The sequence below is a fragment of the Rhizobium sp. 01N447_2 genome (genome assembly GCF_056399245.1).
Map to the genome: position 1 here is coordinate 55,234 of NZ_JBFTQY010000028.1, position 46,409 is coordinate 101,642.

Consider the following 46,409-nt stretch of genomic DNA (forward strand, 5'->3'; position numbering starts at 1 on the left):
GTGATGGCGGGAAGCCCCTGCGGTTCGGCCGCATGCTCCGGCATGCAGGGCGGCGCCGGTCTGGTTGCCGTCAAATACACCAAGAACCCGAAGGACGTCGCCAAGGTGATGGATTACCTGGCAGGTGCCGACGTGCAGAAGGAATTTGCCGAACGCAGCCTGTTCATTCCCGCGCATAAGGGCGTCGCCGCCGGCCAGATGGACTTCAAGACCGACAATCCGCATGTGCAGGCGGCGCTGAAGGCCTTCGTCGAAGCGGCCGGCCAGACGGCGGCACCCGCCATGAAGCTGCCGGGCTGGAAGTGGTCGGATGCCTACTACAGCGCCATCGTCGCCCGCATCAGCCAGGTGATCGCCGGCGAAATGAAGCTCGACGACGCCTATGCCCGCATCGACGAGGACATCAAGGCCAAGGTCGCCGGCAACTGACGGAAGAACAGATGACGGCGAAGACGGTTTCTTCTGAACCACCGGCGAGAACCGGTCTGCGGCAGGCGCTCTTGGCGCCTGTCCGGCTTGCCATGGGGATCGTCGACATTCCCATGCGTGGCTGGCAGAAACTGACCGGGCTGAACGGCATGGCGGGCGTCTTCCTGGCGCCCAACATGCTGATCTTCACTGTCTTCGTGCTGCTGCCGCTGGTCATCAACTTCATCTATTCGACGACGAGCGGCAGCGCCATCTTCCTGCAGAACAGGACCTATGTCGGCGCCGACCAGTACCGCATCCTCTTCGATTGCCGCAGCTATCTCGATCCCTCGACCTGTGCCGCCGACACTTTCTGGGCGGCCGTGCGCAACACCGCCGTCTTCGTCGTCTTTCAGGTCACGGTGATGCTGATCGCGGCGCTCGCAACCGCGTTGATCCTCAACCGCGAGCTTTCCAATCGCGGCTTCTGGCGCGCCGTCTTTTTCTTCCCGGTGCTGCTGTCGCCCGTCGTCGTCGGCCTGATCTGGAAATGGATCCTGCAGCGCGAGGGCCTGCTGAACTATGCGCTGAGCCCCTTCGGCTTCGAGCCCTTCTCCTGGCTCAGCGATCGTTTCTGGGCCTTCTTCTTCGCCGTCTTCGTCTCGGTCTGGGCGCATATGGGCTTTTATGCGCTGATCCTGCTCGCCGGCCTGCAGGCGATCCCGCGCGATCTCTACGAGGCGGCGGCGATGGACAGCGCCCGTCCGACCCGCATCTTCCGGCGCATCACCCTGCCGCTTCTGATGCCGAACCTCGTCGTCGTGCTGGTCTTGGCGCTGATCCGCGCCGTGCAGATCTTCGACGAGGTCTTCGTTTTGACCGGCGGCGGGCCGGGCACCAGCACCATGTACATCACCCAGTATATCTACGAGACCGGCTTTGCGAGTTCGCTGCGCAATCCGGGGCTGGCTTCCGCCGCCTCGATCCTGATGGGCATCGTGCTCGTCATCCTGACGCTGGTCCAGCTCGGCGTCAGCAGCCGCAACGAGAAGAAGGGAGCACGCCGATGAGCGCAGTCTCTGCGTTTCTGCTCCGCCGCCGCGGCCGAGGCTGGCACTGGACGGATGTCGTCACCTGGATCTGGCTGATCTCAGGCGTCTTCCTGATGTTCGGCCCGGCCGTCTGGCTGGTCTTCTCCTCCTTCAAGACGCCGGCGGCCCTTGCCGAGTTCCCGCCCTCCTTCCTGCCCTATGTCACCGAACAGGCAGTGGTGCCGGGATACGACAAGCCGTTGCCGCTCTATAATGTCGCAATGCCGGATGGCAGCACGCGTGTGCTCGCTGAAGTCCGCCGCATCGGCATCATCGGCCAGATGGTCGATCCGAAACAGCCGGGCGAAATCGTCAAGGCGAATATCAAGGACCGCACGCCGGTGCGCCAGGTCGAATTTGCCGGCGGCAACTACACCGAACCTTTCCAGCGCTTCGATTTCTTCCTGTTCCTGCGCAACTCCGTCTTCGTCACCGTCGTGGCGACGGCCATTACGCTGCTCGTCAATTCCATGGCCGCCTTCGCGCTGTCGAAATACCAGTTCCCTGGCCGCACCGCCGTCATGCTGATGATCCTGGCGACGCTGATGGTGCCGCTTTCGGTCATCGTCGTGCCGCTCTATTCCGTCATCGGCACGCTGAACCTCTTCGACAGCCTCTGGGGCGTCATCCTGCCGACGGTCGCCACCCCGACGGGAGTCTTCCTGCTCAGGCAATACATGCTGACGATCCCCGACGAATTGCTCGACGCCGCGCGCATGGACAAGGCCAGCGAATGGCAGATTTACTGGCGCATCATCCTGCCGCTGTCTGCGCCGGCTCTCGCAGTGCTGGCGATCTTCTCGGTCGTCTGGCGCTGGAACGACTTCCTCTGGCCGCTGATCGTGCTCTCGCGCAAGGAACTCTATACGCTGCAGGTCGGCCTTAACGTCTATGCCGGCGAGCTCAATGTGCAATGGCACTACATCCTCGCCATGACCGTCGTCTCGATGATCCCGGTCGTGCTGATCTTCGTCTTCCTGCAGCGTTTCATCACCACAGGCATCGCCGGCTCGGGGCTGAAATAGACCGGCTTACATATAAAAACAGGAGGGTGCATGAGCGGGCTCGAACTCACGAACATCGTCAAGAATTTCGGCGCCGTCGAGGTCATTCGCGATGTCTCGCTTCATGTCAACGACGGCGAGTTCGTCGCTTTCGTCGGCCCTTCCGGCTGCGGGAAATCGACGCTGCTGCGCCTCATCGCCGGCCTCGATAAGCCGACTGGCGGCAACATTGCCATCGACGGCAAGGATGTTACCGCTATCAGCGCCGCCGATCGGGGCCTGGCCATGGTCTTCCAGTCCTATGCGCTCTATCCGCATATGAGTGTCAGGGAAAACCTCGCCTTCGGGCTCGAGAACACCAAGGTGGCCAAAGCCGAGATCGAAGCGCGCATCATGGACGCTGCGCGCATGCTGGAGATCGAGCCTTTCCTGCAGCGCCGTCCGGGCCAGCTCTCTGGCGGACAGCGCCAGCGCGTGGCGATCGGCCGCGCCATCGTGCGGCGGCCGGATGCCTTCCTGCTCGACGAGCCGCTATCCAATCTCGACGCCGAACTCAGGGTCAGCATGCGGGCCGAACTGGCGGCCCTTCACGCCCGCCTGAAGGCGACGATGATCTATGTCACCCATGATCAGGTCGAGGCGATGACGCTTGCCGACCGCATCGTCGTCTTGAGAAGCGGCAGGATCGAGCAAGTGGGAACACCGCTGGAACTTTACAACAAGCCGGCCAACCGCTTCGTCGCCGGCTTCATCGGCGCGCCGCACATGAATTTCCTCGAAGGTGCGATTGTTGGTCACGGGGGCGGCTTCGCTGAGGTCGAAACCGTCGGCGGCCATCGACTTTCCGTCATTGCCAAGGAGGCCCGCCCGGCTGGCGAAAGGGTCAGCATCGGCATCCGCCCGCAACATATCACGCTTGCCGGCGAGGGCTCAGCGAGCAGGCTGGACACTCGCGTCACCCTTGTCGAAGAGCTGGGCTCGGAGACGGTGGTTCATGCCGACGCAGGCGGGAAGAAGCTGATCGCTGTCTTTGCCGGCCAGCAGCGGATGAAATCAGGCGACAGCCTGCCGCTGCATCTCGATCCCGACGTACTGCACCTCTTCGGCGAGGACGGCCGGCGTCTGTCCTAAAGCATGGCGCGCAAAAGTGTGCAGCGGTTTTGCGATAACGACATGCGTGTAACAAGCCCAAAACAAAGGCCCGCGCCGAAGCGCGGGCCGAATTTCATATAAGAACAGAGCTTTAGTGGCTGTTCTTGTGGCTTTGTTGGCCAGCCTTTACATGCTGTTCATGGCTGCCGCCGCGGGTTCCGCTGGACTGCGCGTCGCGGCCAACTGAGGCGCTGCGGGCATTAGAGTCGTTCTTGTGACTCTGCTGTCCAGCTTTGACGTGCTGTTCATGGGTTCCACCTTGGTTTGCCATTCGGTTCTCCTTGGGTTTGAACGAGGCCACGTCGACCTCGATGGGAAAACCGGCTCCCAGCGGATGTGTTCCGGATTTTAATATTTCGTGATCTCCGCTCGAAAAGAAGGAGATAAGGAAGCGAACCGGGCGGGTCGGGAGCTCGACTGCCATTTCGTTGACCATCGGGAGAAAGCGGAAAAATCCCGATGTTCTCCAGCACCGCCGCGTCCGCTTGGCGCGGCCCGCAACCTCGGTCCGAAAATGCGCATAACGGCGAAAAGGTTCCAGGAAAACAACCGCATTCCCCCATGCCTGAAGCCTGGACGAGGCGCGCCGGCTCTTTCCAAATCGACAGGTCGCACTAGCTTAAAGGGGACGTGACGAAAGGAGAAACCTATGACCGACGCACCGAATACGGCGACCCCGGCGCGAAGAGTGTTGCGTGGCCGCCCCTACAGCATCGGCGAATTTGCCAGGAAATACCGGTTGGACGACAAGGAGGCAAAGCGCCTCTACGACAAGTTCGGCCCATCGGCCACCGAACTCGACCTGTTGATGGCCGCAAAGCGGCGCCCGCCGAGCCTGCCGACCAATCTCGACGCCTGACGGCCCACCATGAGGATCCGAACCGGAAGCTGCCTTTGCGGGGCGGTCGCCTATCGTGTGGAGGGCGAGCCGTTGCGCACCGGCCTTTGCCACTGCGCCGATTGCCGCAAATCGAGCGGCTCCGCCTTCGTCTTCTTCGCGGTCTGGCCGCGCCAGGCTTTTTCCCACAGCGGCGAGATCGCCACTTTCGCCGGCCGCAGCTTCTGCCCCACCTGCGGCGGCAGGCTTTTCTGCCTCAGGGAAGACGAGGCGGAAATCCGCCTGGGGTCCCTAGACACTCCGCCGACCGACCTTGCGCCCGGCTATGAAGTCTGGATCAAGCGGCGTGAACCGTGGCTGCATCCTTTGCCCGGCGCGGGCCAATTTGCCGAGGATACGAATTGATGGGCGCTGAAGCGCGTCGCGATCGAGATCGCTTGCCACGCTTTAGATCTTTGATTTGCCGCATGTCGTTATCGCAAAACCTCCGCACAGTTTTGCGCGACATGCTCAATCGCACCGAAACTTGACTTTTCTTACCAATATTTCATTTCACCCATCCGCAATTCCGTGCCAGTTCGGCGGCAACGCTAATCGCCGGTTCATCTGCACTGTGATTATTTCGTCGCAGAGGCCGCAAGCGGCCACTGACTGATTGAGGACGACATGAACAAGATCGTAAGCGGCAGCGAAACCGGAGCAAAGACAGGCGCAGCGTCCGATCTCGCCGCGGTCCTTGCTGCATCGGGACGGCAGGGCAAGCGCAGCCGCTGGCGCGGACGCCTGCTCATCCTGCTGATCCTCATCGCTGCTGCCGCAGTCGCCGCTTATTTCTATATGGGCCGTGGGCAAAGCGAATTGAGCTATGACACCCAGCCAGCAAAACGCGGTGACCTGACGGTGCTCGTCACTGCCACCGGCTCCGTGCAGCCGACCGAGCAGGTGGACATATCAAGCGAGCTTTCCGGCACGGTTCGCGACGTCAACGTCGATTACAACAGCACGGTCACATCAGGCGAAGTGCTCGCTCTCCTCGATACCAACAAGCTCGAGGCGGATGTGAAGAGCTCGCGCGCCAAGCTCAATTCGGCCAAGGCGAACGTCGTCAAGGCCAATGCCGATATGCAATCGGCAGGTACCTCGCTCGAGCGGTTGAAGAGCCTGGTCAGAAGCAACGTCTCCACCCAGCAGAGCCTCGACGACGCCAGTTACAAATATGATTCCGCCGTCGCCGCCAAGCAGATCAACGAGGCCGAGGTCCTGGCCTCGGAAGCCGACCTGCAACTGGCTGAGGTCAATCTCGCCAAAGCGAAAATCATATCGCCGATTGACGGCGTCATCCTCACACGCTCCGTCAATCCGGGCGCCACGGTCGCAGCCTCGCTTTCGGCGCCGATCCTTTTCACCATCGCCGGCGACCTGAAGAAGATGGAGCTACAGGTTGATGTCGACGAGGCCGATGTCGGCCAGATCGCTGTCGGCCAGAAGGCGAAATTCACAGTCGACGCCTATCCCGACCGCACCTTTCCCGCCGAGATCGAGCAGATCCGCTTCGCCTCCGAAGTGGTCAACAATGTCGTGACCTATAAGGCGGTCCTGTCGGTCGATAATGCCGATCTGCTGCTGCGCCCCGGCATGACGGCAACGGCTGATGTCACCGTTGAGGCTGTCAAGGACACGCTGATGGTGCCGAACGCGGCGCTGCGCTACGCCCCGGCACAGGCGGAAAGGCGCGGCCGCGGTATTTTCGGCCTCTTCGGCCCGCCGCGCCAGCGCAACAACAATGCCGGTCCGGCGCTGAAGGGCGCTGAGCGCCGCGTCTGGGTGCTGCGCAACGGTCGCCCGGCGCCTGTTGTCATCCAGGTCGGTTCATCCGACGGCCAGTTCACCCAGGTCGTCTCCGGCGACATCAAGGAAAACGACGCACTGGTGACCGACGCCACGACGCGTGCGAATTAGGCGGAGAGACGGATGGCAAGCCCGCCGCTCATCGAATTCAGGCAGGTCTCGAAAATCTACGGCGAGGGCGAGGCGGCGATCCGCGCGCTCGACCACGTCGACCTTGCGATCAACGCCCATGAATTCGTCGCGATCATGGGGCCGTCTGGCTCCGGTAAGTCGACGGCGATGAACATTCTCGGCTGCCTCGACGTGCCGAGTGCCGGCGACTACATCTTCGAAGGCATTCCGACCAGCGGCTTCGACCGCAGCCAGCTGACGCTGCTGCGCCGCCACATGCTCGGCTTCGTCTTCCAGGGCTTCAACCTCCTGTCGCGCACTTCGGCCGTCGAGAACGTCGAGCTGCCGTTGATCTATCGCGGCATGGCGGTGCGCGAGCGGCGCGAGCGAGCCCGCGAGGCCTTAGCGCTCGTCGGCCTCACCGGGCGCGAACATCACAAGACGCAGGAACTGTCAGGCGGCCAGCAGCAGCGTGTCGCCATCGCCCGCGCCATCGTCACCGAGCCGGCGCTGCTCCTCGCCGACGAGCCCACTGGCAATCTCGACACCAAGACCAGCGTCGAGATCATGGATCTGATGACGCGGCTGAACCGCGAGCAGGGCATCACCATCGTCATGGTCACCCACGAGCCCGATATCGCCGCCTATGCGCAGCGGCTGCTGCGTTTCGTCGACGGCAAGCTGGAGACTGAGGTCGAGCACCGGAGGAGGGCGGATCATGTTCTTTGAGACGCTGAAGCTGGCGCTGCGGGCCATCAGCCGCAACATGCTGCGCTCGTTCCTGACCGTGCTCGGCGTCGTCATCGGCGTTGCCGCTGTCATCGCGCTGGTGACGATCGGCAACGGCACGACCGCGCAGGTCTCGACCGAGCTGTCGCGGCTCGGCACCAACATGCTGTTCGTCCGTCCCGGCCAGTTCGGCCCCGGCCGGGCGAGTTCCGAGGCCAAGCGTTTCAGCGTCAAGGATGTCGCGGCCATCCGTGACCAGATCACTGGTCTGCGAGCGGTGGCGCCGCTCAACCAGTCGACGGCGACCGTGATTTTCGGCGGCCAGAACCATTCCACCAGCGTCTCCGGCACCACCAACGATTATTTCATCGCACAGGATTGGAACCTGGCGCTCGGCCGCAATTTCACCCCAGCCGAGGAACGCGGCCAGGCGCGCTGCATCATCGGCGAGACGGTGCGCTCGCAGCTCTTCGGCAGCGCCGACCCCACCGGCCAGCAGATCCGCGTCGGCAAGGTCTCATGCCCGGTCATCGGCGTGCTTGCCAAGCGCGGCCAGTCCGGCATGGGCAACGACCAGGACGATGTCGTCATCATGCCGGTCAAGGTGTTCCAGCGACGCATCAGCGGCAACAGCAACGTGCCGCAGATCATCATCTCGGCGCGCGACGGCGTCTCCACAGCCAAAGTGCAGTCCGATGTCGAAAATCTTCTGCGCGAGCGCCGCAAGATCGTGCCCGGCCGCCAGGACGATTTCAACGTCAACGACATGACCCAGATCGCCGAGGCGATGACCGGCACCACGACGCTGCTGACCGGCCTGCTCGGTGCCGTCGCGGCGATCAGCCTGCTCGTCGGCGGCATCGGCATCATGAACATCATGCTGGTCTCCGTCACCGAGCGCACCCGCGAAATCGGCATCCGCCTGGCGATCGGCGCGCTCGAAAGCCAGGTGCTCACCCAGTTCCTGGTCGAAGCGGTGGCGCTGTCGCTGTTCGGCGGCATCACCGGGATCGTGCTGGGCTTGAGCCTCGGTTTCGGCGCCGTGACGTTGCTGAAAGTCCCCTTCGTCTTCAGCCCCCTGATGGTTGCCGTCGCCTTCCTGTTCTCCGCGGCGATCGGCATGATCTTCGGCTATTTCCCGGCGAGAAGGGCAGCGCAGTTGAACCCCATCGAGGCGCTGCGGCATGAATAATGCGTCATGGCAAAACGCATGATGTCTCTCTACTCCCGTCAATCGAACGCAACCGCTATCGGAGGTCAGCATCATGCCGCTCAACAGGCTGGTGATCTACGCCGGCAACGTCGAGGAAACGGCGCGCTTTTATGAGAAGCACTTCGGTTTCAAGGCGACCAGCCTGCCTGGCGACAGAATCATTGAACTGGTCGCTCAGGACGGCGGTGCGAATATCATGCTGCACCGGGCCGCGAAGGGGCAGCGGAGCGGCCAATCCGCGGTCAAGCTGGTCTTCGACGTGGAGGATGTCGAGGCCTTTTGCAGTCGATGCGCGGAGAATGGCCTCAAGTTCGGTACCATCCATAAAGCCGATGGCTATCTGTTCGCCAATGCAAAAGACCCTTGTCAGAATTCGATCTCGGTTTCCAGCCGGGCTTTTCGCAAGGGGTGACTAAGGGGTAGTGCCGGCCTGATGACGTAGGCGAGCCGGTGTGCCTCGGTGGGCCGGGGCGGGTGGCTCGAGCCTGCACCGCGCAGACGTCAATGCCTCGCCGAGTTTCACGCCTCGCCTATGTTATCTATCTGTCTCTATTCTGATATTTCAATGCCGACTTGTCTTCGGTTTTTGACCGTGTCACTATGTGATATATCAGACTTGGCGACGGAGCTCCGTATTGCAGACTTCACAGAGCCATCTTGCCTATCTCGCGCTGGAGCATCTGATCGTGACGCTGGCGCTGAAACCCGGCGCGCTGGTCACTGAAAAGCAGCTGATCGACATGGCGGGCCACGGGCGTACGCCGGTGCGCGAGGCAATCCAGAAGCTCGCCTGGCAGGGACTGATCCTGGTGAAGCCGCGTGTCGGGCTGCAGGTCGCCGAGATCGCGCCTGAGGATCATGGCAATGTCATGCAGGTGCGCCGCGAGCTGGAGCCGATCGCGGCAAGCCTTGTCGCTGAACATGCGAGCGACGAACAGCGCGCGCGTCTCCTCGACTGCGCCCGCGCGATGGAGGAATGCGCCGTCAGCGGCGATCTCGCCGGCTTCTTCGCTGCCGACAAGGCCTTCGACGAAATCCTCGAGGCTGCTTGCCCGAACGGCTTCATCACGGCAGCACTCGGCCCGGTGCAGACGCATTCACGTCGCCTCTGGTACTCCACCGCAAGCCCGGAGCGCATGGATCGCTCCATCTCGCTGCACGTCGCCGTCATCCGCGCCATCCATCAGGGCAGGCCGGATGAAGCGCGCACCACCATGGCGGTGCTGATCGATTACCTTAGCCACACGTAGAAACGGCTCCGTTTCCGGAGCCGCCATAAGTCTGATTGTCAGAAATGCTTTAGCCGACGAAAGCGCGCTCGATGACGAATTCGGCGGGCTTGCTGTTGGCGCCCTCATCGAGGCCGGCCTTTTCGAGCAGTTCCTTGGTATCCTTCAGCATGGCCGAGGAACCGCAGATCATGCCGCGGTCGATTGCCGGATCGAGCGGCGGCACGCCGAGATCGGTGAACAGCTTGCCTGAGGAGATCAGATCGGTGATACGGCCGCGATATTCGAAATCCTCGCGCGTGACTGTCGGATAGTGGCGCAGCTTGTCGCCGACGACTTCCTTCAGCAGCTCGTCATTCTGGATCTCGTGCACGAGGTCGAAGCCGTATTTCAGCTCGGCGACATCGCGTGTCGTATGGGTGAGGATGACTTCCTCGAACTTCTCGTAGGTCTCGGGATCGCGGATCAGGCTGGCGAAAGGCGCAATGCCCGTTCCCGTCGAGAACATGTAGAGACGACGGCCGGGCGTCAGCGCATCGAGCACCAGCGTGCCCGTCGGCTTCTTGCGCATCAGCACCTGGTCGCCCGGCTTGATCGCCTGCAGATGTGAGGTCAGCGGACCGTCCGGCACCTTGATCGAGAAGAATTCAAGCTCTTCGGCCCAGGCGGGGCTGGCGATCGAATAGGCGCGGAAGACCGGCTTGCCCTCGACCATCAGGCCGATCATCGCGAATTCGCCAGAACGGAAACGGAAGCCCTGCGGCCGGGTCATCGTAAATCGGAAGAGCCGGTCGGTATAGTGCGTGACATCGAGCACCGTCTCGGCATAGACGCCGGCGGGGATGGACAAGGCGAAGTCTTCGGTCTTTGCAGGCGCGTTCATTTCGGTAGCGGATCCCGTTTCGTCGGATGAACAGTCGGATGCGAGCGAGATATTACAAATCGGGCCGGAATTAAAGGCATTCCATTCCACGCGACGCTTCTAAAGGGAAATATGCATGTCATTGTCAGGATTCAATGGCTGGCGGGGAATGTCGTATTTCCCGCTGGCGAAGCCCGGCAAAGGATGCATATTAGAGCAGCACGCCGGAAACGGATGCCGGTTTTCGGCAAAAATGGTGCGACAACAAAGACCTACGGCGTCGAACCCGATTCAGCAACAGGGTTCGGCGATGGTGGCGAAAAAAAGATGCTTGCCGGGGCGGGCGCGATAGGGCGGTCGGGGGAATATGAAGATTTTCAACTACAAGCGTGTTCCTTATGCGGAGATGCGCGCCTTTTCCGTCCATATCCTGACGGCCTCCGGCTCCTTCCTTGCCTTTCTCGGCGTCGTTGCCGCTGCCGAACACCGCTTCATCGATATGTTCTGGTGGCTTGGCCTCGCCCTTCTCGTCGATGGCATAGACGGCCCGATTGCCCGCAAGGTGCGCGTCAAGGAAGTGCTGCCGAATTGGTCGGGCGATACGCTCGACAATATCATCGATTACGTCACCTATGTGCTTCTACCGGCCTTCGCGCTTTATCAGAGCGGCATGATCGGCGAGCCCTGGTCCTTCGTCGCCGCCGGCATGATCGTCGTCTCCAGCGCCATCTACTATGCCGATATGGGCATGAAGACGGACGAGTATTTCTTCTCCGGCTTCCCCGTCGTCTGGAACATGATCGTCTTCACGCTGTTCGTCATCGATGCCAGCGCCACGACGGCGCTCACTGTTGTCATCGTCTCGGTGGTGCTGACCTTTCTGCCGATCAATTTCCTCCACCCGGTTCGGGTCAAAAGGCTGCGCCCGCTCAATCTCGGAGTCTTTTTTCTGTGGTCGGCGCTCGGCATTTTTTCGCTGCTGATGCATTTCGACACGCCCGAATGGGCGCTCATTCTCTTCATCGTGACCGGAATCTATCTTTACGTCATCGGCGCGGTGCTGCAATTCTTCCCCGCCCTTGGACGCGAAGCATAGGACAGGCAAGATGACCAAAACGCAGGCGGTTTCATTCTCGAGAACGGGCGGGCCGGAGGTTTTCGACTATGTCGAGATCGATCTTCCGTCACCCTCGGCAGGCGAAGTGCAGATCAGGCAGGCGGCAGTCGGGCTCAATTTCATCGACGTCTATTTCCGCAACGGCACTTACAAGACCCCGCATCTGCCCTTCGTCACCGGCAAGGAGGGCGCTGGCACCGTGACATCGGTCGGTCCCGGCGTCGAGGATTTCAAGGTCGGCGACCGTGTCGCCTATGCCGGCGCCGACGGCGCCTATAGCGCTGAACGCAATATCGAGACGCGCCATCTGGTACATGTGCCTGACGGCATAGAGCTCGAAACGGCGGCGGCAATGATGCTGAAGGGCATGACCGCCGAATATCTCTTGAACCGCACCTTCAAGGTCGGCCCTGAGACGGTCCTGCTGTTCCACGCCGCAGCAGGCGGCGTCGGCCTGATCGCCGGCCAGTGGGCAAAGGCGCTCGGCGCCACCGTCATCGGCACGGCGGGCTCTGAAGACAAGATCGAGCTGGCGCTCGCCCACGGCTACGACCATGTGATCAACTACAAGAGCGACAGCTTCGTCGACCGTGTCCGCGACATCACCGGCGGCAAGGGCGTGGATGTCGTCTACGATTCGATCGGCCGCGATACTTTTCCACAGTCTCTCGATTGTCTGAAGCCGCGCGGCCTTTTTGCCTCCTTCGGCCAATCTTCCGGGCCGATCGAGAATTTCACCCTTGCGATGCTGGCGCAGAGGGGCTCGCTCTTTGCGACGCGGCCGACGCTCTTCACCTATATCGCCGCGCGTAGGGAACTGATCGACAGTGCGAAAGCGCTATTTGATATTGTGCAAAGCAACAAAGTGCGTATCAATATCAATCAAACCTATCCGCTACGTGAGGTTGGGCGGGCTCACGCGGATCTGGAAACAAGAAAAACAACAGGAACGACGCTGCTGATTCCATGAGATCCGAACGGACCGGTTGGCAGAAGAAATGAGGGGAACGTGTCGCCATTGAATGTGCCGGATTCCGGTGCGTTATTATCGGTTCAGAAGCTGACGAAGTTCTTCGGTGGCTTTGCTGCCTGCAATGAAATCGATCTCGATATAGCGCCGGGCGAAATTCATGCGCTTCTCGGCGAAAATGGTGCGGGCAAATCCACCCTGGTGAAGATGCTGTTCGGCGTTCTCGAGCCGACGGACGGGCATATCCTCTGGCAGGGCCAGCCGGTGGCGATCACGTCGCCTGGGGAAGCCCGCAAGCTCGGCATCGGCATGGTCTTCCAGCATTTCTCGCTGTTTGAGGCGCTGACGGTCGCCGAAAACATCGCCCTGTCGCTCGATGACGCCATTCCGATCGACAAAATCGCCGAGGAGGCGAGAGCGCTGTCGGTCGCCTACGGCCTGCCGCTCGATCCGCATGCCCATGTCGCCGATCTCTCGGTCGGCGAGCGCCAGCGTATCGAGATCGTCCGTGCGCTGCTGCAGAACCCGAAACTCATCATCCTCGACGAACCGACCTCGGTGCTGACGCCGCAGGAAGCCGACAAGCTGTTCGAGACGCTGTTCAAACTGCGCGCCGAGGGGCGCTCGGTTCTTTATATCAGCCACCGCCTGGAGGAGGTGCAGCGCATCTGCGATCGCGCCACCGTCCTGCGCCATGGCCGCGTCACCGGCGCCTGCGATCCGAAACACGAAACGCCAGCCTCGCTCGCCCGCATGATGGTCGGCAGCGAAGTGGCGACCGTGACGCATCCGGAGCGCAGCGACAAGGGCGAAGTGCAGCTTGCGGTCGCCAACCTTTTCGTCGCCGCGCGCACCCCCTTCGCCATGCCGCTGCGTGATGTGTCGATGGCGGTGCGCTCCGGCGAAATCCTCGCCATAGCAGGTGTCGCGGGCAACGGCCAAAGCGAGCTCTTCGACGCATTGTCCGGCGAATATCCGGTTGCCTCAGTCGAGGCGATCGTCATCCGCAAGAAGCCGGTCGGCAACCAGGGCATCACCACCCGCCGTCTCCTCGGCGCCGGCTTTGTGCCGGAGGAACGCCATGGCCATGCCGCCGTCTCTGCCATGAAACTGTCGGATAATCTCGTCCTTGCCCGCAGCCAGTCGGACCGCAAGGCGTTTCTGGGCCTGCTCGGCATCATCCGCCACGCTGCGGTGAAGTCCGCCGCAAGGCGCATTTCCGAGGCGATGGATGTCCGAAAGAGTGGCGATGATCCTGCCGCCGGCTCGCTGTCCGGCGGGAACCTGCAAAAATTCATCGTCGGCCGCGAGCTCGACCGCCAGCCGGCAGTACTCGTCGTCAACCAGCCGACCTGGGGCGTCGATGCCGGGGCGGCAAGCCGCATCCGCCAGGCGCTCGTCGATCTCGCAAGAGCTGGTTCTGCCGTCGTCGTCATCAGCCAGGATCTCGACGAGATCTTCGAAGTGGCGACCGATATTGCTGTCATCTGCGAAGGCCGTCTTTCCCGCCCGTTCCCGGCCGGCGAACTGACGCGGGAAAGGATCGGACTGCTGATGGGCGGACTGCACGAGAGCAGCTCTGCCCCGGAGGCGCCTCATGCGCATTGAACTTGAAAAACGGCCCGACGTCTCGAAGCTCTTCGCCTTCGTCTCGCCGCTGCTTGCCCTTGTCCTGACGCTGGTATTCGGCGCCATCATGTTCGCCATGCTCGGCAAGAACCCGGTCGAGGCACTCGACGCCTTCTTCATCGAGCCGCTGCTCGAGGTCTGGTCGCTGCACGAACTGGCGATCAAGGCCGCGCCCCTGATCCTGATCGCCGTCGGCCTGGCCGTCTGTTATCGCTCGAACAACTGGAATATCGGCGCCGAAGGCCAGTTCACCATCGGCGCGATCACCGGCTCCTATCTGCCGATCGTCTTTTACGACTGGCATTCGCCGCTCGTGCTGCCGCTGATGCTGATCCTAGGTGCGCTCGGCGGTGCGCTTTTTGCCGCCATTCCGGCGCTGCTGAAGGCGCATTTCAATACCAATGAGATCCTGACGTCACTGATGCTGGTCTATATCGCCCAGCTCTTCCTCGACTGGCTGATCCGCGGCGCCTGGCGCGATCCGAAAGGCTTCAACTTTCCGGTCTCGCGCGATTTCGCGCCGGAAGCGGTGCTGCCGGCGATCTGGGAAGAGTCTGGCCGCGCCCATTGGGCCTTCATTTTCGCCATCATAGCGGCGGTAGGTGCCTGGTTCATGTTGCGCTACACGCTGAAAGGCTTCGAGATCATCGTGCTCGGCCAATCGGAGCGGGCAGGGCGTTTTGCCGGCTTCTCGTCGAAGAAGATGATCTGGTTCAGCTTTCTGTTCTCGGGCGCTCTTGCCGGCCTTGCTGGTATAGCCGAGGTCTCCGGCTCGATCGGCCACCTGCAGCCGGCGATCTCGCCGGGCTACGGCTTCACCGCCATCATCGTCGCCTTTCTCGGTCGCCTCAATCCGCTCGGCATCATTGCATCCGGCCTGGTGCTGGCGCTGACCTATCTCGGCGGCGAGGCAGCACAGCTTTCGATCGGCGTTTCCGACAAGGTCACCCGCGTCTTCCAGGGCCTGCTGCTCTTCTTCGTGCTCTCCTGCGATACGCTGATCTATTACAAAATCCGCATTGTCTGGTCGCGGGTCAGGGGCAGGGCAGCATGAGCATCTTCGAAGCCATTCTGCTGACCGTCATCACCGCCTCCACGCCGCTCGTCATCGCCGCCCTCGGCGAACTCGTGACCGAGCGCTCCGGCGTTCTCAATCTCGGTGTCGAGGGCATGATGATCATGGGCGCGGTTGCCGCCTTTGCGGGCGCGCAGATCTCGGGCTCGCCCTATGTCGGTATTGTCTGCGGCATTGCGGCAGGCGCGCTTTTCTCTCTTCTGTTTGCCTTCCTGACGCTGACGCTGGTGGCGAACCAGGTGGCGACCGGTCTGGCGCTCACCCTTCTCGGCCTCGGCGCATCAGGTATGCTTGGCGAAGCCTATGTCGGCATGCCGGGCATCAGGCTGGGAGAGATCGTCATTCCGGTCCTGTCGGATATTCCGGTCGTTGGCCATGTTCTCTTCAGGCAGGACCTGATCTTCTACCTGTCGATCGCGCTTGTGGTCGGCGTCAGCTGGTTCCTGTTTCGCAGCCGGACCGGGTTGAAGCTCAGGGCGATCGGCGACAGTCACGGTTCGGCCCACGCACTCGGCATTCATGTCATCCGCACGCGGTATCTGGCGGTGATGTTCGGCGGCGCCTGCGCTGGTCTTGCCGGCGCGCAGCTTTCGCTCGTCTACACGCCGCAATGGGCCGAGAACATGTCGGCCGGCCGCGGCTGGATCACGCTGGCGCTGGTGGTCTTCGCCTCCTGGCGGCCGTGGCGGGTCTTTGCCGGCGGTTATCTCTTTGGCGCGGTCACCATCCTGCAGCTTCATGCGCAAGCCTTCGGTCTCGGCATTCCCTCGCAGTTCCTTTCGATGCTGCCCTACGCCGCGACTATTGTGGTTCTCATCATCATTTCCCATAATCGGCGCACGACGTTGATCAACACGCCCGCGTCGCTCGGAAAAGCATTCGTGCCGGAGCGATAAAGCAACAACACAAAGACGGGTTTCCAATAACTTCACACACCAACAGGGGTCCCCATGAAGAAGTTAGCATTCACACTTGCCGCCTCGGCTGCCGCGGTGATCGGCATCTCTTCCGCTGCTCACGCCGCGGACAAGACGAAGGTCTGCTTCGTCTATGTCGGTTCGCATACCGACGGCGGTTATTCGCAGGCGCACGATCTCGGCCGCCAGCAGGTCCAGGCCGAGTTCGGCGACAAGATCGACACGCCCTACCTCGAAAACGTCCCGGAAGGCCCGGATGCTGAGCGCGCCATCGAGCGCCTTGCCCGTTCCGGCTGCAAGCTGATCTTCACGACGTCCTTCGGCTTCATGGACGCGACGGTCAAGGTTGCCGCCAAGTTCCCGGACGTCAAGTTCGAGCACGGCACCGGCTACAAGGCCGGCCCGAACCTTGCGACCTACAATTCGCGCTTCTATGAAGGCCGCTACATCCTCGGCCAGATCGCCGCCAAGACCTCGAAGAATCACGGGGCGGCCTACATTGCCTCTTTCCCGATTCCTGAAGTCGTGATGGGCATCAACTCCTTCGAGCAGGGCGCCAGGTCGGTCGATCCGAGCTTCAAGCTGAAGGTCATCTGGGTCAACACCTGGTTCGACCCCGGCAAGGAAGCTGATGCCGCCAAAGCGATGGTCGACCAGGGCGTCGACGTCTTGACGCAGCACACCGACACGACCGCGCCGATGCAGGTTGCCGAAGAACGCGGCATCCACGCCTTCGGCCAGGCCTCCGACATGATTGCAGCAGGCCCGAAGGCTCAGCTGACGGCAATCGTCGACACTTGGGGTACCTACTACTCCAAGCGCGTCCACGCGCTTCTGGACGGCACCTGGAAGTCCGAGCAGAGCTGGGACGGCCTGAAGGACGGCATCCTGAAGATGGCGCCCTACACCAACATGCCTGATGACGTGAAGAAGATGGCTGAGGAAACCGAAGCCAAGATCAAATCTGGCGAACTGCATCCCTTCACCGGCCCGATCAACAAGCAGGACGGCACGCCCTGGCTGAAGGCCGGCGAAAAGGCTGACGACGGCACGCTGCTCGGCATGAACTTCTATGTCGAAGGTGTGGACGACAAGCTGCCGGGTAAATAATCCCGCAAGCTATCTCGCGGATGCGAAGGGCGCCTCTGTTGGGCGCCCTTTTTTTTGCTGCAGCGCATCCTAAGATTCCGATTTACAAAAGTAATACTATATGATTTTTTGACCCTGCGCCGCGAGGAGCGGCATTGGGAGGAAATCATGAAATTGAAGACTGCACTTTTGAGTGCCACGATTCTGGCTGCCTGCATGTTCGGTTCGGCTTCGGCCGCCGGCCTCACTGTCGGCTTCTCGCAGATCGGCTCGGAATCGGGCTGGCGTGCGGCTGAAACGACCGTGACCAAGGAGCAGGCCAAGAAGCGCGGCATCGATCTGAAGTTTGCCGATGCGCAGCAGAAGCAGGAAAACCAGATCAAGGCTCTGCGCTCCTTCATTGCTCAGGGCGTCGATGCCATTCTCATTGCTCCGGTCGTCGAAACCGGCTGGGACGACGTTCTCAAGGAAGCCAAGGAAGCCAAGATTCCGGTCATCCTTCTCGACCGTACCATCAAAGCTCCCGACGATCTCTACCTGACGGCGGTGACCTCAGACCTGGTCCATGAAGGCAAGGTCGCAGGCGAGTTCCTGGTCAAGACCGTCGGCGACAAGAAGTGCAATGTCGTTGAACTCCAGGGCACCACCGGTTCGTCGCCGGCCATCGCCCGCAAGAAGGGCTTCGAAGAGGCTCTTGCCGGCCACGACAACCTCAAGATCGTTCGCAGCCAGACCGGTGACTTCACCCGCACCAAGGGCAAGGAAGTCATGGAAAGCTTCCTGAAGGCCGAGAATGGCGGCAAGGATATCTGCGCTCTCTACGCCCATAATGACGACATGGCCGTCGGCGCCATCCAGGCGATCAAGGAAGCCGGCCTGAAGCCCGGCAAGGATATCCTCGTCGTCTCCATCGACGCCGTGCCCGATATCTTCAAGGCCATGTCCGAAGGCGAGTCCAATGCCACGGTCGAGCTGACGCCGAATATGGCAGGTCCGGCCTTTGATGCGCTCGAAGCCTATCTGAAGGACAAGAAGGCTCCGGCCAAGTGGATCCAGACTGAATCCAAGCTCTACACGCCTGCCGACGACCCGATGAAGGTCTACGAAGAGAAGAAGGGCCAGGGCTACTGATCTGATTTGACACTGCACAATTCCTGAAATCTGAATCGATTTCAGGATAAATCATGCAGTAATTCAAAGCGCTACAGCGTCGGTTGCGCGTCTGAAAAGACGAGGGGCGCTGTAGAACCGCACCGGCCCGTCATGGACCGGTGCGGAACTGCCTCGCCGCCTTGGGACATCATGTCCGGCCGCGGCGCGGCTTTTGCCGTCAATATCAGGAAAACAGACCCTTATGACTCACGATTTCGAGAACGTTCTCGCGGCCTCCGGAATATCGAAATTCTTTCCTGGCGCGGTGGCGCTGGATAAGGTCGATTTCACGCTCCGCAGAGGCGAGGTGCACGCATTGCTGGGCGAGAACGGCGCCGGCAAGTCGACGCTGATCAAGTGCATCACCGGCGCCTATCATCGTGATGAAGGCAGCCTGGCGCTCGACGGCCAGGAAATCAATCCGGCCAATACGCTCGCCGCCCAGAAGCTCGGCATCGGCACGGTCTACCAGGAGGTCAACCTGCTGGCCAATCTAAGCGTCGCCGAAAACCTCTTTCTCGGACGCCAGCCAAGACGGTTCGGCATGACCGACGTGCGCGAAATGAACCGCAAGGCGCGCGATCTGCTCACCGGCTACGGCATCGATATCGACGTTACCGCCGAACTTGGCCGTTTTTCCGTCGCTGTCCAGCAGGTGGTTGCCATCGCCCGCGCCGTCGATCTCTCAGGCAAGGTGCTGATTCTCGACGAGCCCACGGCAAGTCTCGACAACCAGGAGGTCGCGCTGCTCTTCCGCATCATCGACGACCTGAAGAAGCGCGGCCTGGGCATCGTCTTCATCACCCATTTTCTCGAGCAGGTCTATGCAATCAGCGACCGCATTACCGTGCTGCGCAACGGCAAGCTCGTCGGCACCCGCGACGCCGCCGATCTGCCGCGCCAGGGCCTGATCGCCATGATGCTCGGCCGCGAGCTGGCGCATGTCGAAGAAACTGTCAGGGAACGCAGCCTTGCGGCAGGCGAGGTTCGATATCGTTTTGCAGGCTACGGCAAACGCGGCAAGGTCAAACCTTTCGACCTTGAGGTTCGCGCCGGAGAGGTGGTCGGCATTGCCGGACTGCTCGGCTCCGGCCGCACCGAAACCGCCGAACTGCTTTTCGGCATCGAGCATGCCGACAGCGGCAGCGCCACGATCGACGGCCAGCCGGTGACGCTTTCCGGCCCGCGCGCCGCGATCGCAAAGGGTTTCGGCTTCTGCCCCGAGGATCGCAAGACCGATGGCATCGTCGGCGACCTGTCGATCAGGGAGAACATCGCACTGGCGCTGCAGGCCCGCCGTGGCTGGACGCGGCCGCTCTCGCGCGCCGAGCAGAATGCACTTGCCGACCGCTACATCAAGGCGCTCGATATCCGCACCACCGACCGCGAGAAGCCGATCCGGCTGCTCTCCGGCGGCAATCAGCAGAAGGCGATCCTCGCCCGCTGGCTGGCGACCAATCCGAAGTTTCTGATCCTCGACGAGCCGACCCGCGGCATCGATGTCGGCGCCCATGCCGAGATCATCCGGCTCATCGAAGAACTCTGCGCCGGCGGCATGTCGCTGATCGTGATTTCCTCAGAACTTGAAGAGCTTGTCGCCTATAGTTCACGTGTCATCGTACTTCGCGACAGACAGCATATCGCTGAACTGACAGGCGAGCGTATCACCGCTGCCGGCATCGTCGAAGCCATCGCTGCGGCAGAGCACAAGATGGAGGAGGCATGAGGTCCTCGCTGAAGGCGCTGGCCTATCGTCTGGCGCCGCAATTGATTGCGCTCGTTGTCATTCTTCTGTTGAATTTCATCACGTCGCCGCAGTTTTTTAATGTCGTGGTTCAGAATGACCGGCTTTATGGCAGCCTGATCGATGTGCTGAATCGCGGTGCGCCGGTGGCGCTGCTGGCGATCGGCATGACGCTGGTGATCGCCACCAAGGGCATCGACCTGTCCGTCGGTGCGGTCATCGCGATCTGCGGCGCCGTCGCCGCGTCGTCGATTGTTTCAGGAAATTCAGTTGCCTACACCATTATCCTGACACTTGCGATTGGGCTTGCCTGCGGCGTCTGGAACGGGTTCCTGGTGGCAGTCCTCAATATCCAGCCGATCATCGCGACGCTGGTGCTGATGGTGGCCGGCCGCGGCATCGCCCAGCTCATCACCGAAGGCGCCATCCTGACCTTCAACGATGACGGGCTGACCTTCTTCGGCAGCGGTTCCATGGCTCTCCTGCCGATGCCTGTCGTCATCTGGCTTCTCGTCGGCCTGCTCGTCATCCTGCTTGTCCGCCGCACCGCGCTCGGCATGCTGATCGAGGCCGTCGGCATCAATCGCCGCGCCAGCACGCTCTCCGGCATTCAAACGCCGGTGCTGTTGATGGCGGTCTACATGCTGAGCGGTCTCTGCGCCTCGATCGCGGGCATCATCGTCGCAGCCGACATCAAGGGCGCCGATGCCAACAATGCCGGCCTCTGGCTGGAGCTCGACGCGATCCTCGCCGTCGTCGTCGGCGGCAATTCGCTGCTCGGCGGCCGCTTCAGCATTCTCGGATCGCTGATCGGCGCGATGATCATCCAGTCGGTGAATACCGGCATCCTGTCCTCCGGCTTCCCGCCGGAATTCAACCTGATCATCAAGGCCGTCATCATTATCGTCATCCTTGTCATCCAGTCGCCGGCGGTGCAATCGCTCGCCATCTTCGCCAGCCGCCGGCAGGGCGGAAGGGAGCAGCCGAAATGAACTCCAAATACCTGCCGCTGCTTGCAACCATCGTCATTTTCGTGCTCGCCTATGGCGGCTGCGCGCTGCAATATCCGAACATGCTGTCGACGCGCGTCATCGGCAATCTGCTGACCGACAATGCCTTTCTCGGCATCGCCGCCGTCGGCATGACCTTTGTCATCATCTCAGGCGGCATTGATCTGTCGATCGGCTCGGTCATCGCCTTTACCGGCGTATTCCTCGCGGTGATCCTGCAGAACACCTCGATCCATCCGCTGCTCGCTTTCGCGATCGTGCTCGTCATCACGACTGCCTTTGGCGGTATCATGGGCGCGATCATCCACTATCTCGAAATGCCGGCCTTCATCGTCACGCTCGCCGGCATGTTCCTGGCGCGCGGCATGGCCTTCGTGCTCTCGATCGACAGCATCCCGATCGATCACGAATATTATTCGACGTTGACGAGCCTCTATTACCGTCTGCCCGGAGGCGGGCGGCTGACGCTGATCGGCGGCATCATGCTTCTGGTCTTTGCGGTCGGCATCTTCATTGCCCAGCGCACCCGCTTCGGCACCAACGTCTATGCGCTCGGCGGCGGCACGCAGACGGCGCGGCTGATGGGCGTGCCGGTCGGCCGCACGACAATCCAGATCTATGCGCTGTCGGGCTTTCTGGCGGGTCTATCCGGGATCGTTTTTTCGCTGTACACCTCTGCTGGATATTCTCTTGCAGCAGTCGGCGTCGAACTCGATGCCATCGCGGCGGTCGTCATTGGAGGGACGCTGCTGACCGGAGGAGCGGGATTCGTGGCGGGAACCTTGATCGGTATCCTGATCCAGGGGCTCATTCAGACCTACATCACCTTCGACGGCACGCTGTCGAGCTGGTGGACCAAGATCCTGATTGGCCTTCTGCTGTTTGCATTCATCCTGATGCAGAAAGCCATCCTGTTCGTTTCCAGTCTGAACAAGAGGTACGCCTGAGGGGGAGACGGATCGCTTGCGCTACAAATTGGACGAGACACGCAAGACGGGGCGCAGAACCCGGACGAGCCACGCCCAGGTCGTCGACGAACTCGGCAAGGCGATCGTCGCCGGCACCTATCCCGTTGGCTCGATCCTGCCGGGCGATACGGAACTGGCGCAACGTTTCAAAGTGTCCCGCACGGTCTTGCGCGAGACGATGAAGACGCTTGCCGCCAAAGGCATGGTCGTCGCTAAGGCGCGGGTCGGCACGCGTGTGACCGAAAAGAACCTCTGGAACATGTTCGACAGCGAGATCATCGCCTGGCACTTCGACAACGGTGTGACGGAAGAGTTTCTGCTGCAGCTCTACGATATTCGGCTCGCCTTCGAACCCTTCGCCGCCGGTCTCGTCGCCGAGCGAGCGAATGCTGACGAGATCGAGATGCTGCGCGCGCTCGCGCTCGAAATGGCAGCGGCTGGTCATACGGCCGACAGCCTGGCACTCGCCGACCTTCGTTTTCACCTGGCGATCGCCGAAGCCTCGCACAATCCCTTCATGCGGACACTGGGCAGCCTCATCGAAGCAGCTCTCGTCGGCATGTTCCGGATGAGCACGCCGCCAACCGAAAACGGCTTCGCCAATATCGCCGATACCCATATGCGCATCGTCGATGCGATCGTTTCCGGCGATAACGCCGCCGCGCGCCGCGCGATGGAGGACGTCATCCTGGACGGTCGCATTCATGTGCATGAAGCTTTCGCGGCCCGCGGTTCCGAGGCCGTCACAGGGTCGATTTCGGGCGCAATTTTACCCTTGTGAAGGCTTTGCTTGTCTGCAGCGCCGCGCATCTTTCGAGAGGCGCAAGGGACGCTGCAGCACTTCGAAGTGCTGCATAATTTTATCCTTAAATCGATTCCGATTTAGGGAATTATGCAGTATGAGGCGATAAAGCCGCCTCATGGCGCGGATTCGCGGAGCAAATCATGGAACGCACTTGTCTTGCCGTCATCCTTGCCGCCGGTGACAGCACGCGGATGAAATCCTCGAAATCGAAGGTGCTGCATCCTGTCGCTGGACGGCCGATGATCGCCCACGTGGTCGAGGCGGTCGCCTCCGCCGGCATCTCGTCCGTCGCCCTTGTCGTCGGCCGTGACGCCGAGGACGTGGCAAAGGCGGCAAGCATCGCCGGCGTCAGCATCGAATCCTATCTGCAGAAGGAACGCCTCGGCACCGGCCACGCAGTCTTGGCTGCGCGTGAAGCGATCGCCAAGGGCTACGACGATATCCTCGTCACCTATGGCGACGTGCCGCTCCAGACCGACGGACCGTTGAAGGCTGCCCGCCAGGGCCTTGCCGATGGCAGCGATGTCGTCGTCATCGGCTTCCACACCGACCGCCCGAGTGGCTACGGTCGCCTGCTCGTCAAGGATGGCGAACTCATCGCCATCCGCGAGGAGAAGGACGCGACCGATGCCGAGCGCACCGTCACCTGGTGCAACAGCGGCCTGATGGCGATTAACGGCAGAAAGGCGCTCGACCTTCTCACGCGCATCGGCAATGCCAATGCCAAGGGCGAATTCTATCTGACCGATCTCGTCGAGATCGCCCGTTCGCTCGGCGGACGCGTGACTGCGGTCGACGCTCCCGAGATCGAGATGACCGGCTGCAACACCCGTGCCGAACTCGCCGTCATCGAACGTTTCTGGCAGGAGCGCCGCCGCCACGAGATGATGCTGGCCGGCGTCACCATGATCGCGCCGGAAACGGTCTTTCTGTCCTACGATACCGCCATCGGCCAGGATGCGCTGATCGAGCCGAATGTCGTTTTCGGCCCTGGTGCTGTGATCGACAGCGGTGCCGTCATTCATGCTTTCTCGCATATCGAAGGCGCTCATGTCAGCCAAGGCGCGACCGTCGGTCCCTTCGCGCGGCTGCGGCCGGGTGCCGATCTCGCCAGCGGCGCCAAGGTCGGCAATTTCTGCGAGGTCAAGAACGGCAGGCTCGGCGAGGGCGCCAAGGTCAACCACCTGACTTACATCGGCGATGCCGTCATCGGCGCCGGCAGCAATATCGGCGCCGGCACGATCACCTGCAACTATGACGGCGTCAACAAGAGCGAGACGGTGATCGGCGAAAACGCCTTCATCGGTTCCAACTCCTCGCTGGTCGCGCCGGTAACGATCGGCGACGGCGCCTATATCGGCTCCGGCAGCGTCATCACCGTCGATGTTCCGGCCGATGCACTGGCGCTCGGCCGTGCCCGGCAGGAGATCAAGCCCGGCCGCGCGACGCTGCTGCGCGAACGCGCGCTCGCCATCAAGGCGGCGAAGAAGGCGAAAGCCTGACCGGCCTTGCGTAACCGGCGGAAATTGAAAGTGACCGCCGAGGTGATTGAGAAATAAGCAGGAATCGTTAGGACTGGCCTCATTGTTGGGGCCTAGTGGGGATGTTGCATGTGTGGAATTGTGGGGATCGTCGGAACTGCGCCTGTTGCCGGGCGCCTGGTCGATGCGCTGAAGCGTCTCGAATATCGCGGTTACGATTCCGCCGGTGTCGCCACCATTCATGACGGCGTGATGGATCGCCGCCGGGCCGAGGGCAAGCTGTTCAATCTGGAAAAGCGCCTCGACAGCGAACCGCTGCCCGGCACCGTCGGCATCGCCCACACGCGCTGGGCGACCCACGGCGTTCCGAACGAGACCAATGCCCATCCGCATTTCGTCGAAGGCGTCGCCGTCGTCCATAACGGCATCATCGAGAACTTCTCCGAGCTTCGCGATGAACTGACCGAGGAGGGTTCGGTCTTCCAAACCCAGACCGACACCGAGGTGGTCGCCCATCTGCTGGCAAAATACCTGCGCGAGGGCCTCGAGCCGCGCGACGCCATGCTGAAGATGCTGAACCGGGTGACCGGCGCCTATGCGCTGGCTGTTATGCTCAAGGCCCATCCCGGCACGATCATGGCCGCCCGGTCCGGACCACCGCTTGCCGTCGGCTACGGCCGCGGCGAGATGTTCCTCGGCTCGGATGCGATCGCGCTCTCGCCCTTCACCAACGAGATCACCTATCTCGTCGACGGCGATTTCGCTGTCCTCACCCGCGACGGTGTCGCGGTGCTGGATTTCGGCGGCAAGCCGGTCAAGCGCGCGCGCCAGATCTCGCAGGCGACCGCCTATGTCGTCGACAAGGGCAACCACCGCCATTTCATGGAAAAGGAAATCTACGAGCAGCCGGAGGTGATCTCCCACGCGCTCAGCCATTATGTCGATTTCGCCGAGAACACGATCGGCGCCAATGCCGCCGCGATCGACTTCAAGGCGGCGACCGGCCTTGCGATCTCGGCCTGCGGCACTGCTTATCTCGCCGGCCTCGTCGGCAAATACTGGTTCGAGCGTTATGCTCGCCTGCCTGTTGAGATCGACGTCGCCTCCGAATTCCGCTATCGCGAAATGCCGCTGTCGCCGTCGCAGGTAGCGCTCTTCATTTCACAGTCCGGCGAGACCGCCGATACGCTGGCATCGCTGCGCTATTGCCGCGACAACGGGTTGAAGATCGGCGCCGTCGTCAATGTCCGCGAATCGACGATCGCGCGGGAATCCGACGCCGTCTTCCCGATCATGGCCGGCCCCGAAATCGGCGTTGCCTCGACCAAGGCCTTCACCTGCCAGCTTGCCGTGCTGGCAGCGCTGGCGATCGGTGCCGGCAAGGCGCGCGGCACGGTGAGTGCCGATGAGGAGAGGGCGCTGGTGCGCCATCTCGCCGAAATGCCGCGTATCATGAGCCGGGTGCTGAACCTCATCCAGCCGCAGATGGAAAGCCTGTCGCGCGAGCTGTCGAAGTGCAAGGACGTGCTTTATCTCGGCCGCGGCACCAGCTTCCCGCTCGCCATGGAAGGCGCGCTGAAGCTCAAGGAAATTTCCTATATCCATGCCGAAGGTTATGCCGCTGGCGAATTGAAGCATGGGCCGATCGCGCTGATTGACGAGAACATGCCTGTCATCGTCATCGCCCCCTACGACCGTTTCTTCGAAAAGACCGTCTCGAACATGCAGGAGGTCGCAGCCCGCGGCGGCCGCATCATCTTCATCACCGACGAGGCCGGTGCGGCTGCCTCGAAACTGCCGACCATGGCGACGATCACCCTGCCTGTGGTCGACGAAATCATCGCGCCGATGATCTTCTCGCTGCCGATCCAACTGCTCGCCTATCATACCGCCGTCTTCATGGGCACCGATGTCGACCAGCCGCGCAACCTGGCGAAATCCGTGACGGTGGAATAAGCCTGTAACGCCGCAACCTTCGTTTCGAAACATATTGTGCCAGGCCCCGAATTCTGGCAATTTTGGTTTGCGGACAAGGGGGAAGGGGCGGGCATACCGGCCTGTCCAGGACTGAGATGGAGCTCATCAGGACACGATGACCGACAACACCCCCAGAATGCCGGTCGCGACCCGGTTGAGGAATAATTTTCTAGCAGGGCTGATCATCTGCGCGCCGATCGCGATCACCATCTGGCTGACCTGGACCTTCATCCATTGGTCGGACAGCTGGGTCAGGCCCTATATTCCGGCGCGCTGGAACCCGGAAAGCTATCTCAATTTCGCCATTCCCGGTTTCGGCCTACTGATCGCCATCGTGCTGATCACCGTCGTCGGCTTCCTCGGCAAGAACCTCATCGGCCAGAGCATCGTCCGTTTCGGCGAATCGATCGTCCAGCGCATGCCGCTGGTACGCACGATCTACAGAAGCGTGAAACAGATTTTCGAAACCGTGCTGAAGGAACAGGCGAACTCCTTCAAGAAGGTCGGCCTCATCGAATATCCGGGTCCCGGCCTCTGGGCACTGATCTTCATCGCCACCGACGCCAAGGGCGAAATCGCTTCGAAGTTCAATGCCATGGGCCAGGATATGGTCGCCGTCTTCCTGCCGCCGACGCCGGTGCCGACAGCCGGCTTCCTCATCTTCGTGCCGCGCGAGAAGATCGTCATGCTCGATATGTCGCCGGAAGATGCCGCCAAGTTCCTGATTTCAGGCGGGCTTGTCGCGCCCGAACACAAGCCGGCCGATCCCAAGCAGAAGCATTTGCCGCGGCCGAAGCCGGTGGCGGTTTCCAAAGCTGAATGATGCATGTCGCCCAAAAGTGTTCAGCGGTTTTGGGATAAAGACATGCATGGAAGGAGACTTAAAGCGCGCCGCGGCGCGCTTTATCCAGCCCTGAGAAAACGGATCGCCTCGTCGCGGCGGAAAAGATAGAGCAGGGTGCGGATCGCCGTTCCCCTCTCGGTGGTCAAATCCGGATCGCGCTCGATGAGGTAAGCGGCATCCTTGCGGGCGATCTCCAGCAGGTCGGCATGCGCCTCGAGGCTGGCGATGCGGAATCCCGGCGTGCCGGATTGCCTTGTGCCGAGCAATTCGCCTTCACCACGCAGCTTCAGATCCTCCTCGGCAATGCGGAAGCCGTCCTCCGTCTCCCGCATGATCGAAAGCCTGGCATGGCCGGTCTCGCCGAGTGGTCCCTTGTAGAGCAGGATGCAGGTCGAGGCCTCGTCGCCGCGCCCGACCCGGCCGCGCAGCTGATGCAATTGTGCCAGGCCGAAGCGCTCGGCATGTTCGATCACCATGATCGTCGCATCCGGTACGTCGACACCGACCTCGACGACGGTAGTGGCGACGAGCAACCGGGTCTCGCCGTTCTTGAACGCCATCATCGCCGCGTCCTTCTCCGGCCCGCTCATGCGACCGTGGATGAGGCCGACATCTGGGCCAAGTGCCGCGACCAGCGTTGCGTGCCGCTCCTCGGCCGACATCAGGTCGAGCTCTTCGGACTCTTCGACCAGCGGGCAGATCCAGTAGGCCTTCTTGCCCTCGGCGATCGCGCTTTGCAGCCGCCCGACGATTTCGCCGGTCCGTTCCATCGGCACGGTGATCGTCTGGATCGGCTTGCGGCCGGCAGGTTTCTCGGTGAGCTTGGAGACGTCCATGTCGCCGAAGGCGGCGAGCACCAGCGTGCGCGGGATCGGCGTCGCCGTCATGACAAGCATGTGCGGCGAGAGGCCCTTGGCGGTCAGCCGCAGGCGCTGATGCACGCCGAAACGGTGCTGCTCGTCGACGACGGCAAGCATCAGATTGGCGTAGCCGACGCTGTCCTGGAAAAGCGCATGCGTGCCGATGACGATCTGGGCAGCACCCGAGGCGATGCGCTCCAGGATCTCCTCCCGTTCGCGTCCCTTGGTGCGTCCGGTCAGCACCTCGATGCCGAGCCCGGCGGCGGCGGCGAATTTCGAGATCGTCGCGTGGTGCTGCCGCGCCAGGATTTCGGTCGGCGCCATCAGCACGGCCTGGCCGCCGCTCTCGATCACCGCCGCCATCGCCATCAGCGCCACCAGCGTCTTGCCGGAACCGACATCGCCCTGCAGCAGCCGCAGCATGCGCTCGCTGCCGGCCATGTCCTTCAAAACCTCGGCGATCGCCTCGTTCTGGCTGCCGGTAAGCGAGAAGGGCAAGGTCTTCAGGATCTTGCTGCTGACGGCGCCGGTCGCAGTGACCGGCTGGCCCGCCACCTTGCGCAGCCTCTGCCGCACCAGGCTCAGCGACAGCTGGCCGGCGAGGAACTCGTCATAGGCAAGCCGCCGCCGGGCAGGGGCCTGCGGGTCGATATCGCTGAGATCGCGCGGCTCGTGCAGCATGTGGAAACTGTCGCGGATCGACGGCAGGCCCTGTTTCTCTGTCAACGCCAGGTCGATCCATTCCGGCAGCTCGGGAAAACGCGGCAGGCCGGCGTCGATAATCTTGCGCAGCGTCTTCGGCGAAAGTCCCGCCGTCAGCGGATAGATCGGCTCGACGAGCGGCAGGCTCTCCGTCTCGTCCGCCCTGACGATATAGTCGGGATGCACCATCGAGGCGCGGCCGTTGAACCAGTCGATCTTGCCGCTGACCGTCACCTCCGCGTCAACAGGCAGCTGCTTTTCCAGCCATGCTGCCTGTCCGCGGAAGAAGACCAGCGTCAGCTCGCCGGTCTCGTCATGCAGGAAGACGCGGTAGGGGATATTGCTTTTGCCGCGCGGCGGCACCTGGTGCCGGTCGACGCGCGCCGTGATCGTCACGATCGCACCCTGCGGCGCGCGGGCGATGCCTGGCTGGTTGCGCCTGTCGATCAGCGAAAAGGGCGCGTGGAAGAGCAGATCGATGACCCGGCAATCCTCCAGCGTCTCGCGCCCGAGCAGCTTGACCAGCAGGTCGGCGATCTTCGGGCCGACGCCCGGAAGGCCCGAAATGGGGGAAAACAGAGGATCGAGAATGGCGGGGCGCATGCGGCCAAAATGCGATGAACAATGCGGCCTTGGCAAGGCTGACAAGCCGCTTTCCAGGGTCTATAGAGGCGCATCAACAGGAAGGTAATGCCATGACAGGTGTCACGCTCACCAGTGCCGGTCTCGACCCGCGCCGCCGCAGAATCCTTTTCCGCTGCTGGCATCGCGGCATCCGCGAGATGGATCTGGTCTTCGGCCAGTTCGCCGAAGCCGAGGTCGCGACTCTGTCGGAAGCCGAACTCGACGAGTTCGAGACGATCATGGCGGAAGAGGACAATGATCTCGTCCGCTGGATCATGGGAACATGGCCGGTGCCTGAGCGTTTCCAGACACCGATGTTTGCCCGCATCGCTGCCTACAAGCCCGATTTCGACCAGCCCCTCAGGACGCCGGAATGATCCCTGGTTTCGATGCGAAGAAGCTTGCGGCCATTGCCGAGCCGCTGACGATCGGCAATGTGCCGGCAGGTCTTGAGACGCTGCTGCTCGCCGAGCTCGCCCGAACGGGAGAGCCGGTCGCCTATGTCATGTCCGACGGCCATCGCATGGCCGATCTCGAGCAGATGCTGGGCTTCGTCGCCCCCGACATTCCGGTTCTCACTCTGCCGGCCTGGGATTGTCTGCCTTATGACCGCGTCTCGCCAAGCGCCGACACCTCGGCCCGCCGGCTTGCCGCACTCGGCGGCCTCATCGCCCATCGCAAGAAGCCGCATGCGGCAATCGTGCTCGTCACCGCCAATGCCATGCTGCAGAAGGTGGCGCCGCAGGATGTCATCGAAAGCCTGACTTTCTCGGCCCGTCCCGGCAACCAGCTGCGCATGGACGATCTCGCCGGTCGTCTGGAACGCAATGGCTTCGAGCGCGTCGCGACCGTTCGCGAGGTCGGTGAATATGCCGTGCGCGGCGGCATTCTCGACGTCTTCGTGCCGGGTTCCGAAGAGCCGGTCCGCCTCGATTTCTTCGGCGACACGCTGGAGAGCATCCGCAGCTTCGATCCGGCCAGCCAGCGCACGACAGGGCAGGTGCGCTCCCTTGATCTCAACCCGATGAGCGAAGTGACGCTGACGCCGGATACGATCAGCCGCTTCCGCAAGAATTACCTCTCCGCTTTCGGCGCGACCACACGCGACGACGCGCTCTATCTCGCCGTCTCCGAAGGCCGCCGTTACCCCGGCATGGAGCACTGGCTGCCGCTCTTCTACGAGAAACTCGATACCGTCTTCGATTATCTCAGCGGCTTCCGTATCGTCATCGACCATACGGTACGTGAGGCAGCCGAAGAGCGCTCCAAGCTCGTTTTCGACTATTACGACGCCCGCCTGAACTCCGGCCAGCCGGCCAAGGGGATGACGCAGGGCACGCCTTACAAGCCGGTGACGCCAGGCCAGCTCTATCTCGACAGCAAGCTTTTCGTCAAAACCCTCGACGCGCTCGGCGCGATCCGCATCAGCCCCTTCAACGAACATGAGGGCGAGGCGCGGCGGGTCGTCAATGTTGACGCCCGCCAAGGCCAGCGCTGGGCCCGTTCGAACGCCGAAGGCGGCGGCGATGCCGAACGCATCAACATCTTCGACGTCGTCGTCAAGCATATTGCCGACCGCCGCGCTGCCGGCGCAAAAGTGCTCGTCACCGCCTGGACCGAAGGCTCGCTGGAGCGCCTGCTGCAGGTGCTGAACGAACACGGCCTGGAAAAGGTGACGCCGATCGAGGCGCTGAAGGATGTCGGCTCGCTGGCGAGAGGCGAGGCGGCGGCTGCCGTGCTCAGTCTCGAAGCCGGCTTCGAGGCCGGCGATCTCGTCGTTATCGGCGAGCAGGATATATTAGGCGACCGCATGGTGCGCCGCTCCAAGCGCCGCAAGCGCGCAGCCGATTTCATCTCGGAAGTCGCGGGCCTCGATGAGGGCTCGATCGTCGTCCACGCCGAACACGGTATCGGCCGCTTTATAGGGCTCAGGACCATCGAGGCGGCGGGCGCGCCACATGCCTGCCTCGAACTGCAATATGCCGACGAGGCCAAGCTGTTCCTGCCGGTCGAAAACATCGATCTTCTCTCGCGCTACGGTGGCGAGGGCACTGAGGCCCAGCTCGACAAGCTCGGCGGCGGCGCCTGGCAGATGCGCAAGGCCAAGCTCAAGAAGCGCCTGCTCGACATGGCCGATGCGCTGATCCGCATCGCCGCCGAGCGCCTGACGCGCCATGCGCCGATGCTGACGACGCCGGAGGGCCTTTACGACGAATTCGCCGCCCGCTTCCCCTATGACGAGACCGAGGACCAGGATAACGCCATCGAGGCGGTGCGCTCCGATCTCGGCGCCGGCCGACCGATGGACCGTCTGGTCTGCGGCGACGTCGGCTTCGGCAAGACGGAAGTAGCACTGCGCGCCGCCTTCGTCGCGGCGATGAACGGCGCCCAGGTCGCCGTCGTCGTGCCGACGACGCTGCTTTCCCGCCAGCATTTCAAGACCTTCTCCGACCGTTTCCGCGGTCTGCCGGTGCGTATCCAGCAGGCCTCGCGCCTAGTCGGCGCCAAGGAGCTGGCGCTGACCAAGAAGGAAGTGGCGGAAGGCAAGACCGATATCGTCGTCGGCACCCATGCGCTGCTCGGCGCCGGCATCAAATTCGCCAATCTCGGTCTGCTCGTCATCGATGAGGAGCAGCATTTCGGCGTCAAGCACAAGGAGCGGCTGAAGGAACTGAAAAGCGACGTGCACGTGCTGACGCTGTCGGCAACGCCGATCCCACGCACCCTGCAGCTTGCCATGACCGGCGTGCGCGAATTGTCGCTGATCACCACGCCGCCGGTCGACCGCATGGCGGTGCGCACCTTTATCTCGCCCTTCGACAGCCTGGTCATCCGCGAGACGCTGATGCGCGAGCATTATCGCGGCGGCCAGAGCTTCTATGTCTGCCCCAGGCTTGCCGATCTCGAGGACGTGCATGCCTTCCTGCAGTCCGATGTGCCGGAGCTGAAGGTCGCCATCGCCCATGGCCAGATGCCGGCCGGCGAACTCGAAGACATCATGAACGCCTTTTATGAAGGCCGCTACGATGTGCTGTTGTCGACAACCATCGTCGAATCCGGCCTCGACGTGCCCACAGCCAATACGCTGATCGTCCACCGTGCCGACATGTTCGGCCTTGCCCAGCTCTATCAGCTGCGTGGCCGCGTCGGGCGCTCGAAGGTGCGCGCTTTCGCCCTCTTCACCCTGCCGGTCAACAAGGTGCTGACGGCCACCGCCGAACGCCGCCTCAAGGTGCTGCAGTCGCTGGATACGCTCGGCGCCGGTTTCCAGCTGGCAAGCCACGATCTCGATATTCGCGGCGCCGGCAACCTGCTCGGCGAGGAGCAGTCAGGCCATATCAAGGAAGTCGGCTTCGAACTTTATCAGCAGATGCTGGAAGAGGCGGTCGCCGAGGTCAAGGGTGTCGACGAGATCCACGACACCGGCTGGTCGCCGCAGATCTCCGTCGGCACGACGGTGATGATCCCGGAAGGTTATGTGCCCGACCTGCATCTGCGCATGGCGCTCTACCGCCGTCTCGGGGAAATCACTGAACTCAAAGAGATCGACGGCTTCGGCGCCGAGATGATCGACCGCTTCGGCCCGATGCCGATCGAAGTCCAGCACCTGCTGAAGATCGTCTACATCAAGTCGCTCTGCCGCACCGCCAATGTCGAAAAGCTCGATGCCGGCCCGAAGGGTGTCGTCGTGCAGTTCCGCAACAAGGAATTCCCCAACCCGGCAAACCTCGTCGGTTATATCGGCAAGCAGGGCACGATGGCAAAGATCCGCCCCGATCACAGCCTGTTCCTGACCCGCGACTTGCCGACGCCGGAAAAACGCCTGCAGGTCGCTGCCGTCATCATGACGCAGCTGGCCGAATTCGCGAAATAGAGCAATTCCAGCAAAACTGTGCCACGGTTTTGCGTCCGGAATTGCGTGGAAAAAGGAGATGGAGATGGGAACATACGGCGCAACGATCGCCTGGCAGCGGAACGGCGAAACCTTCACCGACAACCGCTACAGCCGCGCCCACCGCTGGAGCTTCGACGGCGGCATCGAGGTGAGGGCGTCCTCTTCCGCGCATGTCGTGCCGCTGCCTCATTCCGCCGAGGATGCCGTCGATCCGGAAGAGGCTTTCGTCGCTTCGCTCTCCAGCTGCCACATGCTCTGGTTCCTGTCGATCGCCGCAAAACAGCGCTTTTGCGTCGACAGCTACACCGATGCCGCCGAGGGCATTATGGAGAAGAATGCCGAAGGCCGTCTCGCCATGACCGTCGTGACCCTCCGTCCGCATGTCGTCTTCAGCGGCGAAAAGCAGCCCTCGCTCAGCGAGTTGGAAAGCCTTCACCATCGCGCCCACGACGAATGTTTCATCGCCAATTCGGTGAAGACCGAGGTGCGCTGCGTTCCGATTCTGGGCTGAAGCTGGAGCCGTCGGCGTCAGTTCATGCCTGATCGCGCCTCGGCTTTCGCCTTGGCGATATCGCGCAATGCATTGGCCAGCACTTCCGGCGTTTGTGCGCCGCTGACGGCATATTGCTGGTCGAAGATGAAGAACGGCACGCCGTTGACGCCCATCTCCTGCGCCGCGGTGATCTCGGCGACGATCAGATCCCGATCGGCATCGGAGGCAAGCAGCGAGGCGATGACCGAGCGATCAAGGCCGGCCTTGTCGGCGATATCGAGCAGTACCGCGTGGTCGCCGACATTGCGGCCTTCCTCGAAATTCGCCTTGAACAGCGCGGCAACGACCTTGTCCTGCTTCTCGCGGCCTTCGATCATCGCCCAGTGGATCAGTCGATGCGCGTCGAGCGTGTTCGGGCCGATCTTGATCGCTTCGAAATTGAAGGCGATGCCGACTTCGCGGCCGTAATCGGTGAGCATCTTGTGCGCCTGCGCCACGCGCTCCTCGCCGCCGAGCTTCTCAGCCAGCGCCTTCTTCTGGTCGACGCCTTCCTTGGGATAGTCGGGATTGAGCCGGTACGGCCGCCAGTTGATGTCGACGCCGATTACGTCCTGCACCTCGGCGATGGCGAGCTCCAGCCGTGCCTTGCCGAGATAGCACCAGGGGCAGACGACATCCGAGACGACGTCGATGGTGATACGCTCCATGATGATTTTCCTTATTCTGTGCGTCTCCCAAGGAGACATGTAAGCCGGGGTGGTTCGGCTGCTTCTTATTGGGCGCTCGTATCCCACCATAGCGGCAGCTGGTAGCCGTAGAGCGGCACAGTGTCTGGATGGCCGATACGCTTGCTGCGCGCCACCCATTGCTGACCCATATGATAGAGCGGCAGCACGTAATGGCTGGACAGCAGCAGCCGGTCGTAAGAGCGCACCGCTGCTGTGAAATCCTCGGCCGAGCGCGCCCGGAGCAGGTGATCGATCAACGCATCGAGATCGGCGTCGTCAGCGCCTGCGAAGCTGTCGCTGCCCTCGCGGGTCTTCGCTGCCGAAGACCAGCGGCCGAGCTGTTCGTTTCCAGGGGAAAGCGAGGACGTGTAGGACTTCATGATCATGTCGTAGTCGAAGCTGTTCGTCCGGCTCTGATACTGCGAATCATCGACCGTGCGGATCGAAGCGGCAATGCCGATGGTCTGCAGCGAACGCTGATAGGCGACAGCGAGCTTCTCCTGGTCGGCATTCTGCGTCATGATCTCGAAGGCGAGTTGGCGGCCGGAGGCATCGAGCATCTTGCCGCCCTGGATCGTATAACCACCCTGTTTCAGCAGCGCGACGCCCTGTTTCAGCACATTGCGGTCGCGGCCGGAGCCGTCGGTGACCAGCAGCTTGTAGGTGCCGTCGAGAATCTCCGGCGCAATTTTGTCCTTGATCGGCCCGAGCAGGGCAAGCTCGGCCGCATTGGCGGGGACGCCGAAACTCGAAAGCTCGGAATTCTGCCAGAAGCTCTGCGTGCGCTTGTAGGCGCCGGAATAGAGGTTCTTGTTCGCCCACTCGAAATCGAACACCATCGACAGGCCTTCGCGCACCTTGAGATTGGCAAAGATCGGCCGGCGCGTGTTGAACACGAAGCCGAGCATGCCGCTCGGCAGTTTCGGCGTGAACACGTCCTTGACCACGGCCCCCGAGGTAACGGCGGGGAAATTATAGGCATTGGCCCAATGACCGGGATTGCCGTCCGGATAGATGTCGACATCGCCCTTCTTGAAGGCCTCGAACAGCGTCGCATCCTGCAGGAAATACTGGACGGTGATCTGGTCGTAATTGTCGGTGCCGACCTTGGCGGGAATGTCCTTGCCCCAATAGTTCGGATCGCGCTCATAGGTGATGCTCTCGCCGGGCTTCACCGTCTTCACCTTGTAGGGACCGGACCCGACCGGCGGCGTCAGCGAGGAACGGTCGAAGGTTGCCGGATCGATCGCATGTTTCGGCAGCACCGGGAAAAGGCCGAAGATCAACGGCGTTTCGCGGTCGGCCTTTTCGTTGAAGGTGAAGCGCACGCTGTGCTCGCCGACCTTCTCCATCTTGGCGACGACGTTGAGGCGGTTGGCGAAGGGCACGCGGCCCTTGTCGCGCATCAGCTCGAAGGTGAACATCACATCCTCAGGCGTCACCGGCTGGCCATCGGCCCATTTCGCCTTCGGATTGAGGTTGAACTGAATGAAGCTCCGGTCGTCATCCCATTCGACCGTCTCGGCAAGCAGGCCGTAGAGCGTGAAGGGCTCGTCCCTGGAGCGCTGCATCAGCGATTCGTAGACGAGATTGCCATAATCCGGATCCCACATGCCGCGCGCCGTCGTGCGCATGCTCTTCAGGATGAACGGATTGAGGCTGTCGAAAGTGCCGACGACGCCATAGGTGATCTTGCCGCCCTTTTTCACGTCGGGATTGACGTAAGGGAAGTGTTTGTAATCAGCCGGCAGGGCAGGCTCCCCGTGCATCGCGATGCCATGCAGCGGCTCGGCGGCGACGGTGCCGCACAGCAGCGAGAGGACGAGGGGGACGACGATCCTGAGCATTCGGCAATCCTTGATCCGTGAAAACGGGCATGATTCACGGCAAAGATTATCATGGGGTCGATCGATTCCAACACAGAACGGCGATTTCTTTGGCATCGCGACGAAATGCACCTCAAATTGCCAAAGAAATGCTGGATATCTTGGACGCTGCGATGTAACAGGTGAACCCGAAGTTTCGGGGTCATGCATTTGCCTTATTTTTTTAAGAGGTGGAGTGCCGAACGACCCGATGGTTGGGGCGGCAAACCGCTGCCCCGAACGGATATCAGGAGACGGAATTCGTTATGATGTTCAAGTCTGAAAAGAAAATGCGGGCAGCGCTGTCCGTTCTGGCAGTGGTGTTCGGCGCTTCGGCTCCGGTCTCCTCCTTCGCGCAGGATGCGGCGGCACAGGCTCCGGCCGATGCCCCGGCACAGGCCGCAGGAGCGCCGAAGCTCGGCTGGTACAAGACCTGCAGCAAGCAGGAAGACAACGACATCTGTGTTGTCCAGAACCTGATCCTCGCCAATGGCGGCCAGCTCGTCACGGCCGTCGGCCTGATCTCGGTTTCCGGCAAGATCAACCGCAAGCTCCTGCAGGTCTCGGTTCCCACGGCACGCCTCGTCCCTCCAGGCGTCCTCATGCAGATCGACGGCGGTAAGGGCCAGAAGCTCGACTACGCCGTCTGCCTGCCGGACAAGTGCACGGCTGAAATCCCGCTGACCGACGCGATGATCGCCAGCCTCAAGAAGGGCAGCGACGTGATCTTTACCTCGATCAATTTCCGCCGCGCTCCGAACCCGATCAAGATTTCGCTTGAAGGCTTCACCGGTGCTTATGACGGCGAACCGGTTTCCGAATCCAAGCTCGTTGAAAGCCAGCGCAGCCTGCAGGAAGGCATGCAGAAAAAGGCCGAAGAAGCCCGCAAGAAGCTGGAAGACGCCCAGAAGGCAGCCAAGGCGCAGTAATCCTGTCACCTTCTTTGAAACAGAAACCCGGCTTCATGCCGGGTTTTTTGTTGCGCAAAGAAAAGGCCTCGCCGGGAGAAGCGAGGCCTTGATTCAACGATCGGCACGAGTGAGTTAGTGGGCGAAGCTCATCTTGGGTTTGAACTGCCCTGACGGGGCCTGATCGAAAATCTGGTAGATCTGTGGGTTGCGAAGCGGCGTGCCGCTTTCGTCGTTCATCAGGTTCTGCTCGGAGACATAAGCGACATATTCGCTTTCGTCGTTTTCAGCGAGCAGGTGATAGAAGGGCTGGTCCCTGCTCGGGCGCACCTCGGCGGGAATGGAATTCCACCATTCCTCCGTATTCGCGAACTCCGGATCAACGTCGAAGATGACACCGCGAAACGGAAATACCTTGTGCCGAACCACTTCGCCGATACTGAACTTTGCTACTCTTTCTTTCATGGTACGACTTCCTTTCATCACCGAATTTGGTGATTGGTGTCGCGCAAATCAAGATTTTTGCACGAGTTCGTCACATGAACGTCATATCCTCCTTCTGCATAATTCCTTAAATCGAAATCGATTTAAGGACAAAATTATGCAGCACTCCAAGTTCTACAGCGTCCTTTGCGCGTCTGAAAGACGCGCGACGCTGTAGTGGCGTCCATGACCTGGGAGGCGAAAGCCCCGGCGGGCCGGGACCTTCTGTGTTCAGGGCCCGATTAGGCCGAATAGTACATGTCGTATTCGACCGGATGCGGCGTCATTTCGAAACGCATCACCTCAGCCATCTTCAGCTCGATGAAGGCATCGATCTGATCGTCGTCGAAGACGCCGCCGGCCGTCAGGAACTTGCGGTCCTTGTCGAGGCTTTCGAGTGCTTCGCGCAGGCTGCCGCAGACGGTCGGGATCTTCTTCAATTCCTTCGGCGGCAGATCGTAGAGATCCTTGTCCATGGCCTTGCCGGGATGGATCTTGTTCTTGATGCCGTCGAGGCCGGCCATCAGCATGGCGGCGAAGGCAAGATAGGGGTTGGCGGTCGGATCCGGGAAGCGGACTTCGACTCGCTTGGCCTTCGGGTTGGAGCCGAACGGAATGCGGCAGGAGGCCGAGCGGTTGCGGGCCGAATAGGCAAGCAGCACAGGCGCTTCATAACCCGGGACGAGACGCTTGTAGGAGTTCGTCGACGGATTGGTGAAAGCGTTGATCGCCTTGGCATGCTTGATGATGCCGCCGATATAAAACAGGCAGCTCTCGGAAAGACCGGCATATTCGTCGCCGGCAAAGGTCGGCTTGCCGCCCTTCCAGATCGACTGGTGCACGTGCATGCCCGAGCCGTTGTCGCCGAAGATCGGCTTCGGCATGAAGGTCGCCGTCTTGCCATAGGCATTGGCCACCTGGTGCACGACGTATTTGTAGATCTGCATCTTGTCGGCGTTGCGCACCAGCGTATCGAACTTGATACCGAGTTCGTGCTGGGCGGCCGCGACTTCATGGTGATGCTTTTCGACGACGACGCCCATCTCGGAGAGCACCGTCAGCATTTCCGAACGCATGTCCTGGGCGCTGTCGACGGGGGGAACCGGGAAGTAGCCGCCCTTGACGCGCGGGCGATGGCCGAGGTTGCCGGTCTCGTAATCGGTGTCGTCGTTCGACGGCAGTTCGGTCGAATCGAGCTTGAAGCCGGTATTGTAAGGATCGGCCTTGTACTTGACGTCGTCGAAGACGAAGAATTCGGCTTCCGGGCCGACGAAAACCGTATCGCCGATGCCGGATGCCTTGAGGTAGGCTTCGGCCTTCTTGGCGGTGCCGCGCGGATCGCGGTTATAGGCCTCGCCGGAGACCGGATCGAGGATGTCGCAGACGATGACCATGGTCGACTGGGCGAAGAACGGGTCCATATGCACCGTTTCGGTGTCGGGCATCAGCACCATGTCGGACTCGTTGATGGCCTTCCAGCCGCCGATCGAGGAGCCGTCGAACATCACGCCGTCAGCGAACATGTCCTCATCGACGCAGACAACGTCCATCGTCACATGCTGCAGCTTGCCCTTCGGGTCGGTGAAACGCAGATCGACGAACTTTACGTCGTTCTCCTTGATCTGCTTCAGAATTTCGCTTGCGGTCGCCATTAAGTAGTTTCCTCCGATTTGCGATGACGGTGTGGGTCGGCGATGACGGTAACGGACTTTGCGCGATTGGCAAAGTGGTCAGATGGCATCAATGCCGGTCTCGCCGGTGCGGATGCGGATAACCTCTTCGACGTTGGAGACGAAGATCTTTCCGTCGCCGATGCGGCCGGTCTGCGCCGCCTTGCGGATCGCTTCGATGACGGCTTCCGCATTCTCGTCGGCCAGTACAACCTCGACTTTTACCTTCGGCAGGAAATCGACGACGTATTCGGCTCCGCGGTAGAGTTCCGTGTGGCCCTTCTGACGGCCGAAACCCTTGGCTTCCGTGACCGTGATACCCTGCAGACCGACTTCCTGAAGGGCTTCCTTCACTTCGTCCAGCTTGAAAGGCTTAATGATCGCTTCGATCTTTTTCATGAGAAAATGTCTCTCCGCTTCTCCTGTTATGGCAGGAATTTTCCCGCTCGCCGGATATGATGCAGATATCGTGCCAGTTTGAAATCCATCTTATCGAAAAAAGACGCCGATTCTGTCAAAACCGGCGCGTTTGCGGGGAATTCTATGTGGTTTTGGTGGCGGAACAGGTGGAAAAACATTGTCTCCGATCAAAATCACATCCGAAACGGAAAAAGTCAGGTATTTTCGCAACTGCGAATACACATCTCGAGGCGATGAAAAGATAGGCAAATGCTTAAATTGCGTTCTTCTCTTTGGTATTTCAGGCGGTTGTTTTTTAGGCGTTTTTTGATTGAATAGGGTGATGATCAAACATCTGTCCGACCTTCTTCTCACGCCGGCCGAAATGGCCGCCGTCGATACGGCCGCTGCCGCATCCGGCATCGATTCCTTCGCCCTGATGGAAAGGGCAGGCGCCGCAGTTGCGGCCGCGGCTCTGCGCCTTCATCCCGGAGCGTTGCGCTTCGTCGCACTTTGCGGACCCGGCAACAACGGCGGCGACGCCTATGTCGCAGCACGTCATCTGCAGCAGAGCGGGGCGAGGGTGGCGCTCTTCCACCTCGGCGATCCCTCCAGGCTGAAGGGCGATGCCGCCCGCGCCCGCATCGGCTGCGAATTGAAGGGACAGGAACTCGACCTCTATCGGCCCGAAACCGGCGACGTCGTCATCGATGGCCTGTTCGGGGCGGGGCTTGGCCGCGCGGTGTCGGACGATGTGCGCGCGCTGATCGGCCGCGTCACGCAGGCCGATATTCCCGTGCTCGCCATCGATCTGCCCTCCGGCCTTGATGGCCGCAACGGCAAGGTGCTGGGTGCCGCCTTCCGAGCCCACAACACCATCACCTTCATGACCCGTAAGCCCGGCCATCTGCTGATGCCGGGCAGGGAGCTTTGCGGTGAATTGGAGGTCTTCGATATCGGCATTCCCGCCCGCATCATCAGGGCTGAGGCGGGCGGTCTCATCGCCGAGAACACGCCGGATGCCTGGAAGAGTGCGCTGCCGGCCGAGCAACTGGAAACCCACAAATACAAGCGTGGTCATCTGGTCGTCTTCTCAGGCGAGGCCGACAAGACGGGTGCGGCGCGCATGTCGGCGATCTCGGGCCTGAAGGCCGGCGCCGGCCTGGTGACGATCGCCGCCCCCCGCGCGGCGATGGCGGCCAATGCCGCGCATCTCACCGCCGTCATGCTGCATGCCATCGACGACGAGGCCGACCTCGGCGACTGGCTCTCCGACAAGCGGCTGCAGACCTTCGTCCTCGGCCCGGGTTTCGGCATTGGCGCCAGGGCGCGTGGCTTCGTCTCGGCCCTTGCTGATCGCCATCTGGTGCTCGATGCCGATGGCATCTCCTCGTTCAAGGACGATCCGCAACAGCTGTTTAATCTTTTCCGGGGTGAGCCGCGTCTGGTGCTGACGCCGCACGAAGGCGAATTCGCGCGGCTCTTTCCCGATATCGGCGGCGACGAAGCGCTCGGCAAGGTGGATAAGGCCTTGGCCGCCGCCCGCCGCGCCAATGCCGCGATTATCTACAAAGGCGCCGATACCGTCATCGCCGCGCCAGACGGCCGTGCGCTCATCAATACCAACGCTCCCGTCTGGCTTGCCACCGCCGGTTCCGGCGACGTGCTTGCCGGCATCATCGGCGGCTTGCTCGCCCAGGGCCTGCCGGCCTTCGAGGCCGCGGCTGCCGGCGTCTGGCTGCACGGCAAGGCTGGCCAACGCGCCGGCAAGGGGCTGACGGCAGAGGAGCTTGCAGCCGAGGTATTGCCGCTTTAGAGCGCCTGCCCGCTGTTGGCCTTCTGCACCTTGAACGCAGAATCTGGACCGTCATCCGACATGTCTGACTGTGGCGCAGTCTGGGATTGTTTTACAATTGTAAATGCGGGGTCTCGCAGAAACGGGAACGGCAGATCCGTCCGTTGGACGAGGCGGGTTGAGCCCGATGCCGGCTGAATAACGGCCATTGTCGTCGCGCTCCTTGCGTGGCATCTTCCCGGCGGAGGATTCCACGTCTCGTTGGCGGGCTTTCCGTTTTTTACTGCGTAAGTCTGTCTTCTCGACGGAGGCTCGAATGAGTATTGGCCTGATCGCCCTTCTTGATGATATCGCGGCATTGGCCAAGGTGGCTGCGGCGTCGCTCGACGATATTGCCGGCCAGGCTGCCAAGGCAGGCGCGAAAGCGGCTGGCGTCGTCATTGATGATGCGGCAGTCACACCCCGCTACGTCACCGGATTTTCGGCAGCACGCGAATTGCCGATCATCGGCAAGATCACGCTCGGCTCGCTGAAGAACAAGCTTCTGATCCTGCTTCCGGCAGCACTGATCCTGAGCCTTGTCGCACCGCAGGCGATCACGCCGCTGCTGATGATCGGCGGGCTTTATCTCTGCTACGAGGGTGTGGAAAAAGTCTACGAACTGGTGATGCCGCATGCAGCCCATGCCCATGAATCGGCGCTCGAGACGACAAGCCTCGATGCCAAATCGCTAGAAGACGAGAAAGTTGCCGGCGCAATCAAGACGGATTTCATCCTGTCGGCCGAAATCATGGCGATTACGCTCGCCGCGGTGCCGTCAGGCAGCATGTTCACGCAGGCCCTCATCCTTGCCGTCGTTGGGCTGGGAATCACGATCATGGTCTATGGCGGCGTGGCGCTTATCGTGAAGGCCGATGATCTGGGTCTGATGCTGGCGCGTCTGCGGACGGCATCTCCGATGGGCGCCGCCTTGCGTTCGATCGGGAAGGGGCTTGTCACAGGCATGCCTTATTTTCTGAAAGTGCTCGGCATCGTCGGAACGGCCGCCATGATCTGGGTCGGCGGCGGCATCATCGTTCATGGCCTCGAAGCCTATGGCATCAGCAGCCTTGCGCATTTGATCCATGATGCCGGTGAGGCGACGGCGCATGCAGTTCCCGTTCTGGCATCGGTGCTGCGCTGGATCGTCGAGGCCGCAGGCGCGGGCATCGTCGGTATCGTCGCCGGCTTGATCGCAATTCCGGTCGCAGGCTACGCCGTCTCGCCGATATGGCGGTACCTCAAATCGCTCCTGCCGCGCCGGCGGAAAGAGGCGCTGGCGGACGGGAAAAAATAAAGCCGTCGTCCGTCGACGAGCAAAGCGTCATATCCAGCCTCATGGAACGCGTGACTGACGATGTGATACCCACAATGTCACGATCCTGTTGTGACTATCCAGCCTCGCCTATTTCGCCAGCGCCTGCTGCAGGGCGATTGCCCCATGCGGCGCATTGACCTTGCCCTCATGGATCATGAAGGCGAAGACGTCGCGCGGCTCGACCTTCATTTTGCGATCTCCATCGATCAGCGGCAGGTCATCAGGAACCTTGCCCTCCGCCCAGGTCTCCAGCCGGTCAGCCCAAGCCTTCAGGTCCTTTTCCGGATAGCAGGTCGGAATATCGTCCGAGCCCTTCTGCAGCCGCGCATAGACGAAATCGGCCGTGACGTCGGCGATCATCGGATATTCGAAATGTTCGGCGCAAACAGGCGCCACGCCATATTTCGAAAGCAGCGCCACGAACTCCGGCACCTTGAAGGAATTGTGCCGCACCTCAACCACGTGGCGGAGCGTCAGCCCGTCCTGTTTTGCCGGCAGCAGCTTCAGGAAGGCCTCGAAATCTTGCGGATCGAATCTCTTCGTCGGCGCGAACTGCCAGAGCAGTGGCCCGAGATGATCGCCAAGTTCGTTGATGCCCGATGACAGGAACCGCTCCATCGATTCACCGGCTTCGGCAAGCACCCGACGATTGGTGACGAAACGCGTCGCCTTCAGCGAAAAGATGAAACCGTCGGGCACGTCAGCCGCCCATTTGGCAAAGACCGCGGGCTTCTGCGTGCTGTAATAGGTGCCGTTGACCTCGATGACCTTCAGCTGGCGGCTGGCATAATTCAGCTCGTCCTTCTGTTTCAGGCTCTCGGGAAAGAAATGCCCGCGCCAGGGCTCGAAGGTCCAGCCGCCGATGCCGGTGCGGATAGTGCCGGATTTCGTCATGTCGTCCTCCCCATTCGCAGCCGCTCAGGCCGCATTGATCTCTTTCGTCATGTCGACGAGTGTCCATCCTGGCCGATAAGGGTTCGGCCGGCGACCCGTTTCCTGAAACCCGAAGGCGCTATAGAGCGCGATGTTCCGCTCCATCCGCGCATTCGTGTAGAGCCGGATCTCCGGCACGGCCAATTCCCGCGCCTTGCCCTCCAGCCAATGCAGCATTGCCAGCCCATGTCCGGCACCCTGAAAGGCCGGCGAGACCGCGATGCTGAACAGCATGAGGTGATCGGAATGCTGCTCGACGACCACGAGGCCGGCCGTTTGCCAGCCGATCTCGCGCAGCCAGACCTCGCCGCATTCGATCCGCGGCGCGTAATCCTCCGTCACCGGGATCGGCGGAGCACCGAACAGCTCGGTATAGGGCCGATAGGCGGCTGTTGTCAGCGTCGCGATCGTTTCCAGATCATCGGGCGACGCTGGCCCCATCGTCATTCCGCCGCAACCGCTTTCTTCACCGGGCGCCGTTCCAGCAATTCCTTCAGGAAGTGTCCGGTATAGGACCGCTTTTCCTTGACGATTGCTTCCGGCGTGCCGGTTGCGACGATCTCGCCCCCGCCGTCGCCGCCTTCGGGCCCGAAATCGAGCACCCAGTCGGCCGTCTTGATGACTTCGAGATTGTGTTCGATCACCACCACCGAATTGCCCTGGTTGACCAGTTCGTGCAGCATTTCGAGCAGCTTGGCGACGTCGTGGAAATGCAGGCCGGTTGTCGGTTCGTCGAGAATGTAGAGCGTGCGTCCCGTCGAGCGTTTCGACAGTTCCTTGGCAAGCTTGACGCGCTGCGCCTCGCCGCCCGAGAGCGTATTCGCCTGCTGGCCGACTTTGATATAACCGAGGCCGACATCCTTCAGCGATTGCAGCTTGTCGCGCACGGCAGGCACCGCCGCGAAGAAATCGACGCCTTCCTCCACCGTCATGTCGAGCACGTCGGCGATAGACCTCTGTTTGAAGGTGACGTCGAGCGTCTCTCTGTTATAGCGCTTGCCGTGGCAGACGTCGCAGGTGACGTAGACGTCGGGCAGGAAGTGCATCTCGATCTTGATGACGCCGTCTCCCTGGCAGGCCTCGCAGCGTCCGCCCTTGACGTTGAAGGAGAAGCGGCCCGGCTGGTAGCCGCGGGCCTTCGCCTCCGGCAGGCCGGCGAACCAATCTCGGATCGGCGTGAAGGCGCCGGTATAGGTCGCCGGGTTCGAGCGCGGCGTGCGGCCGATCGGTGATTGGTCGATGTCGATCACCTTGTCGATATGCTCGAAGCCGTCGATGCGGTCGTGATCGGCCGGGTTTTCACGCGCGCCCATGACGCGCCTTGCCGCCGATTTATAGAGCGTCTCGATCAGGAAGGTGGATTTGCCGCCGCCCGAAACGCCGGTCACCGCCGTGAAGACCCCAAGCGGGATCGCCGCCGTGACGTTCTTCAGATTGTTGCCGCGTGCGCCGACCACCTTGATCTCGCGGCCTTTCTTCTGCTTGCGGCGCTCGTTGGGAACCGGAACGCCGAGTTCGCCCGAGAGATATTTGCCGGTCAGCGAGTTCGGATTGTCCATGATGTCTTGCGGCGTACCATGGGCGATCACCTGGCCGCCGTGAATGCCGGCTGCCGGGCCGATATCGACCACGTCGTCGGCCGACAGGATCGCATCTTCGTCATGTTCGACGACGATGACGGTGTTGCCGATGTCGCGCAGGTGCTTCAGCGTGTCGAGCAGCCGGGCATTGTCGCGCTGATGCAGGCCGATCGACGGCTCGTCGAGCACGTAAAGCACGCCCGTCAGCCCCGAGCCGATCTGCGAGGCAAGCCGGATGCGCTGGCTTTCGCCGCCCGACAGCGTGCCGGAATTGCGCGACAGGCTGAGATATTCCAGGCCGACGTCGTTGAGGAAGCGCAGCCGGTCGCGGATTTCCTTGAGGATGCGCACGGCGATCTCGTTCTGCTTGGCGTTGAAGCTTGCCGGCAGCGTCTCGAACCAGTCACGGGCGACGCGGATCGACATACCAGTCACTTCGCCGATATGCAGCGTGTCGATCTTCACCGCCAAGGCCTCCGGCTTCAGGCGGAAGCCATTGCAGGAAGGGCAGGGGGCGGCCGACATGAAGCGCTCGATATCCTCGCGCGCCCAGGCGGAATCGGTCTCCTTCCAGCGGCGCTCGAGGTTGGTGATGATGCCTTCGAAATTCTTCTGCGTCGTATAGGAGCGGGCGCCATCGGCGTAATGGAATTCGATCTTGTCGTCAGTGCCGTTGAGGATGACATCCTTGGCCTCGTCGGACAGATCGTTCCAACGCGTGCCCAGCTTGAAGCCGTAATGTTTGCCGAGCGCTTCCAGCGTCTGGTTGTAATAGGGCGAGGTCGACTTGGCCCAGGGCGCGATCGCTCCGTCGCGCAACGTCCGCTCGGGCTCGGGCACGATCAGATCCGCAT

At 61.7% G+C, this 46,409-nt stretch carries 42 protein-coding genes (1 of these 42 running past the window's edge); 31 read left to right on the plus strand and 11 right to left on the minus strand.

Annotated features, from left to right (window positions below; genetic code table 11):
• The 4 genes in view from AC1ECN_RS20015 to AC1ECN_RS20030 are tightly spaced (at most 30 nt apart) and all read left to right on the plus strand, a layout consistent with a single transcriptional unit that may run on beyond the window.
• Window positions 1–429, plus strand: the 3' end of a protein-coding gene (locus tag AC1ECN_RS20015) for an ABC transporter substrate-binding protein (RefSeq protein WP_130672568.1). Its footprint begins 831 nt before the window's first position; only the last 429 of its 1,260 coding nucleotides appear in the window; the start codon falls outside the window, past its left edge; it ends in the stop codon at window positions 427–429.
• 11 nt (window positions 430–440) lie between these two features.
• Window positions 441–1,478 (plus strand): carbohydrate ABC transporter permease, encoded by a 1,038-nt coding sequence (locus tag AC1ECN_RS20020; protein ID WP_130672569.1) that lies wholly within the window; start codon window positions 441–443, stop codon window positions 1,476–1,478.
• A complete protein-coding gene (locus tag AC1ECN_RS20025) occupies window positions 1,475–2,524 on the plus strand; it encodes a carbohydrate ABC transporter permease (RefSeq protein WP_003539547.1) in 1,050 nt (349 codons plus the stop codon). The genes AC1ECN_RS20020 and AC1ECN_RS20025 overlap by 4 nt, the downstream gene beginning before the upstream one ends.
• A 30-nt stretch (window positions 2,525–2,554) precedes the next feature.
• Window positions 2,555–3,634 carry an ABC transporter ATP-binding protein gene (locus AC1ECN_RS20030; RefSeq protein WP_075223859.1) on the plus strand — a complete coding sequence of 360 codons (1,080 nt, stop codon included), beginning with the start codon at window positions 2,555–2,557 and terminating at the stop codon, window positions 3,632–3,634.
• Between the two features lie 112 nt (window positions 3,635–3,746).
• Here AC1ECN_RS20030 and AC1ECN_RS20035 read toward each other — a convergent pair whose 3' ends face one another.
• A complete protein-coding gene (locus AC1ECN_RS20035; RefSeq protein ID WP_024321955.1) occupies window positions 3,747–3,926 on the minus strand; it encodes a hypothetical protein in 180 nt (59 codons plus the stop codon).
• A 378-nt stretch (window positions 3,927–4,304) separates the two neighbouring features.
• Here AC1ECN_RS20035 and AC1ECN_RS20040 point away from each other — a divergent pair, with 378 nt between their 5' ends.
• The 7 genes from AC1ECN_RS20040 to AC1ECN_RS20070 all read left to right on the plus strand — a co-directional run bounded on the left by AC1ECN_RS20040 (window position 4,305) and on the right by AC1ECN_RS20070 (window position 9,644).
• A complete protein-coding gene (locus AC1ECN_RS20040; protein WP_018069607.1) occupies window positions 4,305–4,514 on the plus strand; it encodes a hypothetical protein in 210 nt (69 codons plus the stop codon).
• Window positions 4,515–4,523: 9 nt separating this feature from the next.
• Entirely contained in the window at window positions 4,524–4,898 is a 375-nt protein-coding gene (locus AC1ECN_RS20045) for a GFA family protein (RefSeq protein WP_024321956.1), read from the plus strand.
• A 261-nt stretch (window positions 4,899–5,159) separates the two neighbouring features.
• Window positions 5,160–6,452, plus strand: a complete 1,293-nt coding sequence (locus tag AC1ECN_RS20050; protein WP_130664561.1) for an efflux RND transporter periplasmic adaptor subunit — start codon at window positions 5,160–5,162, stop codon at window positions 6,450–6,452.
• 12 nt (window positions 6,453–6,464) lie between these two features.
• Window positions 6,465–7,181, plus strand: a complete 717-nt coding sequence (locus AC1ECN_RS20055) for an ABC transporter ATP-binding protein (protein WP_003539566.1) — start codon at window positions 6,465–6,467, stop codon at window positions 7,179–7,181.
• On the plus strand, window positions 7,171–8,373 hold the full coding sequence (locus AC1ECN_RS20060) for an ABC transporter permease (protein ID WP_130664562.1): 1,203 nt from the start codon (window positions 7,171–7,173) through the stop codon (window positions 8,371–8,373). The genes AC1ECN_RS20055 and AC1ECN_RS20060 overlap by 11 nt, the downstream gene beginning before the upstream one ends.
• 73 nt (window positions 8,374–8,446) lie before the next feature.
• Window positions 8,447–8,806, plus strand: coding sequence for a VOC family protein (locus tag AC1ECN_RS20065; RefSeq protein ID WP_130661567.1), 360 nt, complete (start codon window positions 8,447–8,449; stop codon window positions 8,804–8,806).
• Window positions 8,807–9,029: 223 nt separating this feature from the next.
• Entirely contained in the window at window positions 9,030–9,644 is a 615-nt protein-coding gene (locus tag AC1ECN_RS20070; protein ID WP_130672570.1) for a GntR family transcriptional regulator, read from the plus strand.
• 49 nt (window positions 9,645–9,693) lie between these two features.
• Here the strand turns inward: AC1ECN_RS20070 and AC1ECN_RS20075 are convergent, their stop codons facing one another.
• Window positions 9,694–10,506 (minus strand): ferredoxin--NADP reductase, encoded by an 813-nt coding sequence (locus tag AC1ECN_RS20075; RefSeq protein ID WP_018069601.1) that lies wholly within the window; start codon window positions 10,504–10,506, stop codon window positions 9,694–9,696.
• A 346-nt stretch (window positions 10,507–10,852) separates the two neighbouring features.
• Between AC1ECN_RS20075 and pcsA the strand changes: the two genes are divergently transcribed.
• The 14 genes from pcsA (at window position 10,853) to AC1ECN_RS20145 (ending at window position 27,242) form a co-directional block, all read left to right on the plus strand.
• Window positions 10,853–11,581: a phosphatidylcholine synthase gene (gene pcsA / locus AC1ECN_RS20080; protein WP_018069600.1), complete on the plus strand. Its 729-nt coding sequence runs from the start codon at window positions 10,853–10,855 to the stop codon at window positions 11,579–11,581.
• Between the two features lie 10 nt (window positions 11,582–11,591).
• The gene (locus tag AC1ECN_RS20085; protein WP_130672571.1) at window positions 11,592–12,572 is read left to right on the plus strand and encodes a quinone oxidoreductase family protein; all 981 of its coding nucleotides are present in this window, start codon (window positions 11,592–11,594) and stop codon (window positions 12,570–12,572) included.
• 39 nt (window positions 12,573–12,611) lie between these two features.
• Window positions 12,612–14,180: an ABC transporter ATP-binding protein gene (locus AC1ECN_RS20090; protein WP_130672572.1), complete on the plus strand. Its 1,569-nt coding sequence runs from the start codon at window positions 12,612–12,614 to the stop codon at window positions 14,178–14,180.
• Entirely contained in the window at window positions 14,170–15,255 is a 1,086-nt protein-coding gene (locus AC1ECN_RS20095; protein WP_130672573.1) for an ABC transporter permease, read from the plus strand. The genes AC1ECN_RS20090 and AC1ECN_RS20095 overlap by 11 nt, the downstream gene beginning before the upstream one ends.
• A complete protein-coding gene (locus AC1ECN_RS20100; RefSeq protein WP_130672574.1) occupies window positions 15,252–16,172 on the plus strand; it encodes an ABC transporter permease in 921 nt (306 codons plus the stop codon). Before AC1ECN_RS20095 ends, AC1ECN_RS20100 begins: the two co-directional genes overlap by 4 nt.
• A gap of 54 nt (window positions 16,173–16,226) precedes the next feature.
• On the plus strand, window positions 16,227–17,303 hold the full coding sequence (locus tag AC1ECN_RS20105) for a BMP family ABC transporter substrate-binding protein (protein WP_018069595.1): 1,077 nt from the start codon (window positions 16,227–16,229) through the stop codon (window positions 17,301–17,303).
• Between the two features lie 147 nt (window positions 17,304–17,450).
• Complete coding sequence (ytfQ, locus tag AC1ECN_RS20110) at window positions 17,451–18,413, plus strand: galactofuranose ABC transporter, galactofuranose-binding protein YtfQ (protein WP_018069594.1); 963 nt, start codon at window positions 17,451–17,453, stop codon at window positions 18,411–18,413.
• A gap of 223 nt (window positions 18,414–18,636) precedes the next feature.
• Entirely contained in the window at window positions 18,637–20,160 is a 1,524-nt protein-coding gene (ytfR, locus tag AC1ECN_RS20115) for a galactofuranose ABC transporter, ATP-binding protein YtfR (protein ID WP_018069593.1), read from the plus strand.
• Window positions 20,157–21,170: an ABC transporter permease gene (locus AC1ECN_RS20120; protein ID WP_018069592.1), complete on the plus strand. Its 1,014-nt coding sequence runs from the start codon at window positions 20,157–20,159 to the stop codon at window positions 21,168–21,170. The genes ytfR and AC1ECN_RS20120 overlap by 4 nt, the downstream gene beginning before the upstream one ends.
• The gene (gene yjfF / locus AC1ECN_RS20125; protein ID WP_130672576.1) at window positions 21,167–22,135 is read left to right on the plus strand and encodes a galactofuranose ABC transporter, permease protein YjfF; all 969 of its coding nucleotides are present in this window, start codon (window positions 21,167–21,169) and stop codon (window positions 22,133–22,135) included. The genes AC1ECN_RS20120 and yjfF overlap by 4 nt, the downstream gene beginning before the upstream one ends.
• Before the next feature lie 16 nt (window positions 22,136–22,151).
• The gene (locus tag AC1ECN_RS20130; RefSeq protein ID WP_018494653.1) at window positions 22,152–22,937 is read left to right on the plus strand and encodes a FadR/GntR family transcriptional regulator; all 786 of its coding nucleotides are present in this window, start codon (window positions 22,152–22,154) and stop codon (window positions 22,935–22,937) included.
• Between the two features lie 164 nt (window positions 22,938–23,101).
• Complete coding sequence (glmU, locus tag AC1ECN_RS20135) at window positions 23,102–24,463, plus strand: bifunctional UDP-N-acetylglucosamine diphosphorylase/glucosamine-1-phosphate N-acetyltransferase GlmU (protein WP_130664573.1); 1,362 nt, start codon at window positions 23,102–23,104, stop codon at window positions 24,461–24,463.
• Between the two features lie 108 nt (window positions 24,464–24,571).
• Complete coding sequence (glmS, locus tag AC1ECN_RS20140) at window positions 24,572–26,398, plus strand: glutamine--fructose-6-phosphate transaminase (isomerizing) (protein ID WP_130662794.1); 1,827 nt, start codon at window positions 24,572–24,574, stop codon at window positions 26,396–26,398.
• Between the two features lie 136 nt (window positions 26,399–26,534).
• Window positions 26,535–27,242, plus strand: coding sequence for a DUF502 domain-containing protein (locus tag AC1ECN_RS20145; protein WP_012757426.1), 708 nt, complete (start codon window positions 26,535–26,537; stop codon window positions 27,240–27,242).
• Between the two features lie 80 nt (window positions 27,243–27,322).
• Here AC1ECN_RS20145 and recG read toward each other — a convergent pair whose 3' ends face one another.
• On the minus strand, window positions 27,323–29,428 hold the full coding sequence (gene recG / locus AC1ECN_RS20150) for an ATP-dependent DNA helicase RecG (protein ID WP_130672577.1): 2,106 nt from the start codon (window positions 29,426–29,428) through the stop codon (window positions 27,323–27,325).
• A gap of 92 nt (window positions 29,429–29,520) precedes the next feature.
• Here recG and AC1ECN_RS20155 point away from each other — a divergent pair, with 92 nt between their 5' ends.
• The 3 genes from AC1ECN_RS20155 (at window position 29,521) to AC1ECN_RS20165 (ending at window position 33,855) form a co-directional block, all read left to right on the plus strand.
• Window positions 29,521–29,826, plus strand: coding sequence for an FAD assembly factor SdhE (locus tag AC1ECN_RS20155; protein WP_130725858.1), 306 nt, complete (start codon window positions 29,521–29,523; stop codon window positions 29,824–29,826).
• Window positions 29,823–33,323 (plus strand): transcription-repair coupling factor, encoded by a 3,501-nt coding sequence (gene mfd, locus AC1ECN_RS20160; RefSeq protein WP_130672578.1) that lies wholly within the window; start codon window positions 29,823–29,825, stop codon window positions 33,321–33,323. The genes AC1ECN_RS20155 and mfd overlap by 4 nt, the downstream gene beginning before the upstream one ends.
• A 64-nt stretch (window positions 33,324–33,387) precedes the next feature.
• Window positions 33,388–33,855 carry an OsmC family protein gene (locus tag AC1ECN_RS20165; RefSeq protein ID WP_130672579.1) on the plus strand — a complete coding sequence of 156 codons (468 nt, stop codon included), beginning with the start codon at window positions 33,388–33,390 and terminating at the stop codon, window positions 33,853–33,855.
• A gap of 17 nt (window positions 33,856–33,872) precedes the next feature.
• On the opposite strand, the gene AC1ECN_RS20170 is transcribed toward AC1ECN_RS20165, so the two are convergent.
• Window positions 33,873–34,544, minus strand: coding sequence for a DsbA family oxidoreductase (locus AC1ECN_RS20170; protein ID WP_130672580.1), 672 nt, complete (start codon window positions 34,542–34,544; stop codon window positions 33,873–33,875).
• 65 nt (window positions 34,545–34,609) lie between these two features.
• Window positions 34,610–36,412 carry an extracellular solute-binding protein gene (locus AC1ECN_RS20175; RefSeq protein WP_130672581.1) on the minus strand — a complete coding sequence of 601 codons (1,803 nt, stop codon included), beginning with the start codon at window positions 36,410–36,412 and terminating at the stop codon, window positions 34,610–34,612.
• Between the two features lie 284 nt (window positions 36,413–36,696).
• Here AC1ECN_RS20175 and AC1ECN_RS20180 point away from each other — a divergent pair, with 284 nt between their 5' ends.
• A complete protein-coding gene (locus tag AC1ECN_RS20180) occupies window positions 36,697–37,359 on the plus strand; it encodes an invasion associated locus B family protein (RefSeq protein WP_024321978.1) in 663 nt (220 codons plus the stop codon).
• A 114-nt stretch (window positions 37,360–37,473) separates the two neighbouring features.
• Here AC1ECN_RS20180 and hspQ read toward each other — a convergent pair whose 3' ends face one another.
• The 3 genes from hspQ to AC1ECN_RS20195 form a co-directional block, all read right to left on the minus strand.
• Entirely contained in the window at window positions 37,474–37,803 is a 330-nt protein-coding gene (gene hspQ / locus AC1ECN_RS20185; RefSeq protein WP_003539613.1) for a heat shock protein HspQ, read from the minus strand.
• 260 nt (window positions 37,804–38,063) lie between these two features.
• Window positions 38,064–39,473, minus strand: a complete 1,410-nt coding sequence (glnA, locus tag AC1ECN_RS20190; RefSeq protein WP_011651961.1) for a type I glutamate--ammonia ligase — start codon at window positions 39,471–39,473, stop codon at window positions 38,064–38,066.
• A 78-nt stretch (window positions 39,474–39,551) separates the two neighbouring features.
• Complete coding sequence (locus tag AC1ECN_RS20195; RefSeq protein ID WP_015339877.1) at window positions 39,552–39,890, minus strand: P-II family nitrogen regulator; 339 nt, start codon at window positions 39,888–39,890, stop codon at window positions 39,552–39,554.
• Between the two features lie 343 nt (window positions 39,891–40,233).
• Here AC1ECN_RS20195 and AC1ECN_RS20200 point away from each other — a divergent pair, with 343 nt between their 5' ends.
• Complete coding sequence (locus AC1ECN_RS20200; RefSeq protein ID WP_130672582.1) at window positions 40,234–41,706, plus strand: NAD(P)H-hydrate dehydratase; 1,473 nt, start codon at window positions 40,234–40,236, stop codon at window positions 41,704–41,706.
• 295 nt (window positions 41,707–42,001) lie between these two features.
• Window positions 42,002–43,021, plus strand: a complete 1,020-nt coding sequence (locus AC1ECN_RS20205; RefSeq protein ID WP_018494642.1) for a DUF808 domain-containing protein — start codon at window positions 42,002–42,004, stop codon at window positions 43,019–43,021.
• Window positions 43,022–43,129: 108 nt separating this feature from the next.
• Here AC1ECN_RS20205 and AC1ECN_RS20210 read toward each other — a convergent pair whose 3' ends face one another.
• From AC1ECN_RS20210 to uvrA, 3 genes are all read right to left on the minus strand, one after another.
• Window positions 43,130–43,936 (minus strand): DUF72 domain-containing protein, encoded by an 807-nt coding sequence (locus AC1ECN_RS20210; RefSeq protein ID WP_130672583.1) that lies wholly within the window; start codon window positions 43,934–43,936, stop codon window positions 43,130–43,132.
• Between the two features lie 24 nt (window positions 43,937–43,960).
• Entirely contained in the window at window positions 43,961–44,422 is a 462-nt protein-coding gene (locus tag AC1ECN_RS20215; protein ID WP_130672584.1) for a GNAT family N-acetyltransferase, read from the minus strand.
• A partial coding sequence (gene uvrA, locus AC1ECN_RS20220) for an excinuclease ABC subunit UvrA (protein ID WP_477953915.1) occupies window positions 44,419–46,409 on the minus strand: 1,991 nt, incomplete at its 5' end. The genes AC1ECN_RS20215 and uvrA, both read right to left, overlap by 4 nt.

Bases quoted from the DNA above. Each gene is read 5' to 3' on its own strand.
- AC1ECN_RS20085 (WP_130672571.1), top strand. From the start codon at position 11,592: ATGACCAAAACGCAGGCGGTTTCATTCTCGAGAACGGGCGGGCCGGAG.
- AC1ECN_RS20095 (WP_130672573.1), top strand. From the start codon at position 14,170: ATGCGCATTGAACTTGAAAAACGGCCCGACGTCTCGAAGCTCTTCGCC.
- mfd (WP_130672578.1), top strand. From the start codon at position 29,823: ATGATCCCTGGTTTCGATGCGAAGAAGCTTGCGGCCATTGCCGAGCCG.
- AC1ECN_RS20020 (WP_130672569.1), top strand. From the start codon at position 441: ATGACGGCGAAGACGGTTTCTTCTGAACCACCGGCGAGAACCGGTCTG.
- AC1ECN_RS20180 (WP_024321978.1), top strand. From the start codon at position 36,697: ATGATGTTCAAGTCTGAAAAGAAAATGCGGGCAGCGCTGTCCGTTCTG.
- AC1ECN_RS20055 (WP_003539566.1), top strand. From the start codon at position 6,465: ATGGCAAGCCCGCCGCTCATCGAATTCAGGCAGGTCTCGAAAATCTAC.
- AC1ECN_RS20175 (WP_130672581.1), bottom strand. From the start codon at position 36,412: ATGCTCAGGATCGTCGTCCCCCTCGTCCTCTCGCTGCTGTGCGGCACC.
- AC1ECN_RS20030 (WP_075223859.1), top strand. From the start codon at position 2,555: ATGAGCGGGCTCGAACTCACGAACATCGTCAAGAATTTCGGCGCCGTC.
- AC1ECN_RS20025 (WP_003539547.1), top strand. From the start codon at position 1,475: ATGAGCGCAGTCTCTGCGTTTCTGCTCCGCCGCCGCGGCCGAGGCTGG.
- pcsA (WP_018069600.1), top strand. From the start codon at position 10,853: ATGAAGATTTTCAACTACAAGCGTGTTCCTTATGCGGAGATGCGCGCC.
- AC1ECN_RS20040 (WP_018069607.1), top strand. From the start codon at position 4,305: ATGACCGACGCACCGAATACGGCGACCCCGGCGCGAAGAGTGTTGCGT.
- ytfR (WP_018069593.1), top strand. From the start codon at position 18,637: ATGACTCACGATTTCGAGAACGTTCTCGCGGCCTCCGGAATATCGAAA.
- glmS (WP_130662794.1), top strand. From the start codon at position 24,572: ATGTGTGGAATTGTGGGGATCGTCGGAACTGCGCCTGTTGCCGGGCGC.
- AC1ECN_RS20050 (WP_130664561.1), top strand. From the start codon at position 5,160: ATGAACAAGATCGTAAGCGGCAGCGAAACCGGAGCAAAGACAGGCGCA.
- AC1ECN_RS20165 (WP_130672579.1), top strand. From the start codon at position 33,388: ATGGGAACATACGGCGCAACGATCGCCTGGCAGCGGAACGGCGAAACC.
- AC1ECN_RS20210 (WP_130672583.1), bottom strand. From the start codon at position 43,936: ATGACGAAATCCGGCACTATCCGCACCGGCATCGGCGGCTGGACCTTC.
- ytfQ (WP_018069594.1), top strand. From the start codon at position 17,451: ATGAAATTGAAGACTGCACTTTTGAGTGCCACGATTCTGGCTGCCTGC.
- AC1ECN_RS20215 (WP_130672584.1), bottom strand. From the start codon at position 44,422: ATGACGATGGGGCCAGCGTCGCCCGATGATCTGGAAACGATCGCGACG.
- AC1ECN_RS20200 (WP_130672582.1), top strand. From the start codon at position 40,234: ATGATCAAACATCTGTCCGACCTTCTTCTCACGCCGGCCGAAATGGCC.
- AC1ECN_RS20145 (WP_012757426.1), top strand. From the start codon at position 26,535: ATGACCGACAACACCCCCAGAATGCCGGTCGCGACCCGGTTGAGGAAT.
- yjfF (WP_130672576.1), top strand. From the start codon at position 21,167: ATGAACTCCAAATACCTGCCGCTGCTTGCAACCATCGTCATTTTCGTG.
- AC1ECN_RS20155 (WP_130725858.1), top strand. From the start codon at position 29,521: ATGACAGGTGTCACGCTCACCAGTGCCGGTCTCGACCCGCGCCGCCGC.
- AC1ECN_RS20120 (WP_018069592.1), top strand. From the start codon at position 20,157: ATGAGGTCCTCGCTGAAGGCGCTGGCCTATCGTCTGGCGCCGCAATTG.
- AC1ECN_RS20195 (WP_015339877.1), bottom strand. From the start codon at position 39,890: ATGAAAAAGATCGAAGCGATCATTAAGCCTTTCAAGCTGGACGAAGTG.
- AC1ECN_RS20075 (WP_018069601.1), bottom strand. From the start codon at position 10,506: ATGAACGCGCCTGCAAAGACCGAAGACTTCGCCTTGTCCATCCCCGCC.
- glmU (WP_130664573.1), top strand. From the start codon at position 23,102: ATGGAACGCACTTGTCTTGCCGTCATCCTTGCCGCCGGTGACAGCACG.
- recG (WP_130672577.1), bottom strand. From the start codon at position 29,428: ATGCGCCCCGCCATTCTCGATCCTCTGTTTTCCCCCATTTCGGGCCTT.
- glnA (WP_011651961.1), bottom strand. From the start codon at position 39,473: ATGGCGACCGCAAGCGAAATTCTGAAGCAGATCAAGGAGAACGACGTA.
- hspQ (WP_003539613.1), bottom strand. From the start codon at position 37,803: ATGAAAGAAAGAGTAGCAAAGTTCAGTATCGGCGAAGTGGTTCGGCAC.
- AC1ECN_RS20205 (WP_018494642.1), top strand. From the start codon at position 42,002: ATGAGTATTGGCCTGATCGCCCTTCTTGATGATATCGCGGCATTGGCC.
- AC1ECN_RS20060 (WP_130664562.1), top strand. From the start codon at position 7,171: ATGTTCTTTGAGACGCTGAAGCTGGCGCTGCGGGCCATCAGCCGCAAC.
- AC1ECN_RS20105 (WP_018069595.1), top strand. From the start codon at position 16,227: ATGAAGAAGTTAGCATTCACACTTGCCGCCTCGGCTGCCGCGGTGATC.
- AC1ECN_RS20100 (WP_130672574.1), top strand. From the start codon at position 15,252: ATGAGCATCTTCGAAGCCATTCTGCTGACCGTCATCACCGCCTCCACG.
- AC1ECN_RS20065 (WP_130661567.1), top strand. From the start codon at position 8,447: ATGCCGCTCAACAGGCTGGTGATCTACGCCGGCAACGTCGAGGAAACG.
- AC1ECN_RS20045 (WP_024321956.1), top strand. From the start codon at position 4,524: ATGAGGATCCGAACCGGAAGCTGCCTTTGCGGGGCGGTCGCCTATCGT.
- AC1ECN_RS20035 (WP_024321955.1), bottom strand. From the start codon at position 3,926: ATGGCAAACCAAGGTGGAACCCATGAACAGCACGTCAAAGCTGGACAG.
- AC1ECN_RS20170 (WP_130672580.1), bottom strand. From the start codon at position 34,544: ATGGAGCGTATCACCATCGACGTCGTCTCGGATGTCGTCTGCCCCTGG.